Origin of the sequence: Jannaschia sp. W003 (genome assembly GCF_025144335.1) — a bacterium.
Lineage (GTDB): Bacteria > Pseudomonadota > Alphaproteobacteria > Rhodobacterales > Rhodobacteraceae > Jannaschia.
The window spans coordinates 2,734,205-2,786,675 of the sequence record NZ_CP083539.1 but is presented as its reverse complement, the minus strand read 5'-3'; the positions used below and the strand labels follow the sequence as shown (position 1 = coordinate 2,786,675).

General features: G+C 73.7%; 63 protein-coding genes (1 of these 63 only partly in view). 36 read left to right on the top strand and 27 right to left on the bottom strand.

The features are described from left to right. Nucleotides 1-30 precede the first annotated feature (30 nt). The 8 genes from K3554_RS13790 (at nucleotide 31) to K3554_RS13755 (ending at nucleotide 6,399) form a co-directional block, all read left to right on the top strand. On the top strand, nucleotides 31-264 hold the full coding sequence (locus tag K3554_RS13790) for an acyl carrier protein (RefSeq protein WP_259941203.1): 234 nt from the start codon (nucleotides 31-33) through the stop codon (nucleotides 262-264). 103 nt (nucleotides 265-367) lie between these two features. Continuing rightward, nucleotides 368-1,174 carry a glutamate racemase gene (locus tag K3554_RS13785; protein WP_259941200.1) on the top strand — a complete coding sequence of 269 codons (807 nt, stop codon included), beginning with the start codon at nucleotides 368-370 and terminating at the stop codon, nucleotides 1,172-1,174. A gap of 1 nt (nucleotide 1,175) precedes the next feature. Then, nucleotides 1,176-1,622 carry a cytochrome c maturation protein CcmE gene (gene ccmE, locus K3554_RS13780; RefSeq protein ID WP_259941197.1) on the top strand — a complete coding sequence of 149 codons (447 nt, stop codon included), beginning with the start codon at nucleotides 1,176-1,178 and terminating at the stop codon, nucleotides 1,620-1,622. A 99-nt stretch (nucleotides 1,623-1,721) separates the two neighbouring features. Continuing rightward, nucleotides 1,722-2,333, top strand: coding sequence for a holin-associated N-acetylmuramidase (locus tag K3554_RS13775; RefSeq protein WP_259941194.1), 612 nt, complete (start codon nucleotides 1,722-1,724; stop codon nucleotides 2,331-2,333). Then, entirely contained in the window at nucleotides 2,333-2,812 is a 480-nt protein-coding gene (locus K3554_RS13770; protein WP_259941191.1) for a holin family protein, read from the top strand. Before K3554_RS13775 ends, K3554_RS13770 begins: the two co-directional genes overlap by 1 nt. 317 nt (nucleotides 2,813-3,129) lie before the next feature. Further along, nucleotides 3,130-5,103, top strand: a complete 1,974-nt coding sequence (locus tag K3554_RS13765; protein WP_259941188.1) for a heme lyase CcmF/NrfE family subunit — start codon at nucleotides 3,130-3,132, stop codon at nucleotides 5,101-5,103. Continuing rightward, on the top strand, nucleotides 5,100-5,558 hold the full coding sequence (locus tag K3554_RS13760; protein WP_259941186.1) for a cytochrome c-type biogenesis protein: 459 nt from the start codon (nucleotides 5,100-5,102) through the stop codon (nucleotides 5,556-5,558). The genes K3554_RS13765 and K3554_RS13760 overlap by 4 nt, the downstream gene beginning before the upstream one ends. 64 nt (nucleotides 5,559-5,622) lie before the next feature. Continuing rightward, the gene (locus K3554_RS13755; protein WP_259941184.1) at nucleotides 5,623-6,399 is read left to right on the top strand and encodes an enoyl-CoA hydratase-related protein; all 777 of its coding nucleotides are present in this window, start codon (nucleotides 5,623-5,625) and stop codon (nucleotides 6,397-6,399) included. 5 nt (nucleotides 6,400-6,404) lie between these two features. Here the strand turns inward: K3554_RS13755 and K3554_RS13750 are convergent, their stop codons facing one another. Then, on the bottom strand, nucleotides 6,405-6,818 hold the full coding sequence (locus tag K3554_RS13750) for a hypothetical protein (protein ID WP_259941182.1): 414 nt from the start codon (nucleotides 6,816-6,818) through the stop codon (nucleotides 6,405-6,407). A gap of 170 nt (nucleotides 6,819-6,988) precedes the next feature. On the opposite strand from K3554_RS13750, the gene fabF reads away from it, so the two are divergent. Both fabF and mltG read left to right on the top strand, forming a co-directional pair. Further along, complete coding sequence (fabF, locus tag K3554_RS13745; protein WP_259941180.1) at nucleotides 6,989-8,257, top strand: beta-ketoacyl-ACP synthase II; 1,269 nt, start codon at nucleotides 6,989-6,991, stop codon at nucleotides 8,255-8,257. A gap of 20 nt (nucleotides 8,258-8,277) precedes the next feature. Further along, a complete protein-coding gene (gene mltG / locus K3554_RS13740; protein WP_259941178.1) occupies nucleotides 8,278-9,441 on the top strand; it encodes an endolytic transglycosylase MltG in 1,164 nt (387 codons plus the stop codon). Nucleotides 9,442-9,517: 76 nt separating this feature from the next. On the opposite strand, the gene K3554_RS13735 is transcribed toward mltG, so the two are convergent. Further along, nucleotides 9,518-10,162, bottom strand: a complete 645-nt coding sequence (locus tag K3554_RS13735; RefSeq protein WP_259941177.1) for a DUF1236 domain-containing protein — start codon at nucleotides 10,160-10,162, stop codon at nucleotides 9,518-9,520. A gap of 389 nt (nucleotides 10,163-10,551) precedes the next feature. On the opposite strand from K3554_RS13735, the gene K3554_RS13730 reads away from it, so the two are divergent. The 18 genes from K3554_RS13730 (at nucleotide 10,552) to cysE (ending at nucleotide 25,127) form a co-directional block, all read left to right on the top strand. Continuing rightward, nucleotides 10,552-10,911: a hypothetical protein gene (locus K3554_RS13730; RefSeq protein ID WP_259941175.1), complete on the top strand. Its 360-nt coding sequence runs from the start codon at nucleotides 10,552-10,554 to the stop codon at nucleotides 10,909-10,911. After that, the gene (locus K3554_RS13725; protein ID WP_259945963.1) at nucleotides 10,838-12,166 is read left to right on the top strand and encodes a DNA-packaging protein; all 1,329 of its coding nucleotides are present in this window, start codon (nucleotides 10,838-10,840) and stop codon (nucleotides 12,164-12,166) included. The genes K3554_RS13730 and K3554_RS13725 overlap by 74 nt, the downstream gene beginning before the upstream one ends. Before the next feature lie 56 nt (nucleotides 12,167-12,222). After that, nucleotides 12,223-13,374 carry a phage portal protein gene (locus tag K3554_RS13720; RefSeq protein ID WP_259941172.1) on the top strand — a complete coding sequence of 384 codons (1,152 nt, stop codon included), beginning with the start codon at nucleotides 12,223-12,225 and terminating at the stop codon, nucleotides 13,372-13,374. After that, on the top strand, nucleotides 13,371-13,604 hold the full coding sequence (locus K3554_RS13715; RefSeq protein WP_259941171.1) for a hypothetical protein: 234 nt from the start codon (nucleotides 13,371-13,373) through the stop codon (nucleotides 13,602-13,604). Before K3554_RS13720 ends, K3554_RS13715 begins: the two co-directional genes overlap by 4 nt. A gap of 22 nt (nucleotides 13,605-13,626) precedes the next feature. Next, nucleotides 13,627-14,151: an HK97 family phage prohead protease gene (locus K3554_RS13710; protein WP_259941169.1), complete on the top strand. Its 525-nt coding sequence runs from the start codon at nucleotides 13,627-13,629 to the stop codon at nucleotides 14,149-14,151. Between the two features lie 35 nt (nucleotides 14,152-14,186). Next, a complete protein-coding gene (locus K3554_RS13705; RefSeq protein ID WP_259941167.1) occupies nucleotides 14,187-15,335 on the top strand; it encodes a phage major capsid protein in 1,149 nt (382 codons plus the stop codon). Nucleotides 15,336-15,509: 174 nt separating this feature from the next. Beyond that, nucleotides 15,510-16,058, top strand: a complete 549-nt coding sequence (locus K3554_RS13700; RefSeq protein WP_259941166.1) for a hypothetical protein — start codon at nucleotides 15,510-15,512, stop codon at nucleotides 16,056-16,058. Beyond that, nucleotides 16,055-16,402, top strand: a complete 348-nt coding sequence (locus K3554_RS13695) for a head-tail adaptor protein (protein WP_259941164.1) — start codon at nucleotides 16,055-16,057, stop codon at nucleotides 16,400-16,402. The genes K3554_RS13700 and K3554_RS13695 overlap by 4 nt, the downstream gene beginning before the upstream one ends. Further along, on the top strand, nucleotides 16,399-16,800 hold the full coding sequence (locus K3554_RS13690) for a DUF3168 domain-containing protein (RefSeq protein ID WP_259941163.1): 402 nt from the start codon (nucleotides 16,399-16,401) through the stop codon (nucleotides 16,798-16,800). The genes K3554_RS13695 and K3554_RS13690 overlap by 4 nt, the downstream gene beginning before the upstream one ends. Before the next feature lie 11 nt (nucleotides 16,801-16,811). Beyond that, entirely contained in the window at nucleotides 16,812-17,237 is a 426-nt protein-coding gene (locus K3554_RS13685; RefSeq protein WP_259941161.1) for a phage major tail protein, TP901-1 family, read from the top strand. After that, nucleotides 17,234-17,560: a gene transfer agent family protein gene (locus tag K3554_RS13680; RefSeq protein WP_259941159.1), complete on the top strand. Its 327-nt coding sequence runs from the start codon at nucleotides 17,234-17,236 to the stop codon at nucleotides 17,558-17,560. The genes K3554_RS13685 and K3554_RS13680 overlap by 4 nt, the downstream gene beginning before the upstream one ends. After that, complete coding sequence (locus tag K3554_RS13675) at nucleotides 17,557-17,751, top strand: rcc01693 family protein (protein WP_409197319.1); 195 nt, start codon at nucleotides 17,557-17,559, stop codon at nucleotides 17,749-17,751. Before K3554_RS13680 ends, K3554_RS13675 begins: the two co-directional genes overlap by 4 nt. After that, nucleotides 17,744-18,370, top strand: coding sequence for a phage tail tape measure protein (locus tag K3554_RS13670; protein WP_259941157.1), 627 nt, complete (start codon nucleotides 17,744-17,746; stop codon nucleotides 18,368-18,370). Before K3554_RS13675 ends, K3554_RS13670 begins: the two co-directional genes overlap by 8 nt. A 7-nt stretch (nucleotides 18,371-18,377) precedes the next feature. Further along, the gene (locus K3554_RS13665) at nucleotides 18,378-19,013 is read left to right on the top strand and encodes a DUF2460 domain-containing protein (protein WP_259941155.1); all 636 of its coding nucleotides are present in this window, start codon (nucleotides 18,378-18,380) and stop codon (nucleotides 19,011-19,013) included. Beyond that, nucleotides 19,010-19,867: a DUF2163 domain-containing protein gene (locus K3554_RS13660; RefSeq protein WP_259941153.1), complete on the top strand. Its 858-nt coding sequence runs from the start codon at nucleotides 19,010-19,012 to the stop codon at nucleotides 19,865-19,867. Before K3554_RS13665 ends, K3554_RS13660 begins: the two co-directional genes overlap by 4 nt. Beyond that, entirely contained in the window at nucleotides 19,864-20,298 is a 435-nt protein-coding gene (locus tag K3554_RS13655) for a peptidase (RefSeq protein WP_259941151.1), read from the top strand. Before K3554_RS13660 ends, K3554_RS13655 begins: the two co-directional genes overlap by 4 nt. Nucleotides 20,299-20,301: 3 nt before the next feature. Next, the gene (locus K3554_RS13650; protein ID WP_259941149.1) at nucleotides 20,302-24,237 is read left to right on the top strand and encodes a glycoside hydrolase/phage tail family protein; all 3,936 of its coding nucleotides are present in this window, start codon (nucleotides 20,302-20,304) and stop codon (nucleotides 24,235-24,237) included. A gap of 68 nt (nucleotides 24,238-24,305) precedes the next feature. Next, nucleotides 24,306-25,127, top strand: coding sequence for a serine O-acetyltransferase (gene cysE / locus K3554_RS13645; protein WP_259941146.1), 822 nt, complete (start codon nucleotides 24,306-24,308; stop codon nucleotides 25,125-25,127). On the opposite strand, the gene K3554_RS13640 is transcribed toward cysE, so the two are convergent. From K3554_RS13640 to K3554_RS13590, 11 genes are all read right to left on the bottom strand, one after another. Further along, nucleotides 25,124-25,441, bottom strand: a complete 318-nt coding sequence (locus K3554_RS13640; protein ID WP_259941145.1) for an MliC family protein — start codon at nucleotides 25,439-25,441, stop codon at nucleotides 25,124-25,126. The two genes, cysE and K3554_RS13640, sit on opposite strands and share 4 nt — an antisense overlap. Next, on the bottom strand, nucleotides 25,438-26,805 hold the full coding sequence (locus K3554_RS13635; RefSeq protein WP_259941144.1) for a pyruvate dehydrogenase complex dihydrolipoamide acetyltransferase: 1,368 nt from the start codon (nucleotides 26,803-26,805) through the stop codon (nucleotides 25,438-25,440). Before K3554_RS13635 ends, K3554_RS13640 begins: the two co-directional genes overlap by 4 nt. 10 nt (nucleotides 26,806-26,815) lie before the next feature. Beyond that, nucleotides 26,816-27,223 (bottom strand): VOC family protein, encoded by a 408-nt coding sequence (locus tag K3554_RS13630; protein WP_259941143.1) that lies wholly within the window; start codon nucleotides 27,221-27,223, stop codon nucleotides 26,816-26,818. A 1-nt stretch (nucleotide 27,224) separates the two neighbouring features. After that, nucleotides 27,225-28,619: a pyruvate dehydrogenase complex E1 component subunit beta gene (locus K3554_RS13625; RefSeq protein WP_259941141.1), complete on the bottom strand. Its 1,395-nt coding sequence runs from the start codon at nucleotides 28,617-28,619 to the stop codon at nucleotides 27,225-27,227. Continuing rightward, complete coding sequence (gene pdhA / locus K3554_RS13620; RefSeq protein WP_259941139.1) at nucleotides 28,619-29,635, bottom strand: pyruvate dehydrogenase (acetyl-transferring) E1 component subunit alpha; 1,017 nt, start codon at nucleotides 29,633-29,635, stop codon at nucleotides 28,619-28,621. The genes K3554_RS13625 and pdhA overlap by 1 nt, the downstream gene beginning before the upstream one ends. Nucleotides 29,636-29,750: 115 nt before the next feature. After that, nucleotides 29,751-30,047 (bottom strand): septum formation initiator family protein, encoded by a 297-nt coding sequence (locus K3554_RS13615; protein WP_259941137.1) that lies wholly within the window; start codon nucleotides 30,045-30,047, stop codon nucleotides 29,751-29,753. Between the two features lie 75 nt (nucleotides 30,048-30,122). Then, nucleotides 30,123-31,019: a fructose bisphosphate aldolase gene (locus K3554_RS13610; RefSeq protein WP_259941135.1), complete on the bottom strand. Its 897-nt coding sequence runs from the start codon at nucleotides 31,017-31,019 to the stop codon at nucleotides 30,123-30,125. Between the two features lie 104 nt (nucleotides 31,020-31,123). Then, on the bottom strand, nucleotides 31,124-32,323 hold the full coding sequence (locus K3554_RS13605) for a phosphoglycerate kinase (protein WP_259941133.1): 1,200 nt from the start codon (nucleotides 32,321-32,323) through the stop codon (nucleotides 31,124-31,126). A gap of 81 nt (nucleotides 32,324-32,404) precedes the next feature. Next, nucleotides 32,405-33,415, bottom strand: a complete 1,011-nt coding sequence (gene gap / locus K3554_RS13600) for a type I glyceraldehyde-3-phosphate dehydrogenase (RefSeq protein ID WP_259941131.1) — start codon at nucleotides 33,413-33,415, stop codon at nucleotides 32,405-32,407. A 92-nt stretch (nucleotides 33,416-33,507) separates the two neighbouring features. Continuing rightward, the gene (locus K3554_RS13595) at nucleotides 33,508-33,651 is read right to left on the bottom strand and encodes a hypothetical protein (RefSeq protein ID WP_259941128.1); all 144 of its coding nucleotides are present in this window, start codon (nucleotides 33,649-33,651) and stop codon (nucleotides 33,508-33,510) included. A gap of 43 nt (nucleotides 33,652-33,694) precedes the next feature. Further along, complete coding sequence (locus tag K3554_RS13590) at nucleotides 33,695-34,447, bottom strand: SDR family NAD(P)-dependent oxidoreductase (protein WP_259941126.1); 753 nt, start codon at nucleotides 34,445-34,447, stop codon at nucleotides 33,695-33,697. 92 nt (nucleotides 34,448-34,539) lie between these two features. Here K3554_RS13590 and K3554_RS13585 point away from each other — a divergent pair, with 92 nt between their 5' ends. Beyond that, nucleotides 34,540-35,502: a DUF808 domain-containing protein gene (locus K3554_RS13585; protein ID WP_259941124.1), complete on the top strand. Its 963-nt coding sequence runs from the start codon at nucleotides 34,540-34,542 to the stop codon at nucleotides 35,500-35,502. Between the two features lie 134 nt (nucleotides 35,503-35,636). Here the strand turns inward: K3554_RS13585 and K3554_RS13580 are convergent, their stop codons facing one another. From K3554_RS13580 to K3554_RS13550, 7 genes are all read right to left on the bottom strand, one after another. Continuing rightward, nucleotides 35,637-36,164 carry a DsbE family thiol:disulfide interchange protein gene (locus tag K3554_RS13580; RefSeq protein WP_259941122.1) on the bottom strand — a complete coding sequence of 176 codons (528 nt, stop codon included), beginning with the start codon at nucleotides 36,162-36,164 and terminating at the stop codon, nucleotides 35,637-35,639. Next, on the bottom strand, nucleotides 36,154-36,294 hold the full coding sequence (gene ccmD, locus K3554_RS13575; protein ID WP_311200337.1) for a heme exporter protein CcmD: 141 nt from the start codon (nucleotides 36,292-36,294) through the stop codon (nucleotides 36,154-36,156). The genes K3554_RS13580 and ccmD overlap by 11 nt, the downstream gene beginning before the upstream one ends. Then, nucleotides 36,294-37,022, bottom strand: a complete 729-nt coding sequence (ccmC, locus tag K3554_RS13570) for a heme ABC transporter permease CcmC (protein ID WP_259941118.1) — start codon at nucleotides 37,020-37,022, stop codon at nucleotides 36,294-36,296. Before ccmC ends, ccmD begins: the two co-directional genes overlap by 1 nt. Nucleotides 37,023-37,088: 66 nt before the next feature. After that, complete coding sequence (ccmB, locus tag K3554_RS13565) at nucleotides 37,089-37,745, bottom strand: heme exporter protein CcmB (RefSeq protein WP_259941116.1); 657 nt, start codon at nucleotides 37,743-37,745, stop codon at nucleotides 37,089-37,091. Nucleotides 37,746-37,899: 154 nt separating this feature from the next. Then, nucleotides 37,900-38,523: a heme ABC exporter ATP-binding protein CcmA gene (gene ccmA / locus K3554_RS13560; protein ID WP_259945959.1), complete on the bottom strand. Its 624-nt coding sequence runs from the start codon at nucleotides 38,521-38,523 to the stop codon at nucleotides 37,900-37,902. 44 nt (nucleotides 38,524-38,567) lie between these two features. Continuing rightward, nucleotides 38,568-39,623 carry an MBL fold metallo-hydrolase gene (locus K3554_RS13555; RefSeq protein ID WP_259941114.1) on the bottom strand — a complete coding sequence of 352 codons (1,056 nt, stop codon included), beginning with the start codon at nucleotides 39,621-39,623 and terminating at the stop codon, nucleotides 38,568-38,570. After that, the gene (locus K3554_RS13550) at nucleotides 39,620-40,126 is read right to left on the bottom strand and encodes a DUF2478 domain-containing protein (RefSeq protein ID WP_259941111.1); all 507 of its coding nucleotides are present in this window, start codon (nucleotides 40,124-40,126) and stop codon (nucleotides 39,620-39,622) included. The genes K3554_RS13555 and K3554_RS13550 overlap by 4 nt, the downstream gene beginning before the upstream one ends. Nucleotides 40,127-40,508: 382 nt before the next feature. Here K3554_RS13550 and K3554_RS13545 point away from each other — a divergent pair, with 382 nt between their 5' ends. From K3554_RS13545 to K3554_RS13535, 3 genes are read left to right on the top strand one after another with little or no spacing between them, the layout of a single operon-like run. Beyond that, the gene (locus tag K3554_RS13545) at nucleotides 40,509-41,237 is read left to right on the top strand and encodes an allophanate hydrolase subunit 1 (RefSeq protein WP_259941109.1); all 729 of its coding nucleotides are present in this window, start codon (nucleotides 40,509-40,511) and stop codon (nucleotides 41,235-41,237) included. After that, nucleotides 41,234-42,193: a biotin-dependent carboxyltransferase family protein gene (locus K3554_RS13540; RefSeq protein WP_259941107.1), complete on the top strand. Its 960-nt coding sequence runs from the start codon at nucleotides 41,234-41,236 to the stop codon at nucleotides 42,191-42,193. The genes K3554_RS13545 and K3554_RS13540 overlap by 4 nt, the downstream gene beginning before the upstream one ends. Nucleotide 42,194: 1 nt before the next feature. Beyond that, on the top strand, nucleotides 42,195-42,965 hold the full coding sequence (locus K3554_RS13535) for a LamB/YcsF family protein (RefSeq protein ID WP_259941105.1): 771 nt from the start codon (nucleotides 42,195-42,197) through the stop codon (nucleotides 42,963-42,965). 63 nt (nucleotides 42,966-43,028) lie between these two features. Here the strand turns inward: K3554_RS13535 and K3554_RS13530 are convergent, their stop codons facing one another. The 5 genes from K3554_RS13530 to K3554_RS13510 form a co-directional block, all read right to left on the bottom strand. After that, nucleotides 43,029-43,793, bottom strand: coding sequence for an SseB family protein (locus K3554_RS13530; RefSeq protein ID WP_259941104.1), 765 nt, complete (start codon nucleotides 43,791-43,793; stop codon nucleotides 43,029-43,031). A gap of 265 nt (nucleotides 43,794-44,058) precedes the next feature. Next, nucleotides 44,059-44,640, bottom strand: coding sequence for a uracil-DNA glycosylase family protein (locus K3554_RS13525; RefSeq protein ID WP_259941103.1), 582 nt, complete (start codon nucleotides 44,638-44,640; stop codon nucleotides 44,059-44,061). Between the two features lie 47 nt (nucleotides 44,641-44,687). Continuing rightward, nucleotides 44,688-45,302, bottom strand: coding sequence for a cysteine hydrolase family protein (locus K3554_RS13520; protein ID WP_259941102.1), 615 nt, complete (start codon nucleotides 45,300-45,302; stop codon nucleotides 44,688-44,690). 25 nt (nucleotides 45,303-45,327) lie between these two features. Beyond that, nucleotides 45,328-45,645: a multidrug efflux SMR transporter gene (locus K3554_RS13515; protein ID WP_259941101.1), complete on the bottom strand. Its 318-nt coding sequence runs from the start codon at nucleotides 45,643-45,645 to the stop codon at nucleotides 45,328-45,330. A 107-nt stretch (nucleotides 45,646-45,752) separates the two neighbouring features. After that, nucleotides 45,753-46,703: a calcium/sodium antiporter gene (locus K3554_RS13510; RefSeq protein ID WP_259941100.1), complete on the bottom strand. Its 951-nt coding sequence runs from the start codon at nucleotides 46,701-46,703 to the stop codon at nucleotides 45,753-45,755. A gap of 245 nt (nucleotides 46,704-46,948) precedes the next feature. On the opposite strand from K3554_RS13510, the gene K3554_RS13505 reads away from it, so the two are divergent. From K3554_RS13505 to K3554_RS13490, 4 genes are all read left to right on the top strand, one after another. After that, nucleotides 46,949-47,641: a MarC family protein gene (locus K3554_RS13505; RefSeq protein WP_259941097.1), complete on the top strand. Its 693-nt coding sequence runs from the start codon at nucleotides 46,949-46,951 to the stop codon at nucleotides 47,639-47,641. A 128-nt stretch (nucleotides 47,642-47,769) separates the two neighbouring features. After that, on the top strand, nucleotides 47,770-48,081 hold the full coding sequence (locus K3554_RS13500; RefSeq protein ID WP_259941095.1) for a co-chaperone GroES: 312 nt from the start codon (nucleotides 47,770-47,772) through the stop codon (nucleotides 48,079-48,081). Nucleotides 48,082-48,152: 71 nt separating this feature from the next. After that, complete coding sequence (gene groL, locus K3554_RS13495) at nucleotides 48,153-49,796, top strand: chaperonin GroEL (protein WP_259941093.1); 1,644 nt, start codon at nucleotides 48,153-48,155, stop codon at nucleotides 49,794-49,796. Between the two features lie 193 nt (nucleotides 49,797-49,989). Further along, entirely contained in the window at nucleotides 49,990-50,340 is a 351-nt protein-coding gene (locus K3554_RS13490) for a PRC-barrel domain-containing protein (protein WP_259941091.1), read from the top strand. A 236-nt stretch (nucleotides 50,341-50,576) separates the two neighbouring features. Here K3554_RS13490 and K3554_RS13485 read toward each other — a convergent pair whose 3' ends face one another. Together K3554_RS13485 and K3554_RS13480 are read right to left on the bottom strand one after the other, a co-directional pair. Beyond that, on the bottom strand, nucleotides 50,577-52,142 hold the full coding sequence (locus tag K3554_RS13485; RefSeq protein ID WP_259941088.1) for a capsule biosynthesis protein: 1,566 nt from the start codon (nucleotides 52,140-52,142) through the stop codon (nucleotides 50,577-50,579). Beyond that, on the bottom strand, nucleotides 52,126-52,471 hold the 3' portion of the coding sequence (locus K3554_RS13480) for an ABC transporter ATP-binding protein (RefSeq protein ID WP_259941086.1). The gene runs 308 nt beyond the window's last position; only the last 346 of its 654 coding nucleotides appear in the window; its start codon lies off the right edge, out of view; the stop codon is at nucleotides 52,126-52,128. Before K3554_RS13480 ends, K3554_RS13485 begins: the two co-directional genes overlap by 17 nt.

The window sequence follows — 52,471 nt, the reverse complement described above, 5'->3', positions numbered from 1 at the left end:
CCCGAGAGGGGCGGAACACGAGGGTATGACATGAGCGACATCGAGGACCGCGTCCGCAAGAAAGTCGTCGAGCATCTGGGCGTCGAAGAGGACAAGGTGACCGAGAACGCGTCGTTCATCGACGATCTGGGTGCCGACTCGCTGGACACCGTCGAGCTCGTGATGGCCTTCGAGGAAGAGTTCGGCATCGAGATTCCGGATGATGCCGCCGAGTCGATCCAGACCTTCGGCGACGCCGTGAAGTTCATCAAGGCGAACACCTGAGTTCCACGCTCGGACCGTTCCGAAGTCGCAGGGCGCCCCCCGGGGCGCCTTTCGCTTGTCCGCCGGCCCGCCTATCTAGGCACCGAGCAGCGGGAGCACCCCCATGAGCGTCGGCATCTTCGACAGCGGCCTCGGCGGCCTCACGGTCTGGAAGGCCGTACGCGCGCGGCTGCCCGAGCAGCCGCTGCTCTACTACGCCGACAGCGCCCACGCCCCCTACGGCGTGCGCGACGCCGAGGACATCCACGGCCTGACCAAGGCTGCCGTGGAGGCCATGTGGCGCGACGTGGACCTCGTGATCCTGGCCTGCAACACCGCCTCGGCCGCGGCCCTGCGCCGGATGCAGGAAGCGGGCGTGCCACCGGGCAAGCGCGTGCTCGGCGTGTTCGTGCCCCTGATCGAGGCGCTGACCGAGCGCGCCTGGGGCGACAACTCGCCCCCCCGCGAGGTGGCCGTGAACCAGGTCGCGCTCTTCGCCACGCCCGCGACCGTGGCCAGTCGCGCCTTCCAGCGCGAGCTGAGCTTCCGCGCCGTGGGCGTGGACGTGGAGGCGCAGGCCTGCGGCGGCGTGGTGGACGCCATCGAGGACGGCGACATGATCCTGGCCGAGGCGCTGGTGCGCTCCCACGTGGACGCCCTGCGCCGCAAGATGCCCAAACCCCAGGCGGCGATCCTGGGCTGCACCCACTACCCCTTGGTCCACGACGCGTTCCAGGCCGCGCTCGGCCCCGAGGTGACGGTGTACTCGCAGGCCGACATCGTGGCCGCCTCGCTGGCCGACTACCTGGAGCGGCGCCCCGAGTTCCGCGAGGGCGGGCGCGACGCGCTGGTGACCACGGGCGACCCGGACCGGGTGTCGTCGCGCGCGACCCAGTTCCTGCGCCGCCCCATGCGCTTCGAGGCCGCCTGAGATGCGCGGCCTCAAGAAGACACGCCGCATCCAGGTGATCGCCATCGCCGCGGTGCTCCTGGCCGGCTCCACCGCGCTGGTGGGCTGGGCCATGCGCGACGGCATCAACTTCTTCCGCGCGCCGAGCCAGGTGGCCGAGGCCCCGCCTCCGCCGACGGAGGTGTTCCGCATCGGCGGGCTGGTGGCCGAGGGCAGCCTCGTGCGCGGGCAGGGCACCGAGATCACGTTCCTCGTCACCGACGGCGGCGCCAGCGTGCCCGTGGCCTACACCGGCGTGCTGCCCGACCTCTTCGGCGAGGGCGAGGGCATGGTCGGCACGGGCCGCTACGTGGACGGCGTGTTCCAGGCCACCGAGATCCTCGCCCGCCACGACGAGACCTACATGCCCAAGGAGGTGATCGACGCGCTGAAGGAGCAGGGCGTCTACCAGGAGGCCTCGGACGGCTGACCGCGCGCCGCGCCTGCGTCCGCAACCTCCCGTTAATCCCCTGCCGGCGCCTTAACCGCTCGCCCCCAGCGTCCGCCCCTCGCAACCGAGGAGGCGCGCATGCAGACCATCCGTTCCATCGCCGAGGAGATCGTCGCCCGCGAGGGCGGCTACGTGGACGATCCGGACGATCCGGGCGGCGCCACGAACCACGGCGTCACGATTCACACCATGCGCCGGCTCGGGCTCGACCTCGACGGCGACGGGCGCGTCACGACGCGCGACGTGCGGCGGCTGGACCGCGAGCGCGCGGTGGAGATCTTCGTGGACCACTACTTCCACCGCGCCGGCATCGCCGCGCTGCCCGAGGCGCTCCACGCGTCGGTGTTCGACATGCAGGTGAACGCGGGCGCCAACGCGGTGAAGGTGCTGCAACGGCTGCTCTCGCGCATGGGCTGGCCCCTGCGCGCCGACGGGGTGATCGGCCCGCGCACCGTGGCCGCCGCACGCGCCGCCGCCGAGGCCGCGCCGGATCACCTCGCCGACGCCTACGCCATCGCCCGGCGCGACTACTACTACGCGCTGGCCGACCGGCGCCCGGCCTCGCGCAAGTACGCCCGCCGCCGCGACGGCGGCAAGGGCGGGTGGATCACGCGGGCCGAGGGCTTCATGGCCCCGCGCTACCGCTTGAGCGAGGCCGAGCACCGGGCGCGCTGCGCGGGGTGGGCGTGATGGGCGTCGGGACCGCGCTGGGCGCGGCGGGCCGCGTGCTGGAGGGGGCGCGGGGCGTGGCGCGGGTGTTCCGCGCCGACGCGAGCGAGGGCGCGGCGCTGCGCCATGCGGCGCGCGACGCGGCGCTCGCGCAGTTCGGCGCCGAGTTCGCCGGCCCCCGCGGGCGCTTCGACCGCGCCGTGGACGGGCTGAACCGCCTGCCGCGCCCGTTCCTGGCCTTCGGCACGTTCGGGCTGTTCGCCTACGCGATGGCGGATCCGGAGGGCTTTTCGGTGCGGATGCGGGGGCTCGCGGTGATCCCCGAGCCGCTTTGGTGGCTGCTCGGCGCGATCGTCGGCTTCTACTTCGGCGCGCGCGAGCTGCACCACCGGCGCGAGGAGCGCGTGCCGGTGGTGGTGGAGGGGCCGGTGCGGTCCGCGTGGCACCACGAGGACGCCGGCAACGCCGCGCTCGACGACTGGCAGGCCGGAAGGGACTGACGTGCCCGCGCCCCGGCCTCGCGCCGGGGCCTCGGCCCACCGCCGGCGCTTCGCTTCGCAGCGTCATCACTTCGTCGGCCCGAGGCCCCGGGTCGAGCCCGGGGCGCAAACTGCGAAACCAGCGCCCCACGCCCCGGCCTCGCGCCGGGGCCTCTGCCCGCCACCGGCGCTCCGCTCCGCCGTGTCATCGTTCCGTCAGCCGGAGGCCCCGGGTCGAGCCCGGGGCGGGGCGAGCGGGGCCGGCGCACCCCTCCCGCCCCCGTGATCCGTCGACGCACCCCGTTGGCCCGGAGGGGCCGTGCCCATATACCCCTCCCATGATCGTGGAACTCGGCCACTTCGCCCTCGTGCTCGCCTTCGCGGTGGCCTGCGCCCAGGCGGTGATTCCCATGCTCGGCGCCCACTGGCGCCTCGCCGGCTGGATGGCGCTCGCGCGGCCCGCCGCCGTCGCCCAGGCGCTGCTGGTGGGGTTCAGCTTCGCCGCGCTCACTTACGCCTTCGTCACCTCCGACTTTTCGCTGCGGCTCGTCACGCTGAACTCGCACACGGCCAAGCCGATGCTCTACAAGGTGTCGGGCGTGTGGGGGAACCACGAGGGCTCGCTGCTGCTCTGGGTGCTGATCCTGGCCCTGTTCGGGGCGGCGGCGGCGGTCTGGGGGCAGGGGCTGCGCGACACGCTGCGCGCCCGCGTGCTGGCGGTGCAGGCGAGCGTCGGCGTCGCCTTCTACGCCTTCATCCTGTTCACCTCGAACCCGTTCCTGCGCCTGCAGACCCCGCCCTTCGACGGCGAGGACTTGAACCCCCTCCTCCAGGACCCCGGCCTCGCGTTCCACCCGCCTTTCCTCTACCTCGGCTACGTCGGCCTGAGCATGGCGTTCTCCTTCGCCGTAGCCGCCCTGATCGAGGGGCGCGTGGACGCCGCCTGGGGCCGCTGGGTGCGGCCGTGGACCCTAGCCGCCTGGCTGTTCCTGACGATCGGCATCGCGCTGGGCTCCTGGTGGGCCTACTACGAGCTGGGCTGGGGCGGCTTCTGGTTCTGGGACCCGGTCGAGAACGCCAGCTTCATGCCGTGGCTGATCGCCGCCGCGCTCCTCCACTCCGCCATCGTGGTCGAGAAGCGCGAGGCGCTGAAGTCCTGGACCATCCTCCTCGCCATCCTCGCCTTCGGGTTCAGCCTCGTGGGCACCTTCATCGTCCGCTCCGGTGTGCTCACATCCGTCCACGCCTTCGCCAACGACCCCGAGCGCGGCGTGTTCATCCTCCTGATCCTCGGCGTCTTCACCGGCGGCGCGCTCTTGCTCTACGCGTGGCGGGCGCCGCAGATGCAGGCGCGCGGCGTGTTCGGCGTGGTCAGCCGCGAGAGCGCGCTGGTGGTCAACAACCTCCTGCTCGCGGTCTCGGCCTTCGTGGTCTTCGTGGGCACGGTCTGGCCCTTGGTGGCGGAGCTGGCCTTCGACCGCCAGCTCTCGGTCGGCCCGCCCTTCTTCAACGCCGCCTTCACGCCCTTCGTGGTGGCGTTGGCCGTGATCCTGCCCCTCGGCTCGATCCTCCCGTGGAAGCGCGGGCGCGCCGCGGGGCTGCGCGTGATGTGGCCGGCGCTCGCCCTCGCCCTGGCCGCACTGGCGCTGGCCTGGGCGGTAGGGACGGGGCGCTCGGCGGCCGGACCCCTGGGCGCAGGCCTCGGCGCGTGGCTCGTAGCGGCCAGCGTCATCGACCTCCTCACCCGCACGGGCCGTGGGCCGTGGGGCGCCCGCCTGCGCCGCCTCGTGCGGCTGCCGGGGGCGGACTGGGGCAAGGCGCTGGCCCATGCGGGCTTCGGCATCGTCGTCTTCGGCGTCTCCGCCCTGATCGCGTGGCAGGAGGAGGGCATCGCCGTGCTGCGCGAGGGCGAGAGCCTCTCCGTCGGCCGCTTCGAGGCCACGCTACTCGGCGTGGAGCGCGAGCAGGGGCCGAACTACGTCGCCACCGTCGCCACACTGCGCGTGTCCGAGGACGGCGCGCCGCTGGGCGTGCTGCGCCCCGAGAAGCGCCTCTACCCGGTGGCCCGCATGCCCACCACCGAGGCCGGCATCGACAGCGGCTTCACCCGCGACCTCTACGCCGTGGTGGGCGATCCGCAGGAGGGCGGCGGCTGGGCCATCCGCGTGTTCGTGAAGCCCTTCGCCAACTGGATCTGGGGCGGCGCGATCATCATGGCGCTGGGCGGCCTCCTGTCGCTGCTCGACCGCCGCTGGCGCGTGGGCGCGGCGGGGCGCAAGGCGCCGCGGGTCGTCGGAGTGCCCGCGGAATGAGGCGCCTCGCGCTCCTGCTCGCCCTCGTCGCCGCGCCCGCCTTGGCTGTCGAGCCGGACGAGGTGCTGGACGACCCCGCGCTGGAGGCCCGCGCGCGCGCCCTCAGCCAGGGGCTGCGCTGCCTCGTGTGCCGCAACGAGAGCATCGACGAGTCGAACGCCGGCATCGCCCGCGACCTGCGCCTCCTCGTGCGCGAGCGGCTGGAGCTGGGCGACGACGACGCGGCGGTGATCGACTACGTGGTGGCGCGCTACGGCGAGTACGTGCTGCTGGCGCCGCGCGCGGACGGCTCGAACCTCCTTCTCTGGGGCATGCCCCTGCTGCTGCTGCTGATCGGGGGCGGCTTCGCCGTCGCCGCCATCGCCCGCCAGCGCGGCACGCTGGGTGCGCTGAGCGCCGAGGAGGAGGCGCAGCTCGCCGAGCTCATGGACGGGGACGAGCCACGCGCGCCGTGACGCAGCGATCCGCTTCCCCCGGGGCGGGCGGCTGGTAGGGTCGGCGCCGAAAGGGAGGCGCCCCATGCAGTACGAGACCATCCGCCTGAGCGACCGCGACGGCGTCGCCGTGATCCAGTTCAACCGCCCCGAGGTGATGAACGCGCTCAACACGCAGATGCGGGCCGAGCTGCTCCATGCGGTGCGCGAGGCAGAGAAGACCGCACGCGTCCTGGTGATGACCGGCAAGGGCCGCGCCTTCTGCTCGGGGCAGGACCTCGGCGACCGGGCCAACGCCGCCAACCTCAACCTCGAGCGGGTGCTGCGCGACGAGTACGAGCCGATGCTGATGGCGATCTACGAGTGCGCGATCCCCACCATCTCGGCCGTGAACGGTCCGGCGGCGGGCGCGGGCGCGAACCTCGCGTTGGCCGCCGACGTGGTGATCGCCGCCGAGTCGGCGGTGTTCCTGCAGGCCTTCACGCGGATCGGCCTGATCCCCGATGCGGGCGGCACCTACTGGCTGCCGCGGCAGGTGGGAGCCGCCAAGGCCATGGGCGCGGCCCTCTTCGCCGAGCCGGTGACGGCGAAGCAGGCCAGCGACTGGGGCATGATCTGGGAGGCGGTGGCGGACGCCGACTTCGAGGATCGCTGGCAGTCGCGGGCCGCCCATCTCGCCAACGGGCCGACGGCGGCCTACCGCGCGGTCAAGGAGGCGATCCGGGGCAGCTTCGACAACGACCTGCCGCAGCAGCTCGGGCTCGAGGCGCGGCTGCAGGGGCGGATGGGTAAGACCCGCGACTTCAAGGAGGGCGTGATGGCCTTCCTTGAGAAGCGGGCCGCCCAGTTCGAGGGGCGGTAGCGGGCCTAGCAGCCCATGTGGCTGTCGCCGTCTGCGTAGTCGACGTTGATGTGGGTGGGCTGGCTGCGCGGACCGCAGACGAAGACCAGCACGTAGTGGGGGCCCGGCGAGAGGATGGCCTGCTCCATCGGCCCGAAGCGCCGCCCGCGGGCGTAGAGCGCGGGGATCTGCGCGCGCAGGTCGGGGTTCGCGAAGAACGGGTCGGAATGGTCGCCCTCGTGGCGGATGCCGAAGCGGTGGAAGTTGGCGCGGTCCTGCTGGATCACGGCCGCCGGGTCCGCGAGGCGGGCGCCGCGGGAGTTGCGCCGGTCCTCGTCGCCGATCGTGGCGTAGTAGGAGGCCATGACCTGCGCGGGCGCGGCGGCGGGCGCGAGAGCCGTGGCGAGGGTCAGGGTGGCGAGGGTGAGGGCGGTCTTCATTGCGGGCCTCCGGACTGTGGCGGCCGCACGATACCATGGACCCGGCCCCCGCGGCGTCCCCCCCAGAAGGGGTAGCCTCCGGGTCGCACCGGCGGCGCCGGTGCGCCTCGCCTTGCCCCCGGGCGGCGTCGCGGGATAATGGCCCGCAACGTCCGAGGGAAGGAACCGCCATGCGCCGCGTCGTCGTCACGGGACTGGGATTGGTCACGCCGCTGGCCTGCGGCGTCGAGGAGACGTGGCGGCGCCTGATCGAGGGGCAGTCGGGGGCAGGGACCATCACTCGCTTCGACGCCTCGCACCTCGCCACGGACTACGCCTGCGAGGTGCCGCGCGGCGACGGCTCGGACGGCACCTTCAACCCCGACGACTGGATGGAGCCGAAGGAGGCCCGCAAGGTCGACGAGTTCATCCTCTACGGCGTCGCTGCCGCCGAGCAGGCGATCCGGGATGCCGGCTGGGAGAAACCTTCCGAGGAGGAGAAGCTGCGCACCGGCGTGATGCTGGGCTCCGGCATCGGCGGGCTGAAGTCGATCGCCGACACGGCCGTCCTGCTGAAGGAGCGCGGGCCGCGGCGGGTGTCGCCGTTCTTCATCCCGTCCGCCCTCATCAACCTCGCCTCGGGGCAGGTCTCGATCCGCCACGGCTACCGGGGGCCGAACCACGCGCCCGTCACCGCCTGTTCCACCGGCGCGCACGCCATCGGCGACGCGTCGCGGCTGATCATGCTCGGGGACGCGGACGTGATGATCGCGGGCGGCGCCGAGAGTCCGATCTGCGAGATCGGCATCGCCGGCTTCAACGCCTGCAAGGCGCTCTCCACCACGCGCTCCGACGCGCCCGAGACGGCCTCGCGCCCCTGGGACGCGAACCGCGACGGTTTCGTGATGGGCGAGGGCGCGGGCGTGGTCGTGCTGGAGGAGCTGGAGCACGCGAGGGCGCGCGGCGCGCACATCTACGCCGAGGTGCGCGGCTACGGCCTGTCGGGCGACGCCCACCACATCACCGCCCCGCCACCCGACCACGAGGGCGCCGAGCGGGCGATGCGCGCAGCCCTCAAGTGGGCGGGCCTCGACGGCAGCCACGTGGACTACGTGAACGCCCACGGCACCTCGACCATGGCCGACACCATCGAGCTGGGCGCCGTGGAGCGGGTCCTGGGCGATCACGCCGAGGGCACCACGATGTCGTCCACCAAGTCGGCGATCGGGCACCTGCTAGGCGCGGCGGGCAGCGTGGAGGCGATCTTCTGCGTGCTGGCGATGCGCGACGGGGTGGCGCCGCCGACGCTGAACCTCGACGACCCGGCGCCCGAGGCGGCGGCGACCAAGATCAGCCTCGCGCCGAAGGCCGCCGAGCGCAGGACCATCGACGTGGCGCTCTCGAACTCGTTCGGGTTCGGGGGTACGAACGCCTCTCTCGTCATGAGCAAACTGGACTAACTTCGGGGTGGAAGCCACTGATGTGGAAGCATATCGCAGCCAACGCGCTTACCTTGGGCGTGGTGCTCGTCGCCGCCGTGGCGATCGCCGTGCAGCTGGGCAAGGGCGAGTGGGCCGGACCCGGCCCGCTGGAGGAGGCGCGCTTCTTCGAGGTGCCGCGCGGCGCGAGCCTGCGCGCGGTCTCGCGGCAGTTGGCGGAGGAGGGGATCGTGTCGTCGGACGCGATCTTCCGCGTCGGCGCGGAGTACACCGAACGGGGCCGTGACCTGAAGTTCGGCACCTACGAGATCCCGCCCGGCGCCACGATGCCCGAGGTGCTGGATATCCTGACCTCGGGAGGGCCGAGCGTGTTCCCCTACACCGTGACCGCGCTGCTGCGCGCGCGGGGCCCGGAGCTGCGGGTGCGCGAGCGGGTACCGGGTGAGGCCGTGCCGGTGGAGGTCGCCACCTTCGACCCCACCGCCGAGGAGACGCCCGAGGCCTACCGCGCCCTGGTCGAGAGCGGCGAGCCGATCACCTGGCGGGTGGCCGTGCCTCCGGGGCTGACCTCATGGGAGATCGCCACGGGGCTGGAGGCGCTGGACTTCCTGGAGGGCACGATCGAGGGCACGCCGCCCGAGGGGATGCTGGCGCCCGACACCTACGAGGTGTCGAAGGGATCGGACCGCGCCGCGCTGATCGCGCAGATGCGCGAGGCGCAGGAGCGTGTCCTCGCCGAGGAGTGGGCCGACCGCGCGCCGGGCGTGCCCTATACCACGCCCGAGGAGGCGCTGATCATGGCCTCGATCGTCGAGAAGGAGACGGGCGTGGCCTCGGAGCGCGACGTGGTGGCCGCCGTCTTCACGAACCGGCTGGAGCGCGGCATGCGCCTGCAGACCGACCCCACGGTGATCTACGGCGTGACGAACGGCGAGGGCGGACCCCTCGGGCGGGGCCTGCGGCGCAGCGAGCTGGACCGGCCGACGCCCTACAATACCTACCAGATCGACGGGCTGCCGCCGGGCCCCATTGCCAATCCGGGCCGCGAGGCGATCCGCGCGGCGCTGAACCCGGCCGAGACGGAGTTCGTGTACTTCGTGGCCGACGGCACCGGGGGGCACGCGTTCGCCGAGACGCTGGACGAGCACAACCGCAACGTCGCCGCGTGGCGGCGCATCGAGGCCGAGGCGGCGTCCTCGAACTGACGGCGCGGGCCGGACACGGAAACGCAGAAAGGGCGGCCCCGCGGGGCCGCCCTTCCTCCGTCCGGTCCGCCGGCGATCAGCGGACGATGTAAACGATCTTGCGCTCGTTCGGCTCCACGAGGACGGGCTGGCCGTTCAGGTAGAGGTACGAGAACTCGGTGTCGGGCACGGTCTGCAGCTCGACCTCGGCGGGGATCGTCGCGCCGACGATGGGCTCGCCTTGGATGAAGATCGGCTCCACGGGGTTCTCGCGCACGAAGGAGACGGTCTCGGGCTCGGGGTCGGCGCCCGCGCCGAGCAGCGAGCCGATCACCGCGCCGCCGGCGATCGCGGCCGGGCCGCCGATGGCCGCCGAGGCGAGCGCCGCGCCGGACAGGCCGCCGAGCAGGGCGTCCGCGCCGGTGTCGTCGTAAGTCACGGTCTCGATCTCCACCGTCGATTCGGGAAGCACCACGAGGGTCTCTTCCTGCTGCACGGCGAGGTAGGGCGCGTAGGCGTAGCCGGTCATGTCCTCGTAGGTGACCTCGCACCAGTCGCGGGCCTCGGTGCAGCCGACGACCTCGACCTGCGCCTCGGCGGGCAGGACGCCGTCGATGCGGTAGTTCGAGCCGGGGCCGGCGCGCAGGTTCAGGTCGGTGGCGACGGTGGCCGTGGCGGCGAAGGCGGGAGCCGCGAGCGCGAAGGTGGCGGCGGCGATGATGGTGGTGTTGCGGAAGTTCATTAAGTCCTCCTCGGGCAAAGCCCGAACTGCTTGGACGGGTGCGATCCGTCCGGGTTGAGTGCGCGGGGCCGGTGCGGGGCCGGCTCCGATGTGGTCGCGGCAATGCAACGGCGCGGTGGCGGCTTGGTTGCGGGACGGGGGCGCCGCGGGCGGAGATTGGCCGAGCGGGGAACGCGGATACGCGAACGGGCGCCGATGGGAAAACTTCGTGCTTTTCCGGGCACTTGAAAGAAATCTTGCGAGGGAACGATTCCGCGCTTGACCGGAGCGCGCGCTCCCGGAGACCTTTCAGGCAAGCTGGAAGAAATGGGCGGGCGGTCCGGGGTCGAGAGACCCCGCGGCCGCCCTCTCCTTGCCGCCCGTGCGCCAACGGCACGGGGACTTTCGACATGGCGGACCACGAGAACGACGGCGGGATCCCTTACGATCCCGCGCGTCACGAGGCGTGCGCGGCGGATGCGCTCGCCGCCCTGGAGGCGTCGCGCGTCGCGCTGCGCCGACAGCTTCTGAAGCTGAAGGCGATGGAGCCCACGGAGGGCGACCCGGACCGCCTGAGCAAGCTGCAGGCGGACGTGGCCCGGGCGCTGAGCCGCGCGGCCGAGTTGGAGGACAAGGCCCATGACGCACGGTGCAAGCGCGACCGCGGTGGAGGCATCGACCTCGGAGCCGCCGCCGCTGAGGTGCGCCGCCGGCTGGCTCGCCTCCGGGGGGCCGGAGGCGGCGGACCGCCTTCTGGCGGGACTGAGTGACAACGCGCTCGCGGCGTTGCCGTGGCTGTGGCCCTTCTGGGCCATGGCGCATCAGCTGCCGCCCGATGGGGCGTGGCGCACCTGGGTGGTGCTGGGCGGGCGCGGGGCCGGCAAGACGCGGGCGGGCGCCGAGTGGGTGCGCGGCATGGTCGAGGGGGACCGCCCCCTCGATCCGGGCCGGGCGCGGCGCGTGGCGCTGGTGGGCGAGACCTACGAGCAGGCGGTGCGCGTGATGATCGAGGGCGAGAGCGGGCTCCTGGCCTGCTCGCCGCCCGACCGCCGCCCGGAGTGGAAGGCGACGGCGCGCAAGCTGGTCTGGCCGAACGGGGCCGAGGCGTGGGTCTACTCGGCGCACGACCCGGAAGCTCTGCGGGGGCCGCAGTTCGACGCGGCCTGGTGCGACGAGCTGGCGAAGTGGCCCAAGGCCGCGGCGGCTTGGGCGCAGCTGCGGTTCTGCCTGCGGCTGGGCGACGACCCGCGGGCCGTGGTGACGACGACGCCGCGCAACGTGGCGGTGCTCCGCGATCTCCTGGCGGCGCCGGACACGGTGCGGACACACGCGCCGACCGACGCCAACCGGGCGTGGCTGGCCCCCGGCTTCGTGGAAACGGTGCGGCGCCAGTACGGCGGCACCCGCTTCGGCCGGCAGGAGCTGGACGGCGAGCTCCTGGAGGAGGTCGAGGGCGCGTTCTGGAGCCTCCGGCAGCTCGACGGGCTGCGGGGCGAGGCGCCGGAGGACTTCGAGCGGGTGGTGATCGGCGTGGACCCGGCGGTGACGGGCGGCGCGGGGTCGGATGCGACGGGCATCGTGGTGGTGGGCGTGGAGCGCACCCCGGAGGGACGCCGGGCCTGGGTGCTGGAGGACGCCACGGTCGCGGGGCGGCCCGCGGTGTGGGCCGACGCGGTGGCCGCGGCCTCGCGGCGCTGGGGCGCGGACCGGGTGGTGGCGGAAGGCAACCAGGGCGGCGAGCTGATCGAGCAGGTGCTCCGGCAGGTGGCGCCGGACCTGAGCTACCGGCGCGTGACGGCGCGGCGGTCGAAGGGGGCGCGGGCCGAGCCGGTGAGCGCTCTCTACGAGCAGGGGCGGGTGCGGCACGCGGGGACGTTCCGGGCGTTGGAGGACGAGATGGCGGCGATGACGGCGCGGGGCTTTCGCGGCGCGGGCTCGCCCGACCGGGTGGACGCGCTGGTCTGGGCGCTCTGGGCGGCGCTGATCGAGCCGGCGCGGGCGGGGCCGACGATCCGCCATCTCTGACGGGACCGGGGGCCTTCGCGGCCCCCTCTTCTTTGGGCGGCACGGGAGGACGGACGATGTTCGGATGGGGCAGCAAGGCGGAGGCGGCGGCGCCGGAGCGCAAGCGCAGCGCGGCGGGGCGCGTGGCGGCGTGGGGCGCGTCGGGGCGGCCGGTGTGGTCGGCGCGCGACACGGGGACCCTGATGCGGCTGGGGTTCCAGACCAACCCGGTGGGCCACCGCTGCGTGAAGCTGATCGCCGAGGCGGCCGCGGCCGTGCCGGTGGCCGTCGCCGGGCGCGAGGGGCGCTTCGCGGTGCATCCCGTTCTGGACCGGCTGGAGCGGCCCAACCCGGCGCAGGGACGCACCGAGTTCCTGGAGGCGTGCTACGGGCAGCTCCTCTTGACGGGCAACGCCTACGTGGAGGCGGTGGGGCCGGGCGGCTGGCCCGACGAGCTGCACGTGCTGCGCTCGGACCGGATGTCGGTGGTGCCCGGCGCGGACGGCTGGCCGGTGGGCTACGACTACGCGATGGGCGGGCGCACGCACCGCTTCCGGGTGGGCGAGGTGTCGCCCGTAGCGCACCTGCGGTTCTTCCACCCCTCGGACGACCACTACGGGCTGTCGCCCATGACGGCCGCCGCCGGCGCGGTGGACGTGCACAACGCGGCCTCGGCGTGGTCGAAGGCGCTGCTGGACAACGCGGCGCGGCCCTCGGGGGCGATCGTGAACGGCGGCGAGGAGATGTCGGCCGAGCAGTTCGACCGCCTGAGCGCGGAGCTGGAGGCGAGCCACCAGGGCGCGCGCAACGCGGGGCGCCCGATGCTGCTGGACGGGGGGCTGGACTGGAAGCCGATGGGCTTCTCGCCGTCGGACATGGAGTTCCAGCGCACCAAGGAGGCGGCGGCGCGCGAGATCGCCACGGCCTTCGGGGTGCCGCCGATGATGCTGGGGATCCCGGGGGACGCCACCTACGCCAACTACGCCGAGGCCAACCGCGCCTTCTACCGCCTGACCGTGCTGCCCCTGGTGGGGCGCGTCTGCGAGGGGCTGGGCGCTTGGCTGGCCGACCACGGCGGCGAGCGCATCCGGCTGGAGGCCGACCGCGACCGCGTCCCGGCGCTGCAGTCGGAGCGCGACGGCGAGTGGCGGCGGATCGGCGAGGCGGCGTTCCTGTCCGACGCCGAGAAGCGGGCGATGCTGGGCCTGCCGCCTGCCGGGGACGCATGAGCGGCGAGGGCCGCACCGGCTCGCGCTTCCTCTACGCGCCGTTCGACGCGGCCAACGCCCGGATCGAGGCCAACGAGCGGGTGATGGACGAGCGCTGGGACGCGCTCGCCTTCCGGCTCCGGGGCATCGAGGTGGCGCTGGAGCGGCTGGAGCGGCGGCTGTGGCTGGCGGTCATGGGGGTCGTGGGCGCGATCCTCGCGCAGGGCGTGAAGCTGCTGCTGGCAATCTGATCTGGAGCGAAAGGAGGCCCCCATGGAGGGCTTGGAACGCAAGGCCGCGGCGGCGGAAGCGCTGCGTCTGGAGGAGGGCGCGCGCATCTCGGGCTACGCCTCGCTGTTCGGCGTCGAGGACGACGGGCGCGACGTGGTGGAGCCGGGCGCCTACTGCGACTGCTTGGCGCGCCTCCACGCCGAGGGCGGGCGGGTGCGGATGCTCTGGCAGCACGATCCCTCGCGCGTGATCGGCGTATGGGACGAGGTGCGCGAGGACGGGCGCGGCCTCTTCGTCCGGGGGCGGCTTCTGCGGGACGTGGCGCTGGGCCGCGAGGCGGCGGCGCTGGTCGAGGCCGGCGCGCTGGACGGGCTGTCGATCGGCTACCGGGTGAAGCGCGCCACGCGCGACGCCGAAGGCCGGCGGCGGCTGCACGAGCTGGAGCTGTGGGAGGTGTCGCTGGTGACCTTCCCGATGCTCCCTGACGCGCGGGTGGGCCGCAAGGCCCGCGCCCGCGACCTGGCGCGCGCGCTGCGCGAGGCGCGCCGCGAACTGGCCGCCCTGTGAGGCGCGCCCCCCACCACCGGAAGAGGAGATCGGCCATGGCCGAAGACGGCATCGGCGAGGTCGCCGAGGCGCTGACGGGGCTCGTCGGCGACGTAGGGCGCTTCCAGCGCCGCATCGAGGAACGCATGGAACAGCAGGAAGAACGCATCCGCATGAATACCAAGCACGCCCGCCCGCCCCTGGACTCCGCCGCCGCCGCCGCCGGCGCCCCCCACGCCGAGGCGATGGGCAGCTACCTGCGCTCGGGCGACGACGACGGGCTGCGCTCCCTCAGCCTCGAGGGCAAGGCGATGAACACCGCCGTGTCCGCCGACGGGGGCTACCTAGTGGATCCGCAGACCGCTGAGACGGTCTCCACGGTGCTGCGCTCGGCCGCCTCGATCCGTTCGGTGGCGTCGGTGGTGAACGTGGAGGCGACCTCCTACGACGTGCTGGTGGACCACGCCGACATCGGTGCGGGCTGGGCCACGGAGACGGCCGCGGCGGGCGAGACCGCGAGCCCGCAGTTCGACCGCATCTCGATCCCGCTCCATGAGCTGGCGGCGATGCCCAAGGCCTCGCAGCGGTTGCTCGACGACGCGGCCTTCGACGTGGAGACGTGGCTCGCGCGGCGCATCGCCGACAAGTTCGCGCGTGCCGAGGCGCAGGCCTTCGTGGCGGGCGACGGCTCCGACAAGCCGCGCGGCTTCCTGACCTACACCGCCGTGGACGACGCCTCGTGGACGTGGGGCAACCTCGGCACCGTGCCCTCGGGCGCGGCGGCGGACTTCTCGGAGACCGACCCGGCGGCGGCGCTGGTGGACCTCGTCTACGCGCTGGGCGCGCGCTACCGGGCCAACGCCACCTTCGTGATGAACTCCAAGACCGCCGGTGCGGTGCGCAAGATGAAGGACGCCGACGGGCGGTTCCTGTGGTCCGACAGCCTGGCGGCGGGCCAGCCCGCGCAGCTCATGGGCTACCCGGTGCTGATCTCCGAGGACATGCCCGACATCGCCGCGGGCGCGCTGGCGATCGCCTTCGGCGACTTCCGCGCGGGCTACACGATCGCGGAGCGGCCCGACCTGCGGGTGCTGCGCGACCCGTTCTCGGCCAAGCCGCACGTGTTGTTCTACGCCACCAAGCGCGTGGGCGGCGACGTGACCGACTTCGCGGCGATCAAGCTCCTGCGGATCGCCGCGAGCTGACCCGTCCCGGCCGGTCCCCGGGTCGGGGGACCGGCGGCCCGCCGCGCGCGCCGCGCCCGGCGGGCGGGACGGCGAGGTCCCCGGCCCCCGGGCCGGGGCGCGGGGCCGGGCGGTTTCCGGCTTGTCCGCATGGGCGGCCGCTCGGCCCCGTCACTCAAACCCAGGGAGATCGCGATGACCCTTGACGTAACCAACCGCGGCGAGGTGGCCGAGGCCGCCCTGCCGGTGGACGCCCTCGCCGTGCGGCTGCGGCTGCCGGTCGGCTGGGACACCGAGGCCGGGCGGTGGGCACGGCTCGCCGAGGTGCTGCGGGCCTCGCTCGCGGCGGTGGGCGCGCGCGCGGGCGAGGCGCTGCTCGATCACGAGGCGGTGCTGGAGGGACGCGCGCCGGGCGGCCGGCTGCTGACGGTGCCGCTGGCGCCCGTCTCGGAGGTGGTCTCGCTGGAGGTGGACGGCGTGCCCGTGGGCCTGGAAGGGGCGGTGCGCGAGCGCGACGGGGCCCGCACCCGCCTCTGCCTCGCGCGCGCGCTCGTGGCGGGGGCGCGGGTGCGTCTGGTCGTGCGGGCCGGTCGCACGGCGTGGTCCGACGTGCCCGCATCGCTCTGGGAGGCCGTGCTGCTGGAGGCGGAGGCGCTGGAGGGAGGCGACCCCTCGGACGCGCTGAAGGCGGCGGCCCGGCGGCTCGTCGCGCCGTGCCGCGTGCTGCGGCTGGGCCGCGCATGAGCGGGCCGCGGCTGACGCGCCGGCTGGATCGGCTGGTGCCCGTGCGCACCGGCGACGGGGCCGGGGGCTATGCGGAGGGCTGGGAGTCGCGCGGCACGCTCTGGGCCGAGGTGGACGCCCGGTCGGGCGGCGTGCGGGTCACGGAGACGGGCGCGGTGCCCCGGCTGCGGGTGCGGATCACCTGCCACGCGCTGCCCCAGGGCCACCCGGGCCGCCCCGCGCCGGGCGACCGGCTGCGGGACGGCGCGCGGCTCTTCGCGGTGGAGGCGGTGCACGAGGACGATCCCTCGGGGCGCTTCCTCGTCTGCTTCGCGCGCGAGTGGATCGAGGGGGACGGCGCATGAGTTTCGGGTCGAGCGAGGCGCTGCAGCGCGCCTGCTTCGCCGCATTGACCGCGGACGGACCGCTGGCCGCCCTGGTGGGCGGCGTGTTCGACGCGGCGCCCCGGGCGGGGCCGCCGGAAACCTACGTGGCGCTGGGCCCCGAGCGGGTCTCGCGCACCGCGCACCGGGGCGGCGTCGTCGCGGTGCACGACTTCCAGGTCAGCGTGGTGACCGCCGCCGAGGGCTACGCGGGCGCCAAGCGCGCGGCGGCCCGGGTCGAGGCGGTGCTGGAGGCGGGGGTCGCGCTGGACGCAGGGCGCCTGCTGGGGATCGCGCTGCGCGGCGCACGCGCGCGGCGCGACCGGCGGGACGGCACGCGGCGCGTGGACCTGACCTTCCGCGCGCGGATCGAGAACTGAAGGAGGCTCCCATGGCGGCACAGAACGGCAGCGACCTGCTGCTCAAGGTCGATATCGACGGAAACCTGGTCTTCGAGACCTTCGCCGGGCTGCGCACCACGCGCCTGAGCTTCAACGCGGCGCCGGTGGACGTCACCGCGATCGGCAGCCCCGGCGGCTGGCGCGAGCTGCTGGGGAACGCGGGCATCCGCACCGCCTCGGTCTCGGGCGCGGGCGTGTTCCGCGACGAGGCGACCGACGCCCGCGCGCGCGCCCTGTTCTTCGACGGGGCGGTGGTGCGCTGGCAGGTGATCCTGCCGGACTTCGGCATCGTCGAGGGTCCGTTCCAGATCACGGCGCTGGAGTACGCGGGCGCCCACGACGGCGAGGCCACCTACGAGGTGAGCCTGGCCTCTGCGGGCGAGCTGACGTTCTCGCCGATCGGGGTGGAGCCTTGACGAACCCCTGGGCGGGCGAGGCGGCGCTGGTGCTTGACGGGCGCCGCCGCGTGCTGCGGCTGACGCTGGGCGCGCTGGCCGCGCTGGAGGCGGAGCTGGGCGAAGGCGACGGGCTGGTGGCGCTGGTGGCGCGCTTCGAGGCGGGGCGGTTCCGCACCCGCGACGTGGTGGCAGTGCTGCTGGCGGGCCTGCGCGGCGGCGGCTGGGAGGGCCGCGCCGCCGCGCTGCTGGAAGGCGAGATCGGGGGCGGCCCGGTGGAGGCGGCGCGGATCGCGGGCCTTCTCCTGGCGCGCGGCTTCGCGCTGCCGGGGCCGTCCACGTGAGGCTCGACTGGCCCGCGCTGATGCGGGCGGGGATGCGGGGGCTGGGACTGGCGCCCGCGGCGTTCTGGCGCCTGACGCCGGCGGAGCTGGCGTTCCTCCTGGGCGTCGAGGGCGGGCGGCTGCCCATGGACCGCGCTGGGCTCGAGGCCCTGGCGCGGCGCTTCCCGGACAAGGAGGACGGTGATGAGTGAACTCGACGGGCTGGAGGACGCGCTGGCGGCGCTGGAGGCGCAGGCGGGCGGGGCCGAGGCGGTGGCGGCGAGCTTCTCGGCGGAGCTGGGCGCGCTGGAGGCATCAATGAGCCGCGCGGCGCGCGAGGCGGACGGCATGGGCCGCGTGGTCGGGCGGGGCCTCCGGCGGGCCTTCGACGGGGTGGTGTTCGACGGCCAGCGCCTGAGCGGCGCGCTGGAGGGCGTGGCCCGCTCGCTGAGCCGGGCGGCCTACGGGGCGGCGTTGCGGCCCGTGCAGGGCGCGCTGGGCGGGGCGCTCGCGGCGGGCGTCGAGGGGCTGTTCGGCGCGGGCGGCGCGGTGGGGCGGGTGACGCCCTTCGCGCGGGGCGGCGTGGTGGACGGCCCGGTACCCTTCGCGATGCGCGGCGGCGCGGGCGTGATGGGCGAGGCGGGGCCGGAGGCGATCCTGCCCCTCGCGCGCGGCGCCGACGGGCGGCTGGGCGTGGCGGCGGGCGGCGGCGGCGCGGCGCACGTCACGGTGAACGTGTCCACGCCGGACGTGGAGGGCTTCCGCCGCTCGCGCACGCAGATCGCCGCGCAGATGACCCGCGCCCTCGGGCGCGCGGCCCGCAACCGGTGAGGCAACCATGACCGCATTCCACGAGATACGATTCCCCGCGCGCCTGAGCTTCGGCTCCGCGGGCGGCCCGGAGCGCAGGACCGAGGTGGTCACGCTCTCGAACGGATGGGAGGAGCGCAACACGCCCTGGGCCCATTCGCGGCGGCGCTACGACGCGGGGCTGGGGCTGCGCTCGCTCGACGACGTGGCCGAGGTGGTGGCCTTCTTCGAGGCGCGGCGCGGGCGGCTGCACGGGTTCCGCTGGAAGGACTGGGCGGACCATCGCTCGGGGCTGCCCTCGGCGGAGCCGCACTTCGACGACCAGCGCATCGGCACCGGCGACGGGGCGCGCACGGAGTGGACGCTGCTGAAGCGCTACCGCTCGGGCGAGCAGGGCTACGACCGGCCGATCCGGAAGCCGGTCGCGGGCACGGTGCGGGTGGGGCTGTCCGACGACGAGCAGGTCGAGGGCGTGGACTACGAGGTGGACGTGGCGACCGGCACGGTGCGGTTCCCGGTCGCGCCGGCGGCGGGCACGGAAGTGACGGCGGGGTTCGAGTTCGACGTCCCTGTGCGCTTCGACACCGACGCGATCCGCGCGAGCGTGGCGGGCTTCGAGGCGGGCGAGATCCCGGATGTGCCGGTGGTGGAGATCCGCACGTGAGCGCGCTCGCGGAGCGGATGGACGCGGGGGCCTCGACGGTGGCACGGGCCTGGGTCGTGCGGCGGCGCGACGGGACGACGCTCGGGTTCACCGACCACGACCGCGACCTCGCCGTGGAGGGCAGCGTCTGCCGCGCCGCGTCGGCTCTGGCGGCGGGGGCGATCGAGACGGGCACGGGACTGGCGGTGGACAACGGCTCGGTGTCGGGCGCGCTTTCGGATGCCGCGATCCGCGCCGAGGACGTGCGGGCGGGGCGCTGGGACGCGGCCGAGGTGTGGAGCTACCTCGTGGACTGGCGCGACCCGTCGGCGTTCGAGGTGCTGTTTCGGGGGACGCTGGGCGAGATCACGGAAGGCGGCGGGCGCTTCTCGGCAGAGTTGCGCGGGCTGGCCGAGCCGCTGAACGCGGTGCGCGGGCGGGTCTATCACGGACGCTGCGACGCGGTGCTGGGGGACGCGCGCTGCGGCGTGGGGCTGGAGGCGCCGGGACGCTCGGCGGTGGCCACCGTTCAGGCGGTCGAGGGGGAGGGGCGGGTGCTGCGCCTGGGCGGCGCGGGCGCGGTGGCGGCGGGGCGGCTCGCGCGCGGACGCGTGCGGTTCGAGGACGGGGCGGCGGCGGGGCTGTCGGCGGCCATCAAGGTGGACCGCGTGGCGAACGGCGTGCGGATTGTGGAGCTATGGGTGCCGCCCGGTGCGGTGCCTGCCGTGGGCGACCGGGCGCGGGTGGAGGTGGGCTGCGACAAGGCGCTCGCCACCTGCCGCGACGCCTTCGGCAACGCCGCGAACTTCCGGGGCTTTCCCCACGTGCCGGGCGACGACTGGCTGATGGCCGTGCCCGCGGCGGGGCGCCGGTGAGCGCGGCCGTCCGCGCGGCGCGGGGCTGGATCGGAACGCCCTACCTGCACGGCGCCTCGCGGCAGGGGGCGGGGGCGGATTGCCTCGGTTTGGTGCGCGGCGTGTGGCGCGCGGTGATGGGGGGCGAGCCCGAGGCGGTGCCGCCCTACACCGCCGACTGGACCGAGGTGCGCGCCCGCGAGGCGCTGCTGGAGGCGGTGGCGCGGTGGCTGCGGCCGGTGCCGGCGGGGCGCGCGCTGCGGCCCGGCGAGGTGCTGGCGTTCCGGATGCGCGAGGGCGGGCTGGCGAAGCATCTGGGCATCGTGGCGGAGGCGGGCGCGGCGCCGCGCTTCGTCCACGCCTACGCGGGACGCGGCGTGGTGGAGAGCCCGCTGTCGCGACCCTGGGCGCGCCGGGTGGCGGCGCGCTTCGACTTTCCCGAGAAGGAGTAGGGCATGGCGACGCTGGTTCTGGGCGCAATCGGCGCCTCCGTGGGCGGCAGCATCGGCGGCTCGGTTTTGGGCCTGAGCGGCGCGGTGATCGGGCGGGCCGTGGGCGCCGCCGCCGGGCGCGCGATCGACCAGCGGGTGCTGGGCGGCGGCTCGGAGGCGGTGGAGCACGGGCGCATCGACCGCCTGCGCCTGTCGTCGGCGGCCGAAGGCGCGCCGATCCCGCAGGTCTGGGGGCGGATGCGCGTGGCGGGTCAGGTGATCTGGTGCACGCCGTTCGAGGAGACGAGCGAGACCACGGGCGGGGGCAAGGGCGGGCCGCCGAAGCCCGAGGTGACGGAGTATTCCTACTCCGTGAGCCTCGCCATCGCGCTGTGCGAGGGCACGATCCTGCGGGTGGGGCGCGTCTGGGCGGACGGGCGGGAGCTGGCCTTGGACGAGGTACCGATGCGCGTCTACGCGGGCGACGAGGCGCAGTTGCCCGACCCGCTGATCGAGGCGGTCGAGGGCGAGGGGCGGGCGCCGGCCTATCGCGGCACGGCCTACGTGGTGATCGAGGACCTGGCCCTGGGGCGCTTCGGCAACCGGGTACCGCAGTTCAGCTTCGAGGTGGTGCGCCCCGCCGATGCGGCCGGGGAGGTGGCCGCGCCCCACGACATGGTGCGCGGCGTGGCCCTCATCCCCGGCACGGGCGAGTTCGCGCTGGCGACCGAGCGGGTGAGCTACACCGCCGGCGGACTGGAGACGCGCAGCGCCAACGTGAACAGCGCCGCCGAGGCGCCGGACTTCACCGTCAGCCTGCGGAACCTCGTAGAGGAGGCGCCGGCGCTGCGCTCGGTGTCGCTCGTGGTCAGCTGGTTCGGCGACGACCTGCGCTGCGGCCAGTGCACGATCCGGCCGAAGGTGGAGGCGGGCGACGTGGGCTCGGCGCCGATGGTCTGGGCCGTCTCGGGAGTGGAGCGGGGCGATGCCGCGGAGCTGCCGCGCGTGGACGGCAACGCGATCTACGGGGGCACGCCGGCGGACGCGGCGGTGATGCAGGCGGTGCGGGCGATCAACGCGGAAGGGCTGGACTGCACCTACTACCCGTTCATCCTGATGGACCAGCTCGCCGGCAACGGGCTGCCCGATCCCTGGGGCGGGGCGGAGCAGGCGCCGCTGCCGTGGCGCGGGCGGATCACGCAGTCGGTGGCGGCGGGGCGGGCGGGCTCGCCCGACTGCACGGCGGCCGCCGACGCGGAGGTGGCGGCGTTCTTCGGCACGGCGGCGGCGGCGGACTTCGCGGTGTCGAGCGTGGCGGGCACGGACGGCCTCGGGGGGGCGGCCACCGAGACGCCGACGGTGCGCTACGCGGGGCCGGCGGAGTGGAGCTACCGTCGCTTCGTGCTGCATCAGGCGGCGCTCTGCGCGGCGGCGGGGGGCGTGGAGGCGTTCTGCATCGGCTCGGAGATGGTGGGGATGACCACGATCCGGGGAGCGGGCGGCGCCTATCCGGCGGTGGCCGCGCTGCGGGCGCTCCTGTCCGAGGTGCGGGTTCTGCTGCCGGGTGCGAAGCTGAGCTACGCCGCGGACTGGTCGGAGTACTTCGGGCATCATCCGCAGGATGGCTCGGGCGACGTGCGGTTCCACCTCGACCCGCTCTGGGCCGACCCGGAGATCGCGTTCGTGGGCATCGACAACTACATGCCGCTGTCGGACTGGCGCGACGGGCGCGATCACGCGGACGCGGGCTGGGGCGACGTGCGCGACCTAGGCTACCTGCGGAGCAACGTCGAAGGGGGCGAGGGGTACGACTGGTACTATCCCAGCCCCGAGGCGCGGGCGGCGCAGCGGCGCGTGCCCATCGAGGACGGAGCGCACGGGGAGCCGTGGGTGTACCGCTACAAGGACCTGCGCGGGTGGTGGGAGAACGCGCACCACGAGCGCCGGGGCGGGGTGCGTGAGGCCGCGCCCACGCCATGGATGCCCGGCTCGAAGCCGGTGCGGTTCACTGAGTACGGCTGCGCCGCCGTGGACCGGGGCACGAACCAGCCGAACAAGTTCCTCGACCCGAAGAGCTCCGAGAGCGCGCTCCCCTACCATTCGCGCGGCACCCGCGACGACGCGATCCAGATGCAGTACATCCGGGCGACGCTGGGATACTGGGGCGCGGCGTCGCGCAACCCGGTGTCGCCGCACTACGGCGGGCCGATGGTCGACCTCGACCACTCGCTGCTGTGGTGCTGGGACACGCGGCCCTGGCCGGCGTTCCCGGCGAACGGGGGCCTGTGGTCGGACGCGGCGAACTATCCCTTCGGCCATTGGTGGTCGGGGCGGTCGGGGGCGCAGCCGCTGGCGAGCGTGATCGCGGAGATCTGCCGCGCGGCCGGCGTGGCGGCGTTCGACGTGTCGCAGGTCTATGGCGCGGTGCGCGGCTTCGCGGCGCGCGACGTGGCGAGCGCGCGGGCGGACCTGCAGCCGCTGATGATGGCGCACGGCGTCGAGGCGGCGGAGCGGGACGGGGTGCTGGTGTTCCGGATGCGCGGGAATGCGGAGATCCGCGCGGTGGACGCGGGCGAGGCGCTGCTGGGCGAGGGCGAGTCGCCCGCGATCGAGGAGATGCACGCGCCCGAGGCGGAGCTGGCGGGACGTGTGCGCGTGCATCACGGGGACGCGGACGGACGCTTCGAGGCGCGCGTGGGCGAGGCGGTGTTGCCGGGTGGGCCGAGCGTGCCGGTCTCGGACACGGAGCTGCCGATGGCGCTGACGGGCGGCGAGGGGAGCGCGATCGCGGAGCGGTTCCTCGCGGAGGCGCGGCTATCGCGCGACGCGGTGCGCCTGGCGCTGCCGCCCTCGCGGCGCGACGTGGCGCCGGGCGACCTGCTGCGGATCGGCGCGCTGGACGGGCTCTGGCGCGTGGACCGGCTGGAGGAGGGGAGCGGGCTCGCCGTCGAGGCGGTGCGGGCCGATCCGGCGGTGTACGACCCGCCGCCGCCGGGCGCGGAGGCGCCGGGGGCGGAAGGCTACGTCGCCGACGGGCGGGTCGATCCGATCCTTCTGGACCTCCCGCTGCTGGGCGGCTCCGAGGTGCCCCATGCGCCCCACGTCGCCGCGCGGGCGCGGCCCTGGCCGGGCGCGGTGTCGGTGCTCTCGGCGGCGGAGGACGCGGGCTACGCGCTGGACACGGTGCTGCGGCGGGGGGCGACCGCGGGGCTGACGGAGGGGCCGCTGGCGGCCGCCGCGCCGGGGGTGCTGGACCGGGGCGCGCCGCTGCGGGTGCGCTTCGGGGGCGGGACGCCGCGGACCCTGCGGGATGCCGCGTTCCTCGGGGGCGGCAACCTCGCCGCGATCGGGGACGGGCGCCCGGACGGGTGGGAGCTGTTCCAGTTCCAGGCCGCCGATCCGGTGGAGCCGGGGCTTTGGGACCTGCGGCTCCGGCTGCGGGGGCTGCGGGGGACCGAGGGGGCGATGCGCGCGTCCTGGCCCGCCGGGAGCCTCGTGGTGCTGGTCGACGGGGCGCTGCGGCAGCTCGGCACCGCGGCCGAGGCGGTGGGGCTGGAGCGGCATCTCAGGATCGGGCCGGCGCGCTTCGCGTTGGATCACGACAGCTACCGCCACGTGACCGTGACGCCACGGGCGGTGGGGCTGCGGCCCTATGCGCCGGCGCACCTACGAATGCGGGACGACGGCGGCACGCATCGGTTCGCGTGGGTGCGGCGCACGCGCGTCGGGGGCGACGGGTGGGACGCGGAGGTGCCGCTCGGCGAGGAGCGGGAGGCGTATGCGCTGCGCGCGGTGGCCGGTGGAGCGACGGTGTGGGAGGGCGAGACGGCGGCGCCGGCGTTCGCGTTCGATGCCGCGGCGCGCGGCGCGGCGGGTATCGACGGCGCCTACCGGATGGAGGTCGCGCAGGTGGGCGCGGGCTACGGGCCGGGCGCGTGGGCGGGATTGCCGGTGCCGTAGTGCGGACGCGGTTTGCCCTCGGGCGCCGCGCCTCCTATCTTCGGGGGGCACGGACGGAAGGTGGACAGATGAGCGAACCCAAGAGCAGCGTCCACCCGGTGGACTTCATCTGGAGCGAGGTGGTCCGCGACGCCGAGGCGGCGATCCGGGCCGAGCCGCTGCTCGGCGGCGTGTTCCACAACGCGGTGCTCCACCACGGCTCGCTGGAGGCGGCGCTGGCCTACCGCTTCGCCGACAAGCTGGCGACCCGCGAGATGAACCAGCAGCTCCTGCGCGAGATCGCCGACGGCGCCTATGCCGCGTCGCCCGCGCTGGGGCAGGCGGCGCGGGCCGACATGGTGGCGGTGTTCGAGCGCGACCCGGCGTGCCACCGGCTCCTGCAGCCGCTGATGTACTTCAAGGGCTTTCAGGCGGTTCAGGCCTACCGGGTGGGCCACTGGCTGCTGGAGCAGGGGCGGCGCGACCTGGCGTTCTTCGTGCAGATGCGCGTGTCCGAGGTGTTCGGTGTGGACATCCACCCCGGCGCGCGGATCGGACAGGGCATCATGATCGACCATGCCCATTCCATCGTGATCGGCGAGACCGCGGTGGTGGGCGACAACGTGTCGATGCTCCACTCGGTGACGCTGGGCGGCACCGGCAAGGAGGAGGAGGACCGGCACCCTAAGATCGCCGACGGCGTTCTGATCGGGGCCGGGGCCAAGGTGCTGGGCAACATCCGGGTCGGGCACTGCTCGCGCATCGCCGCCGGATCGGTGGTGCTGGAGGAGGTGCCGCCCATGAAGACCGTGGCCGGCGTGCCCGCCCGCATCGTCGGCGAGGCGGGCTGCTCGCAGCCGTCGGTGATGATGGACCAGCTCCTGGGCGTGCGGGGCAGCGAGCCGCGCTAGAACGCGGCCCGCCGGCAGTTGAGCTGGCCGCCGCGCTCGGTGAACACGGCTTCGTCGCCGCGCAGGAACCACACCACGCCGTCGGCGGCGTACTGGCGCCCGCCCGCGCTGGATCCGACCAGCGGCAGGCGGAAGTTGGTGCCGTCGGCGAGCGACACCGTGGTGCTGCCCGAGCCGATGTCGGCCAGCACCGTGGAGCCGTCGTCGCAGTCGAAGCGCACCCCGGTTCCTTCCGAGACGTCGGGCAGTCCGGCGGCGGGCACGCAGGCCGCGGCGGCGAGGGCGCCCGCGAGGGGGAGGACGAGGCGGATCATGCGAGCATCACCATGGGGTTCTCGAGGCTGTCGGCGAAGGACTTGAGAAAGTCGGCGCCCAGGGCGCCGTCGATCACCCGGTGGTCGACCGACAGGGTGACGGACATCACCGTGGCGGCCGTGATCTCGCCGTCCTCGCCGATCACCGGCTTCCGCACGCCCGCGCCGACCGCGAGGATCGAGCCGTGGGGCGGGTTGATGACGGCGTCGAAGTTGTCGATGCCGAACATGCCGAGGTTGGAGATCGCGAAGCTGCCGCCCTGGTACTCGTGGGGCGCGAGCTTGCGATCGCGGGCGCGCTTGGCGAGATCCTTCATCTCCGCCGAGAGGGCCGAGAGCGACTTCTGGTGCGCGTCGCGCAGCACGGGCGTGAAGAGGCCGCCTTCGATCGCCACGGCCACGGCCACATCCGAGGGCTTGAGCTTGAGCACCCGGTCGCCGGCCCAGACGGCGTTGGCGTCGGGCACCGCCTGCAGGGCGAGGGCGCCGGCCTTGATGACGAAGTCGTTGACCGAGAGCTTCACGCCCCGGCCCTCGAGCTGCTTGTTGAGCTGCGAGCGGAACTTCAGCAGCGCGTCGAGGCGGATGTCGCGGCGCAGGTAGAAGTGCGGGATGGTCTGCTTGGCCTCGGTCAGGCGCGCGGCGATGGTCCGGCGCATGCCGTCGAGCTTGACCTCCTCGTACTCGCGGCCCTCGTACATCTTCATCACGGCGTCGGCGGCCATGCCGGCGGGCATCGCGGGCTTCTGGCCCTCGGTGGCGGCCTTCGGCGCCTCGGCCTTGGCTCCTTCCGCGGCAGCGGCGGGCGCGGCGGACTTGGCGGGGTCGAACGCCTCGACGTCGGCCTTCACGATGCGGCCCCTCGGGCCGGAGCCCTTGACCGCGCCAAGGTCGATGCCGCGGTCCCTGGCCATGCGGCGCGCGACGGGGGTGGCGAACAGGCGCTCGCCGCTGCCGCCCGAGGGGGCGGGCGCGGGCGAGGGGGCCTCGCCGCTCTTGTGATCGCCCGTCTCCACCTCGCGGCCGTAGCCCTTGGCCGGCTCGGTGTCGGGGGTGGGCTGCGCGGGGGCGGCGTGGCTGGAGCCGTCGGAGCCCGCGGCGTCGGCGGCGGAAGCGTCCTCGCCCTCCTCCAGCAAGACGGCGATGGGGGTGTTCACCTTCACGCCCTCGGAGCCCTCGGCGACCAGGATCTTGCCGACGACGCCCTCGTCCACGGCCTCGAACTCCATGGTCGCCTTGTCGGTCTCGATCTCGGCGAGCAGGTCGCCCGACGAGACCGTGTCCCCCTCCTTCACCAGCCACTTGGCGAGCGTGCCCTCCTCCATGGTCGGGGACAGGGCGGGCATGAGGATCTGGGTGGCCATGTGCGACTCCTCAGTCGGGAATGACGGGCATGTGGGCGAACTCCCACTTCATCCCGTCGGGGTCTGCGAAATAGACCGCGTAGTAGCCGGGTCCGTATTCGGGGTATTCGGCGGGCGCGTCGAGGACGGTGATGCGCTGCGCCACGAGCAGGTCGTAGAGGTCGTCGACCTCGGAGCGGTCGGGGGCCTCGAAGGCGATGTGGTGGAAGCCGGGACGGCGGCGATCGTGGTCGCCCCCCTCCGCGGCCTGCCACAGGTTCACGGCCGTGCGCACGCCGGGATGGTACCACAGCGCCATCGCCTCGTTCTCCTCGACCTTGTCGTAGCCGAGCCATCCCAGCACGGGGCCGTGGAAGGCCGCGTCGGACCGCTTCAGGTCCGACACGGTGAGCGCGATATGGTGGACGGCGCCGCGCATCCTAGCGGTAGGTCACCTTCTTGACCGCGTCCACGACCTCGGCCGTGGAGGTCAGGGCCAGCTTCTCGAGGTTGGCGGCATAGGGCATGGGCACGTCCTTGCCCGTGCAGGTGACGACAGGGGCGTCGAGGTGGTCGAAGGCGCGCTGCATGATCGTGGAGGCGATGTGGTCGCTGTAGGAGGCGACCGGGAAGCCCTCCTCCACGGTGACGCAGCGGTTGGTCTTCATGACGCTCGCCAGCACGGTGTCGTAGTCCACCGGACGCAGGGTGCGCAGGTCGATCACCTCGGCCTCGATGTCCTCGCCGGCGAGCTGCTCGGCGGCTTCCAGGGCGTAGGTCATGCCGATGCCCCAGGAGACGATGGTGACGTCGGAGCCCTCGCGCCAGATGCGGGCCTTGCCGAAGGGCACGGTGAAGTCGTCGAGCTTCGGCACGTCGAAGGAGCGGCCGTAGAGGATCTCGTTCTCGAGGAAGATCACCGGGTTCGGGTCGCGGATCGCGGACTTCAGGAGGCCCTTGGCGTCGGAGGCCGAGTAGGGCTGCACCACCTTGAGGCCGGGCACGGAGGCGTACCACGCCGCGTAGTCCTGGCTGTGCTGGGCGCCCACGCGGGCGGCGGCGCCGTTGGGGCCGCGGAACACGATCGGGCAGCCCATCTGGCCGCCCGACATGTAGAGCGTCTTGGCGGCGGAGTTGATGATCTGGTCGATCGCCTGCATGGCGAAGTTGAAGGTCATGAACTCCACGATGGGGCGCAGGCCGCCGAAGGCCGCGCCGACGCCGATGCCGGTGAAGCCGTGCTCGGTGATCGGCGTGTCGATCACGCGGCGGTCGCCGAACTCGTCCAGGAGGCCCTGGCTGATCTTGTAGGCGCCCTGGTACTCGGCCACCTCCTCGCCCATCAGGAACACCGCGTCGTCGCGGCGCATCTCCTCGGCCATGGCGTCGCGCAGCGCCTCGCGCACGGTCTGCTGCGCCATCTCGGTGCCCTCGGGCCAGTCCGGGGACGCCTTCGACTGGGGCTTGGGCTCCTCGTCCGCGACGCGCGCGGGGGCCTTCTCGGGCGCCTTGCCGCGGGCCTCGTCGGCGGCGGGCTTGGCGTCCTCGGCGGGTGCGCTGCCGCCGGAGGCGCCGATGTCGTCCGCGCTCTCGCCGTCGGCGAGCAGCACGGCGATGGGTGTGTTCACCTTCACGCCCTCGGAGCCTTCCTCGATCAGGATCTTACCGACCGTGCCCTCGTCCACGGCCTCGAACTCCATGGTGGCCTTGTCGGTCTCGATCTCGGCCAAGATGTCGCCGGAGGCGACGGTGTCGCCTTCCTTCACGAGCCACTTGGCGAGCGTGCCCTCCTCCATGGTGGGGGACAGGGCCGGCATCAGGATCTCGGTGGGCATCAGCGCGCCTCCCCTTGCGGCAGCTCGTCGGCGTAGATGTCGGTCCAGAGCTCCTCGAGCGCGGGCTCGGGGCTCTCCTTCGCGAACTCGGCCGATTCGTTGACCACCGCCTTGATCTCCTTGTCGATCGCCTTGAGGTCCTCCTCGGAGGCGTGGTTCCCGGTCAGGAGCATCTGGCGCACGGCCTCGATCGGGTCACGCTCCTCGCGCATCTTCTGGACCTCCTCGCGGGTGCGGTACTTGGCCGGGTCCGACATGGAGTGGCCGCGGTAGCGGTAGGTCTTGATCTCGAGGATGTAGGGGCCCTTGCCCGCGCGGCAGTGGGCCACGGCCTTCTCGCCGGCGGCCTTCACGGCCAGCACGTCCATGCCGTCCACCTCCTCGCCGGCGATGCCGTAAGCGGCGCCGCGCTCCCAGTAGGAGGGCGACTTGGTGGAGCGCTTGGTCGAGGTGCCCATGGCGTACTGGTTGTTCTCGATCACGAACACCACCGGCAGGTCCCACAGCTCGGCCATGTTGTAGGTCTCGTAGACCTGGCCCTGGTTGGCCGCGCCGTCGCCGAAGTAGGTGAAGGTGACGTTGTCGTTGCCCTTGTACTTGTCGGAGAAGGCGAGGCCCGCCCCGAGGGGCACCTGTGCCGCGACGATGCCGTGGCCGCCGTAGAAGTGCTTCTCGCGGCTGAACATGTGCATCGAGCCGCCCTTGCCCTTCGAGTAGCCCCCCTCGCGGCCCGTGAGTTCGGCCATCACGCCCTTGGGGTCCATGCCGCAGGCCAGCATGTGGCCATGGTCGCGGTAGGAGGTGATGCGCTTGTCGCCCTCCTTGGCCGCCGCCTCGAGTCCCACCACCACGGCCTCCTGGCCGATGTAGAGGTGGCAGAAGCCGCCGATCAGTCCCATGCCGTAGAGCTGGCCGGCCTTCTCCTCGAAGCGCCGGATCAGGAGCATGTCGCGGTAGTACTGCGTGAGGTCCTCGGCGGATACGTTCGCCTTCGCGGCGGGTTTGCGCGCTGCCATGCGGTCCGTTCCTCCCCGGTTCGGATCAGTAGTTCAACGTTGAACTAGTCGCAGGGTGCCGGGTTCCGCGGGCGGGTGCAATCCCGTTTCGGGCATACCCGCGATGCGACGGGCGCTACTCGACGATGATCTCGTCGGCGCGGGCCAGCCCCAGCACCGCGCGGGCCTGCTGGTCGAGCAGGTCGAGGTCGAGATAGCCGTCCGAAAGGCGGCGCGTGCGCTCGCGCATCGCGGTGCGCTGGGCGTCGAGCAGCGCCAGCTCCGCCTCCAGCTCCACGCGCTGCGCTTCCAGCTCCACGCGGCGGAACACGCCGCCCTCGCCCTGCACGGCGGCGAAGGCGAAGTAGCCGCTGAAGGTCATGATCCCGAGGGGCAGCACGAAGCCGTATCCGGGTGTCTTGCGTCTGCTCATGGCGCGCCTCTCCGTTGGGCGTTTCGCCAGTCCTCGCACGGGGGCGGGGGGCTGTGAATCCCCCCGCCGCCGAATTCAGCGGCCTGCGACCGAAGCGTCGCGGATCGACTGGATCGTCGCATCCAGCTTCGAATCGAACGCCTCGGCCGACATGTCGGCGCGCAGCCCCTCGGCGAGGGCGCGGCTGAAGCTCGCGATCATGCCGCGGTTCTGCGCGAGGCGGCGGTTCGCCTCCTCCTGGCTGTAGCCGCCCGAGAGCGCCACCACGGCCAGCACCTTCGGATGGTCCACGAGGCCCTCGTAGAGGTTCGCCTCCTCGGGCAGCGTCAGCTTGAACATGATCCGCTGCCCCTCGGGCACCGCCTCCAGCCCTTCGAGCAGGGCGTCGCGCAGCATGGTCTCGGCCTCGCGCTTGTCGGAAATCGAGATCGAGACCTCGGGCTCCAGGATCGGCACCATGTCGTTGGCGAGGACCTGGCGGCCCACCTCGAACTGCTGGGCGGCCACCTTGCGGATGCCCGCCTCGTCGGCGCGGCCGATCACGGAGCGCTCCTTGGTGCCGAACACGCCGAGGCCGTGCGCCCGCTCCAGCGTCTCGCCCAGACCCGGGATCGGGTTCATGAGCTGCATGCCCCCGTCCTCGTCCGCCAGCCCCTTGTCGATCTTAAGGAACGGCACCACGCGCTTGGTGTCCCAGAGATAGCTGGCGGCGGGCTTGCCGCCGAAGGTGCGGCCCAAGGTCTGCTCGAACAGGATGGCGCCGATGACGCGGCCGCCGCCGAAGGCCTCGGAGGTGACGATCCGCTCGCGCATGGCGTGCATGCGGTCGAACATCTCGTCGTCGCCGTCGTACTGGTCCTCGGCCACGCCGTAGTTGCGCAGAACCTTCGGGGTCGAGCCGCCCGACTGGTCGAGCGCGGCGATGAAGCCCTGGCCCTCGGCGATCTTGCGGGCCTGTTCGCTGTTCGGCATGTCGGTGTCCTCCCCGGGAATGTCAGGCACTTGCTAGGCAAGGGGGAAGGGCAGGGCAACACGGTGCGAGCGCTAACCCCCCGCACCGCGTCCCCGGTCCGCGGTCAGCCCGCCGCGGATTCCAGGGCCGCGACCCCGGGCAGGGTCTTGCCCTCCATCCATTCCAGGAACGCGCCCCCGGCGGTGGAAATGTAGGTGAAGTCGTCCGCGACGCCCGCCTTGTTGAGCGCGGCCACGGTGTCGCCGCCGCCCGCGACGGAGACCAGCTTGCCGGCGCGGGTCAGCTCGGCCGCGTGCTGCGCCGCCTGGGTCGTGGCGGCGTCGAAGGGCGCCATCTCGAAGGCGCCGAGCGGGCCGTTCCAGACCAGCGTGGCGCATCCCGAAAGGACCTGCCGGACGTGGGCCACCGAGTCCGGGCCGGCGTCGAGGATCATCCAGCCCGCGGGCACGTCCTCCACCGCGACGGTGCGGGTGGGCGGGTTCGCTCGGAACTCCTCGGCCACCACCACGTCGCGGGGCAGGAGGATCGTGCAGCCGGCGCCTTCCGCCTTCGCAGCGATCTCGCGCGCGGTGTCCAGGAGGTCGTGCTCGCAGAGCGACTTGGCCACGTCGATTCCTTGCGCGGCCAGGAACGTGTTGGCCATGCCGCCGCCGATCACGAGGTGCTGGACCCGCTCCACGAGGTTGCCGAGCAGCTCCAGCTTGGTGGAGACCTTGGCGCCGCCCACCACGGCGGCGACGGGGGGCTGCGGATCGCCCAGCGCCTTGCCCAGCGCCTCCAGCTCCGCCTGCATGGCGCGGCCGGCGAAGGCGGGCAGGAGGTGGGCCAGCTTCTCGGTGGTGGCGTGGGCGCGGTGGGCGGCGGAGAAGGCGTCGTTGCAGTAGAGGTCGCCCACGGAAGCGAGGCGCTTGGCGAAGCCCCCGTCGTTCCGCTCCTCGCCGGGATTGAAGCGCACGTTCTCGAACAGGATCACGCCGCCCGGGGGCAGGGCCTTCACGCTGTCGGTGTAGTCGCCGTCGGCGAAGGCGACGTCCGTGCCCAGCACCTCGCGCAGGGCCGGGAGCACCTGCCGGAGCGACATCGCCTCGTTCACCTCGCCCTTGGGGCGGCCGAAGTGGGCGAGCAGCACCACCTTGGCACCGGCGGCGCGCAGGTCGCGCACGGTGGGCACGATCCGCTCCATGCGGGTGCGGTCGGTGACGCGGCCGTCCTCCACGGGGACGTTCAGATCGACGCGGGCGAGCACGACCTTACCGTCCAGCATCCCCGCCGCCGTCATGTCGTCGATGGTCTTGAAGCGCATGGCCCGTCTCCCCCGGCGGCGCGCGGCCGCCCCTTACATGTGGATGGGAAAACGCCGCCCCGGAGGGCGGCGTTCCGAGGTTCAGATGAGCTTGCCCATGGCCACCGCGGTGTCGGCCATGCGGTTCGAGAAGCCCCACTCGTTGTCGTACCAGGTCAGGATGCGGCACATCTTGCCGCCTTCCATCACCTTGGTCTGGTCCATGTGGAAGATCGACGAGTGCGGGTCGTGGTTGAAGTCCGAGGACACCAGCGGCTCGTCGGTGTAGCCCAGCACGCCCTTGAGCTTGCCGTCGGCGGCCTCGCGGATCGCCGCGTTGATCTCCTCGACCGAGGTGTCGCGCGAGGCGGTGAAGGTCAGGTCCACCACCGAGACGTTCGGCGTGGGCACGCGGATCGCCACGCCGTCGAGCTTGCCGTCGAGCTCGGGCAGCACGAGGCCCACGGCCTTGGCGGCGCCCGTCGAGGTCGGGATCATCGACAGGGCCGCGGCGCGGGCGCGGTAGAGGTCCTTGTGCATCGTGTCCAGCGTGGGCTGGTCGCCGGTGTAGGAGTGGATCGTGGTCATGAACCCGCGCTCGATGCCGATGGTCTCGTTCAGCACGTAGGCGACGGGCGAGAGGCAATTCGTGGTGCAGGACGCGTTCGAGACGACGAGATCCTCGGCCGTAAGTGTGTCGTGGTTCACGCCGTAGACGATGGTGCGGTCGGCCTTCGTGGCCTTCGCCATCGGCGCCGAGATCAGCACCCGCTTGGAGCCGTTCTCCAGGTGCGCCTGGCAGGCCTCCTTGGAGGTGAAGATGCCGGTGCATTCCATCACCACGTCGACGTCGCTCCAAGGCAGGTCGGCGGGGTTGCGGATCGCGGTGACCTTCATAGGGCCGCGGCCGACGTCGATGGTGTCCTCGCCCGTGGTCACGGTGGCCGGGAAGCGGCCGTGGACGCTGTCGTAGCGCAGGAGGTGCGCGTTGGTCTCGACAGGGCCGAGGTCGTTGATCGCCACCACCTCGATGTCGGTGCGCCCCGACTCGATGATGCCGCGCAGAACGTTGCGCCCGATGCGGCCGAAGCCGTTGATCGCCACCTTGACCATGAAATCCTCCGGGTCGGTTGCCGGCGGAGAGGCTCCGCCGCGTCACGGGCGCGGGTAGCATGGGGCGGGGGGCGTCTCAACAGGGCGGGGCCTCACCGCCAGAAGGCCATCCACTCGGTGAGGCGGATCATCTGCCTTCCCGCGAACTCGGCCAGCGCCCAGTCGGCCCACAGCCCGTCGGCGGCGACGCAGCAGAGCAGCAGAACGGCGAGCGTGGCGGCCACGAGGTTGGTCATGGCCGCGCTTCTGGCAGGGGGGCGGCGGCTTGCCCAGCCCCCCTCAGCCTCCGGGCGGCAGCGGTCCCGCCGACAGCCCGCCGTCGGCGGCGATCTCGGCACCGGTCAGGTAGCTCGCCGCTCCCGAGGCGAGGAAGAGCACCGTGCGGGCGATCTCCCCAGCCTCGGCGAAGCGGCGCAGGGGCACGTCCGCCACCAGGGCGGCCTCGTCCGCGCCGGCATCCAGCATCGGCGCCCAGATCGGCGTGCGGGTGGCGCCGGGCGACACCGCGTTGCAGCGGATCGGCAGGCGGTGGGCGGCGCAGTGCAGCGCGACCGAACGGGTGAGCGAGAGGAGCGCCGCCTTCGATGCGGCGTAGGCCGGGGCGCCGGGCACGCCCACATGGGCGGAGCGCGAGGCGACGTTGACGATCGCGCCGCCCCCCGCCATCGCGCGCAAGGCTTCGCGGCAGCCCAGCATCGCGCCGTCGAGGTTCACCGCCATCACCGCCCGCCAGTCATCGAGCGAGACGCTGCCCGGATCCTGCGCCCGCGGGCCGGCGGCGGCGATGCCGGCGTTGTTCACCAGGATGTCCCACGCGGGATAGGCGTCGCGCAGGGCCTCCCAGCCGGCCTCGCGCGTCACGTCGAGGCGGTGGAAGGCCGCGCCGATCGCCCCAGCTGCGGCCTCGCCCGCGGGGTCGAGGTCGCACAGGATCACCTCCGCGCCCGCCTCCGCCAGCGCCTTGCACGTGGCCGCGCCGATGCCGCGCGCCCCGCCCGTCACCACCGCCCGCCGTCCCGCGATGCCGTCCATGGCCGCCCTCCGCCGCAACCGCGCCCGCCGGAGCGCGTTGACGCGGAGGATGCGGCCTCCGATGGTGGCCGGGCAAGACGGAAGGGAACGGCATGAGCGGACTGCTGGCGCTGCTGGACGACGTGGCGGCGATCGCCAAGGTGGCCTCCACGAGCCTCGACGACATCGTGGGGCAGGCGACGAAGGCGGGGGCCAAGGCCGCCGGCGCGGTGATCGACGACGCCGCGGTGACGCCGAAATACGTGCACGGGCTGGCCGCGGCGCGCGAGCTTCCCATCGTCTGGCGCATCGCCCGCGCGTCGGCCTTCAACAAGCTGGTGATCCTGCTGCCCGTGGCCCTCCTCCTGGGCCAGTTCGCGCCCTGGGCGATCCCGCCGCTGCTGATCCTCGGCGGGCTGTACCTGTGCTACGAGGGTGCGGAAAAGATATGGCACGCCCTCACACACGAGGAGAGCCACGCCGCGATCAAGAACCCCGAGCTGACCGCGCCCGAGCAGGCGCACCTCGAGGAGCAGCGCGTGAAGGGCGCCATCAAGACCGACTTCATCCTCTCGGCCGAGATCATGACCATCGCGCTGTCGCAGACCGACGCCACCGCGGGCTGGGTGATGCAGGCCGCCGTTCTCGCGCTGATCGCGGTGGTCATCACCGCCGCCGTCTACGGGGCGGTCGCGCTGATCGTGAAGGCGGACGACGTGGGGCTCCACCTCGCCGAGACCGGGCGCACCGCGTTCGGGCGGCGTCTGGGCCGGGCCGTGGTCCGGGGGATGCCGGGCTTCATGAAGGCGCTGACCATCGTCGGCACGGCGGCGATGCTCTGGGTGGGCGGCAACATCGTGGTCCACGCGCTGGCGGAGATGGGCTGGACGTGGCCCTACGACACCATCCACCACGCGGCCGTCGCGGTCGCCGAGGCGGTGCCGTCGGCCGCCGGGCTGCTGGAGTGGGCGGCCACCGCAGCGATGGACGGCGTTCTCGGCGTGGCGCTGGGGCTGCTGATCATCCCGCTGGTGGGACTCTTGCCGGGGCGCGGCAAGGAGGCAGGGGCGCACTAGGGGCAGCGGAGCCAGCCGGGTCGCCTGCGACCCGGCACGCGCCCGCCCGGTGCACGACACGCCCCGGACTCGATCCGGGACCTCGCTGCGCAATCGGGCCATGACCTCCGGCACGGAGCGAACCCGCCCCGCGCCTACTCCCGCGCCGCCTCCACCGCCGGAAGGATCGTGTCCGCCATCGCCGAGCGCGTGATCGGCCCGGCGAAGCGCAGGCGCACCACGCCGTCGCCGTCGATCACGAAGGTCTCGGGCACGCCGTAGAGGCCCCAGTCCAGCCCCGTGCGGCCCGCGTCGGCGCCGAGGGCGGCGAAGGGGTCGCCCAGCTCCTCCAGGAAGGCGAGGGCGGGGCCGGGCGTGTCCTTGTAGTTCACGCCGTAGACCGGAACGGTCTCGGCCAGGGCCTCCAGCTGCGCGTGCTCGGCGCGGCAGGGCACGCACCACGAGGCCCAGAAGTTCACGAGCTTCACCTCGCCGTCACGCAAGGCGGCGTCGGTGAGGGGGAGCTTGCCGGGCAGCTCGGTCAGTTGCAGCGGCGGCGCCTCGCGGCCCACCATCACCGACTGGAGCGTGTCGGGATCGTCGCGCAGGAGGCCCGACAGGAAGAACCCCGCGAGCGCGGCGAACAGGGCGACCGGGATCAGGGCGAGCCACCTAGCGGTCACGTTCGGCCTCCTCCAGGCGGCGGCGCAGGGCGCGCGCGGCGAGCGCGGAGCGCAGCACCAGCCCGCCCACCAGCAGCGCGGTCACGCCGTAGGCGAGCAGGACGTCGCCGGCGTACTTGCCCAGGTCCATCACGCGAGGCGCGCCCTGGCGGCGATGGCGTGGACCCGGCGGCGGCGGATCTCGGTGCGGGTGCGCAGGAGCACGAGGGCCAGGAACAGCGCGACGAAGCCTGCGAGGGTCAGCACGAGGGGCTGCCAGAACACGTCCGCCACGTTCTCCTCGGCGTCGAGCGAGAGCGAGGCGCCCTGGTGCAGCCCCTGGTTCCAGAAGTTGGCGGCATAACGCGAGAGCACCGCGAACACCGTGCCCACGAGGCACAGGACGCTGGTGAGGTCGGCTGCCGCATCGGGGGACTCCACGGCCTCCCACAGCGCGATGTAGCCGGCGTAGAAGAAGAGGAGGATCAGGAACGACGTCAGCCGCGGGTCCCACGCCCAGTAGGTGCCCCACATGGGCTTGCCCCAGATCGCCCCGGTGGCGATCGCGGCGGCGCACATCACCAGCCCCACGGGCGCGGCGGCGCGGGCCACCAATGCGGAGACGTGGTGGCGGCGCACCAGCCAGATGACGGAGGCGACCAGCATCGCGAACCACGCGTTGATGGCGACGAAGGCGGTGGGGACGTGCACGTAGATTATCTTGACCGAGTGGCCCATGCGGTAGTCCTCGGGCGTGAAGCCGAAGCCCCACACGAGGCCCGCGCCCGTCAGCAGGGCGGCCAGCCCCCAGGCCCACGGCAAGACCGCGCCGGAGAGCGCCATGAAGCGGCGCGGATTGGCCCATTCCCAGATCGACATGGGCGAGGGGTTACGGCGCGCGCGGGCGGTTGCCAAGTCACCGTGGCGCGACCCGGCGCCGCGCCGTCAGCGCAGGGCGACGCGCAGCGCGGCGGCGGCGGCGAAGGGCAGCAGCGCCGCCGACCCCAGGGTGATCGCCGCCAGCAGGGCGAGGGGGGTGGACGGGTCCAGCCCCGCCGCCGCCCGCCGCACGGTCTCGGCGCCGAACACGAGCGTGGGGATGTAGAGCGGCAGCACGAGCAGCCCGAGCAGGAGCGTCCCGCGCTTCAGCCCCACCGTGAGGGCGGCGCCGAAGGTCCCGATGGCCGACAGCGCGGGCGTGCCGAGCAGGAGTGAGGCGACCAGCCACGGCACGGCGGGCGCAGGTAGGTAGAGCACGAGCGCGAGGGCGGGCGAGGCGGCGACCAGCGGCAGGCCGGTCGCGATCCAGTGCGCGAGCGCCTTGGCCGCCGCCACCGCCTCGGCGGGCAGGGGAGCGACGATCAGCGCCTCGAGCGAGCCGTCCTCGAGGTCGAGCGCGAACAGGCGGTCGAGGCTCAGGAGGCAGGCGAGCAGCGCGCCGAGCCAGAGCGCGCCGGGGGCGAGGGGGGCCAGAACGCGCTCCGACGGCCCCGCGCCGAGGGCCGCGAGGGTGGCGAACAGGGCGAAGAACACGAGTCCCAGCCCGAAGCCCCCGCCGGAGCGCAGGGCGAGGCGCAGGTCGCGCAGGAGCAAGGCTAGCATGATATGCGCTCCGGTCGTCGGCAACGCACGCCCCGGCCTCGCGCCGGGGCCTCCGCGTTCCACAGGCGCTTCGCGTTCGGACGGCGCGCGACGAAGGCCACCCGAGGCTCCGGCGCGAGGCCGGGGCGCAGTCCGCGACGAATGCCCCGTCCGCTCACTCCACGGCCTCCGCGAACGGATCGTCCTCGCGCACCGCCTCGCGCCCCACCGCGAAGGGCGCAAGGTCGAGCGCGGGCGCCTCCAGCCCCAGCGGTACGTGCGTCGCCACCGCCGCGCTGCCGCCCGAGGCCAGATGCCCGCGCAGCACGTCCGCGAAGAGAATCACCGCCTCGGCATCCAGCGACACCGTCGGCTCGTCCAGCAGCCAGACCGGGCGTCCCGTGACCAGCAGCCGCGCAAGCCCCGCGCGGCGGCGCTGGCCGGCGGACAGCTCTGCGGCGCGGCGGTGGGCGAGGGGGCCGAGGCGCATCCGCTCCAGCGCCTCCCCGGCCTGCGCGGTGCCGTAGGCGTCGGCCCAGAATTGGAGGTTCTCGGCCACCGTGAGTTGCGCCTTCAGCGCGTCGGCGTGGCCCCCGAACGCGAAGGCGTCCGGGGCCGCGTCGATGCGGCCCGCCACGGGCGCGGCCAGCCCGGCGAGGGTCCGCAGGAGCGTGGTCTTGCCGGCGCCGTTGGGGCCGCGCAGGACGAGGGCGGTGCCGGCGGCGACGCGGAAGCCCACGCCCCGCAGCACCACGGCCTCGCCGCGGCGGCAGCTCAGATCGGTGACGCCCCAGTCCATCGGTGCGGCGTAGCGGGCGGGGCGGGGGGCGTCCAGCGGTCGGCTCAGGCCGGCACGTCCCACCACGCGCCGGGGGCGAGCGCGCGGAAGCGCTCCTCGGCCACCCCGTGCTGCGCCAGGGCCTCGCGCAGCTTGGCGGGCGGCTCCTCGCGGGGCTCGTCGGTCAGCTGGAACGTGCCCCAGTGGTGGCCGACCGCGTGGGCCGCGCCGCATTCGAGCAGGCCGCGCACGGCCTCCTCGGGGTTCTGGTGCTGGGCGCGCATGAACCAGCGCGGCTTGTAGGCGCCGATGGGCAGCACCGCGAGGCGCAGCGGCCCCAGCCCGCGATAGGGGCGCCCGTCGTGCCAGCCGGTGTCGCCGATGTGGAGGATGCGGCCCCGCGGCGTCTCGACCACGAAGGCCGCCCAGAGCGCCATGCGCCGGTCGCGCGTGCCCCGCGCCGACCAGTGGTGGCAGGGCCGGACCAGCACGCGAAAGCCCGCCGCCTCGAGCGCGTCGCCCCAGTCGCCCACGCGCAGGTCGGCGTCCGGCACAGCCTCGCGCACGATGGCGTCGTTGCCCAGCGTGGTCAGGATCGGCATCCCGTAGGCCGCGTGGAGGCGCGCCAGCGTGTCCACGTCGAGGTGGTCGTAGTGGTTGTGGCTCAGCAGCACCGCATCGATGCGCGGCAGGTCCGCGAAGGCGATGCCGGGCGCGGTGACGCGGGCGGGGCCGGCGAAGGAGACGGGCGAGACGCGGCGCGACCAGACCGGGTCGGTCAAGATGTTGCGCCCTGCCACCTGGATCAGCAGCGTGGCGTGCCCGACCATGATGACGCGCAGGTCGTCCACGGCGGCGGCGGGGCGCACGGCGTCGACCGCCACCGCATCGGGCCAACGGGCGCGGTTCCCGCCGAACTGCCAGCGCAGGATGGCGCCGAGGTCGCGCTCGGTGCTCTCGCCGCCCGGATTGAAGAAGCGCAGGCCGTCGAAGTGGTCGGAGACCGGCCCGTCGTAGTAGGGGTTCGCGCCCCGCGGCTGCACGGCGCAGCCCGCGGTGCCGGCAGCGGCACCCGCCGCCGCGCCGAGGCCGAGCATCTGAAGCAGCCGCCTGCGCCTCACGCGGCGGTCTCTTGGGAGATCGCCCAGCGGCGCAGGGCCTCGGGGTCGGGGGCGACGGACTCGGCCTCGCCCACGAAGGCGAGGAGGGCGTCGAGGTTCATCGCGTTCACGCCCACCAGCACGTCGGCGCCCGCCTCCAGCGCCGCGGCGATCACGGGACGGAAGCCGCGCCCCGCCGCCTCCTGCTTGCCGAACTTGTTGACGATCAGCAGGTCCACGCCCTCGGCGAGCCGTGCCTCGGCGGCGCCCACGGCGGTCTCCAAGCCTTCGGGATCGAGGCGGCACCCGCGCGACTCGGCGCCCAGCGACTGCGAGATGCGGATGGTGGGGCCATCGGGCAGCACCACCGCGTCCATGTCGCAGCGCGCGCAGCCCGGGCGGTCCGAGTTCACCTGCACCACGCCGGCCAGCCTGAGGCCGGCGGCCATCGCGTCGCGCGCGAGGTCGTGGAGCAGCGGGTCCAGCTCGCCCCGCCCGCGGGTCATGGTATAGGCCAGTCGCATGGGGGACATGTGGCGCGCGGGGGCGGTGGCGTCCAGTGGGGGCGGGGGGGCCCGACCATCGGCGTTTCACTTCGGGGCCTCGCCCATCCAAGCGCGCTTCGCTTCGCAATCGTCTCGCCGTCGGCGGCCAAAGGCCCCGTATCAGGTCTGCGGCGTGTCGGCGCGGTTTGGCAGGGTGTCCCTCCGTAGCCCACGCCCCGGCCCTGCGCCGGGGCCTTTGCCATCCACGAGCACTTCGCTCCGCAGTCGACACGCCATCGGCGGCCAGAGGCCCCGGATCGGGTCCGGGGCGCACGGGTGAGGGGGCGGCATCACCCCGCCCGGTGGCGGGCCGGGGCCCCGCACCCTTGACGCCACCCCGCCTCCGCGCGACCCCTCTCCCATGCCCGCCCCCGACTTCCCCCGCATCGAGCCGCTCGGCGAGGCCGCGCTGCTCGTGCGCTTCGCGGACAGGCTCGACGAGGCGGCGAACCGGGCGGGCCTCGCGTTCCGGGCCGCTCTAGAGGTGGACACCGTCGCGGGCGCCGGCGAGACGGCGGCGTCGCTCGGCTCCGTGCTGGTGGCGGTGGAGGGCGACGCGGAGGCGGTGGAAGATACCCTGCGCCGGCGCCTCGCGGCCCGCGACTGGCGCGCCGCGCCGCTGCCCCCGCGGCGCCTGTGGGAAATCCCCTGCGCCTACGGCGGCGACCACGGCCCGCAGCTGGAGGAGACCGCGCGGCTGGCGGGCACCACCCCCGAGGCGGCCGTGGCCGAGCTGTCCGCGGCCCGCGTCCGCGTGCTCGCCCTCGGGTTCGCGCCGGGCATGCCCTACTGCGGCATCCTCCCCACTCGCTGGGACGTGCCCCGCCAGACCGGCCTGACGCCGAAGGTGCCCGAGGGCGCTCTGGTGCTCGCCGTGCGCCAGTTCGTGCTGTTCGGCACCTCGGCGCCCACGGGCTGGCGGCAGGTGGGCCTGACCCGCTTCGGCTGCTTCCGCCCGGACCAGGCGCGCCCCATCGCCCTGCGCCCCGGCGACGAGGTGCGCTTTCCCGCCGTCTCGCCCGCGGAGCTGGAGGACCGCGCCGGGGAATCCCCCGAGTTCGGCGGCGCCACGTGGAGGGAGATCGCGTGATCGAGGTGCTCCACTGCGGCCCGCTGGTGACGGTGCAGGACGGGGGGCGGCCCGGGCACCTGGCGCTTGGCCTCGCGCGAGGCGGCGCCGCGGACCGGCGGGCGCTGGCGGAAGCGCGGGCGCTGCTGGGGCGCTGCGGCGCGGGGATCGAATCGCCCGGCTTGCCTTTGACGCTGCGCTTCGGCGCCCCCTGCGCCGTCGCCCTGACCGGCGCGCCGATGCGGGCCAAGGCGGACGGGCGGGCACTGCGCTGGCACGCCTCGCACATGCTGGCGGCGGGCATGGTGCTGCGACTGCGGCCCCTCGGCGCGGGCTATTCATACGTGACCCCGGCGGGCGGGCTCGACTGGCCCGAGGTCATGGGCTCGCAGGCCGCGCACCCGATCGCCGGCATCGGCCGCGCGCTGCGCCCCGGCGACCGGCTGGGGCCGGGCGCCGAAGGTCCGAGCCGCGTGCTGCGCCGCCCCGAGGAGCGCTTCAATGGTGGCACCCTCCGCTGCGTCGTCACCCCCCAGACCGCGCTGTTCCCCGAAGCCGAGCGCGCGCGGTTCGAGGCCACCGCCTTCCGCCGCGACCCGCGCGGCAACCGGCAGGGCGTGCGGCTGGCGATGGACGGCGAGGGCTTCCGGGCCGAGGGGCAGCTCTCGCTCCTGTCGGACTTCATCCTGCCAGGCGACGTGCAGATGACCGGCGACGGGGTACCCTTCGTCCTCGGGCCGGAGTCGCAGACCACGGGGGGCTATCCGCGCATCGCCCACGTGATCGCCGCCGATCTGCCGAGGGCCATGCAGGCGCCGCCGGGGGCGGAGCTGCGGTTCCGGTTCGTCACCCTTGCGGAGGCCCGCGCCGCCGCGCCCGGACCGCCGGCGACCGAGGCGCTCGTGCGCGACCCGCGCGACGTGGACCTCTTGGCGCATCAGCTCGTGGATGGCGTCGTGGACGCGAGGGAGGACTAGGATGCAGGTCGATCTGAACGCCGACATGGGCGAGGGCTTCGGCGACTGGCGCATGGGCGATGACGCCGCGCTGCTGGACGTCGTGACCTCCGCCAACGTGGCCTGCGGCGCCCATGCGGGCGACTGGGACACCATGGCCGCCACCATGCGGCGGGCCGCCGAGCGGGGCGTGGGCATCGGCGCGCATCCGGGCTTTCCCGATCTCCAGGGCTTCGGGCGGCGCCGCATGGCGATGGCGCCCGAGAGCGTGGGCAACCTTGTGGTCTGGCAGTTCGGGGCGGCGCGCGGGATGGCCGCGTCGCTGGGCGCGCAAGTGCGGCACTTCAAGCTGCACGGGGCGCTGGCGAACATGGCGTCGGAGGACGAGGCGCTCGCGCGGGCCGCCTACGAGGCGGCGCTGCGGGTGGACCCCGATGTGATCCTGCTGGTGCTTGCGGGCACGGCGCAGGAGCGGGTCGCGCGGTCGCTGGGCGCGCGCTGGGCGGGCGAGATCTTTGCGGACCGGGGCTACGAGGACGACGCCACGCTGGTGGCGCGTGGGCAGCCGGGGGCGATGGTGCACGACCCCGCGGAGGCCGCGGCGCGGATGGTGCGGTTCGTGAAGGCGGGGGCGATCTTCTCGAATGCGGGGAAGGAGATACCGGCGGCCTGCGACTCCATCTGCCTGCATGGCGACGGCCCGGAGGCGCTGGGCATCGCGCGGGCGGTGCGGGCGGCATTGGAGGCGAAGGGGGTGGAGTTGCGCCCGATGGAGGGGCGGCGCGAGGGTTGAGGGCGCCGGGGCTCTGCCCCGGACCCCGAGGTATTTGTGAAACGAAGACAGAAGGTTGAAGCGTCAGCGCAGGATCGGCGGCCCTTCCTCTTCGTCCTCCCCCAGCGCCATGCCGATCCGCGGGGCACGCTTGGGCAACTCGATGCGCAGGCCATGGCGGGCAAGTGACGCTGCGATCGGGGACGTCGCGGCGGGGAAGATCACGTCGAGGGCGCCGGCCTCTAGGCCCGAGAAGGCGAGGGCTTCTTGGGCGGCTCGGGCGAGGGGGGATTCGGCGCCGGGGGCGGGGTCGACGAAGGCGAGGACGTGGTTGGCGGCGCCGCCCTCGTAGACGGCGCGCGCGAGGTAGGCGTGGCGGGCGGCGCCGGCGGCGAGGGGGAGCTTGGCGTCGAGCGCTTCCAGCAGCGCGTCGGGCAGGGCGCCGGGGGCCTCGATCCGCTCCACGTGGGCGGCCGATTCGGTGGGGTCCTCGGCGAGCGTGTCGGCCAGCCAGCGGATCGCCTCGGGCGGCAGGAGCTGGGCGGAGGGCGCGTCCTCGAGGTTCAGGCCGAGGCCGAAGCCGTTGTCCGACAACAGTTTCGCAAGCGCCCGACCCGACAGCGTGGCGGTGGCGGCGGAGCCGGCGAAGGCGGCCAGACGGTGGGGGCGGTCGAAGGCGAGGGCGAAGGGTTGCCCCTCGATCTCGAACACCTGCGGCGCGTCGGCCTCGCCCAGCAGGAGCGACAGCTCGGCCTCGGCGAGGCGCGACCAGAAGGCGAGGCGGTCGGCGGGCGCGCCGGTCTCCTCGGCCCGGAGGTGGGCGCGGTCGAGGGGGGTGAGGTCGGTCATGGGTGGGGCTCCGTGGGGCGGGATTCGGGGGGGCGCCCTGCGTGCACCCCCCGTGCACCCCCCGTGCATACTGTGAGCACCGGTCCGGCGCAGCCGGACGGATCGGTCCGGTGGACCGATTCGAGGTGCGAACGCCCGTAGCGCAAGCGAAGGGCAGGCGCCGGGGTGGGGGCTCTGCCCCCGCTCGCTGCGCTCGCCCCCCCGAGGTATTTTCGGCAAGGTGAGAGGGGGACGGCTGCCTCTCCCGGCAAGGTGGCGCACCGCCTCACGCGAGCGCCTCGCGGATCGCCGACTGGAGGGCGGGGAGGGTCTCCGCCTCGAACCACGGGTGGCGCTTAAGCCACGCGGTGTTGCGCCACGACGGATGGGGGAGGCACCAGACGCGGGGGGCGAGGGCGCGCCAGTCGCGGACGCGGTCGGTCACCTTGCCCTTACCGAGGTGCCATGCCTGCGCGTAGCCGCCGATCAGCAGCGTGACGGGCGGGTCGCCCGCGTGCTGCAGCGCCGGTTTCCGCCACATCTCGGCGCAGACCTTCGGGGGCGGGATGTCGCCGCCCGCCGCGTCGTAGCCCGGGAAGCAGAAGCCCATCGGCACGATGGCGACGTTGCGCCGGTCCCAGAAGGTGTTCTCGTCCATGCCCATCCACTGGCGCAGGCGCACGCCCGAGGGGTCGTCGAAGGGCTTGCCCGAGAGGTGCGCGCGCATGCCGGGGGCTTGGCTGGCCACGAGGATGCGGGCGCCGCGCTCGAACCACACCACGGGCGCCGGCTCGTGGGCGCTCGCCGTGGCGCGGAAGCGGGGCGCGCAGTGGCGGCAGGCGCGGATGCGGTCGGGCACGTCGGACATGGGGCGGAGGTAGGCCCGCGGGCGGCGGGGGGAAAGGGCGCGCGCAGTCAGGCCGAGGCGGCGAGCGCGGCCTCGACCTCCTCCAGGGTGCGGCGGGCGCCGGTCTGCAGGTACTCCATCGCGCGCAGCGCCGCCTCGTGGGCGGCCTCCGAGGAGCCGGCCACGCAGTCCTCGATCACGCGGCAGTGGTAGTCGGACTGGTGCCCGTCCACGAAGGTGTAGTGCACGCACACGTCGGTCAGCCCGCCGCAGAGCAGCAGCGTGTCCACGCGCAGGCCGCGCAGGAGGATCTCGAGGTCGGTGCCGAAGAAGGCCGAGTAGCGGCGCTTGGGGACCACGTGGTCGCCCGCGCGGAAGCCCATCTCCTCGCGGGCGATCTCGGTGCCCGGCTCGCCCTCCAGGCAGTGGACGTCCTCGGCGCCGTCCAGCTCGCGCCCGAAGTCGACGCCGGAGGGGCGGTGGACCTCCTGCACGAACACGACCGGCACGCCCGCGGCATGGGCGGCGTCCACGGCGCCGCGCGCGGCGAGCATGCGCTCGCGGTAGCCCGGCATGTTCGGGATCGACCGCTCCGCGCTCCGGTCGATGAAGGTGCTGCGCTGGATGTCGATCACGAGCAGCGCGGCGGGGCCGGGCAGGAGCGGCTTGGCGGTGGGGGTCATGGAGGTCTCCTTTCGATGCGTGGGGTCAGGCGCCGTCGAGGCCGACGAGGGCCATGCCGGTGAGCATGAGGACGAGGCCGGCCACGCCTGCGGGGCCGACGGGCTGGCCGAGCCACGCCCAGCCGGCGATCATCGCGCCGGCCGAGCCGATGCCGGTCCAGAGCGGATAGGCCACGCCGAGGGGCAGGCGCCCCATCGCGGCATGGAGCAGCGCGAGGCTGGCGAGCATGGCGGCGGCGGTGGCGACGAGCAGCACGGCGCTGAAGCGCGCCGCCAAGAGCTTGAGGCCGAGGGCCCAGACCGTCTCGAGGAGGCCGGCGGCGAGGAGCAGGAACCAGGACATGGGACACCCGTGCTTGCGGGTCGTCCCGTGCAGCCCATCGGGTGCCGGGTCGTCCCGGCGGGCGTCGCCCCGCTTCTAGGAGCGGGGCGGGGCGGGGGCAAGGGATCTCAGGCCGCCGCCACCAGCCACGCAGTGTAGAGCGCCCAGGCTCCGACGAAGAGGCCGCCCGCCACGCGCCCCAGGCCCCCGTGCCAGGCGATCGCCAGCAGCAGCGCCAGCGCCGCCGCGCCCATGACCCAGACGTCGACCGCGGCGATCTGCGCGGGCACGGCGATGGGCCGCACCAGCGCCGTCACGCCGAGGATGCCGAGCACGTTGAAGATGTTCGAGCCCACCACGTTGCCGAGCGCCATGTCGGTCTGGCGGCGCGCGGCCGCGGCCACGGTGGCGGCCAGCTCCGGCAGCGACGTGCCCACGGCGACCACGGTGAGGCCGACCACGGTCTCGGAGAGGCCCGAGCGCTCGGCCAGAGCGATGGCGGCGTCCACGAGGAGGCGCGCGCCGAGGATCGTGGCGACGATGCCCGCCGCGGCGAGGCCGAGGCCGAGCCAGAGGTTCGGGGCGGGCCCCCTGGCCGGGGCGATGCCGTCGAGGAGGACGGCGGCTCCGGCGGGCGCCGCGCGGGCCGCGCGCCATGTGGTCCCCACGTAGAGCGCGAGCGCGGCCACCAGCACCGCGCCGCCCGCGCGGCCCAGCGTGCCCCAGAGCACGGCGGCGATGCACAGCGCGGTGGCCCCCATCAGCCACGCCCCGTCGCGGCGCAGCGCCGCCGCTTCGGCGGGGATCGGCACCAGCAGCGCGCCGATGCCGAGGATCAGGAGCACGTTGGCGATGTTGGAGCCGACCACGTTGCCCACCGCGATGCCCGGCGCGCCGAGCCAGGTGGCCTGGAGCGAGGTGACGAGCTCGGGAACGGAGGTGCCGAACCCCACCAGCACGAGGCCGATGGCGAGCGGCGAGACGCCGAGGCGGGCGGCGACGGAGACGGCGCCGCGCACGAGGCCGTCGCCGCCGGCGACGAGGAGCGCGAGGCCCGCGGCGAGGGAGAGGAGGAGCATGGAGGGGCTCGGAGTGCGCCGTTGTCCACATGCGGGGCCGGGCCGGCGCGAAGGTCTCGGCCCCGCAGATGAGGGGCGCGCCGGGTCCGGGTTCAAGGTCCCCCGCGAACGATATCTGCGGGGGCGCGGGGCCGCCCGCATGGGCGGCGGAACGCGCGGGGCCGCGACAGGGCGGCCCGGACCGGGTTGCGCCCGGCGGGCGGGCGCGCGATGCCCCGGCGCGCATTACCCCCGGAGGCCCACCCATGGACTGGTCCGCGATCCGCGCCCTGCTCGACGGCCCCGACATCGTGCGCGAGCTGATCACGCTGTTCGTGGTGATCGACCCGGTGGGGACGATCCCGGTGTTCCTCTACGCGGCCGCCTCGGTGCCCGCGGCGCTGCACCGGCGGCTGGCGATCCGCGCGGTGGCCATCGCGGCGGGCGTGCTGCTGGCGTTCCTGATGCTCGGGCAGGTGGTGCTGGAGACGCTGGGTCTGCGGCTCGGCTCGTTCCAGATCGCGGGCGGGATCGTGCTGTTCCTGTTCGCGCTGTCGATGATCTTCGGCGACTCGAAGCCCGAGCAGGAGATCGAGCAGGCGGGGCGCGACCACATGGCGGGCGCGGTGTTCCCGCTGGCGATGCCCTCGATCGCCTCGCCCGGGGCGATGCTGACGATCGTCGTGCTGACCAACAACAGCAGCAACTCGGTGCCGGAGCAGGCGGTGACGGCGGTGCTCCTGCTCGCCGTGCTGGCGTTCACGCTGATGCTGCTGCTCCTCGCGGGGCGGATCGTGCGCGTGATCGGCCCCACGGGGGCGAGCGTGATCAGCCGCGTGATGGGCATCGTGCTGGCGACCATCGCCGTGGACGCGGTGATCGGGGGGCTGGATGCCCTGGGCGTGGTGGACCCCGCGCCGGCGCCCGAGGGCTCGGCGCTGGGGGCGCCGGCGGACTAGAGCCGAAGGCGCGCGGGGAGCGATCACGGACCCGTTGACAGGCCCGGTGCACCTGCCTATCTCGCGATCGTTGTCACTCGCCCCCGGTGAGTGCCAAGCCCCACAACCGCAGAGAAGGAGAGGCCCCGATGGCTTTCACCCCGCTCCACGACCGCGTGCTGGTCCGCCGCATCGAATCCGAGGACAAGACCAAGGGCGGTCTCATCATTCCCGACAGCGCCAAGGAAAAGCCCGCCGAGGGCGAGATCATCGCCGTGGGCGAGGGCGCTCGCAAGGACTCGGGCGAGCTGATCGCCCCCGCCGTGAAGGCCGGCGACCGCGTGCTGTTCGGCAAGTGGTCGGGCACCGAGGTCCAGATCGACGGCGAGGAGATGCTGATCATGAAGGAATCGGACATCCTGGGCATCATCGGCGACACCGCCGCCGCCGCCGCCGCCTGATCACCCGTCTTCCGTGACGCGGCCGGGCATCCGGCCCGCCGCGACCCCACCCCAATCCAAGGAGAATCCTCATGGCCGCCAAGGACGTGAAATTCGACTCCGACGCCCGCAACAAGATGCTCAAGGGCGTCAACACCCTCGCCAACGCCGTCCGCGTGACGCTGGGCCCCAAGGGCCGCAACGTCGTGCTGGACAAGTCGTTCGGCGCGCCCCGGATCACCAAGGACGGCGTCTCCGTCGCCAAGGAGATCGAGCTCGAGGACAAGTTCGAGAACATGGGCGCGCAGATGGTCAAGGAAGTGGCCCAGCGCACCAACGACGAGGCGGGTGACGGCACCACCACCGCCACCGTGCTGGCCCAGGCCATCGTGACCGAGGGCGCCAAGTCGGTCGCCGCCGGCATGAACCCCATGGACCTCAAGCGCGGCATCGACCTCGCGGTCGCCAAGGTCGTGGAGCAGATCCGCGCCATGGCCCGCGACGTGACCGACTCCGATGAGGTCGCCCAGGTCGGCACCATCTCCGCCAACGGCGAGGCCGAGATCGGCCGCCAGATCGCCGATGCCATGCAGAAGGTCGGCAACGACGGCGTCATCACCGTCGAGGAGAACAAGGGCCTCGAGACCGAGACCGAGGTGGTCGAGGGCATGCAGTTCGACCGCGGCTACCTGTCGCCCTACTTCGTGACCAACGCCGACAAGATGACCGCCGAGCTCGAGGACTGCATGATCCTCCTGCACGAGAAGAAGCTCTCGTCGCTCCAGCCGATGGTGCCGCTCCTCGAGTCCGTGATCCAGTCGCAGAAGCCGCTGCTGATCATCGCCGAGGACGTGGAAGGCGAGGCGCTCGCCACGCTGGTGGTCAACAAGCTGCGCGGCGGCCTGAAGATCGCCGCCGTGAAGGCCCCCGGCTTCGGCGACCGCCGCAAGGCCATGCTGCAGGACCTCGCGATCCTGACCGGCGGCCAGGTGATCTCGGAAGACCTCGGCATGAAGCTCGAGAACGTGACCATGGACATGCTGGGCACCGCCAAGCGCGTCTCGATCACGAAGGACGAGACCACCGTGGTCGACGGGCACGGCGACAAGGCCGAGATCGAGGCCCGCGTCTCCCAGATCCGCCAGCAGATCGAGGAGACCACCTCGGACTACGACCGCGAGAAGCTCCAGGAGCGCGTGGCCAAGCTCGCGGGCGGCGTCGCCGTCATCCGCGTGGGCGGCATGACCGAGGTCGAGGTCAAGGAGCGCAAGGACCGCGTGGATGATGCCCTCAACGCGACCCGCGCGGCCGTGCAGGAAGGCGTGGTCGTCGGTGGCGGCGTGGCGCTGGTCCAGGCCGGCAAGGCGCTGGAAGGTCTGACGGGCGCGAACCCGGACCAGAACGCCGGCATCACCATCGTGCGCAAGGCCATCGAGGCGCCGCTGCGCCAGATCGCCGAGAACGCGGGCGTGGACGGTGCGGTCGTGGCCGGCAAGGTGCGCGAGTCGAACGATCCGGCCTTCGGCTTCAACGCCCAGACCGAGGAGTACGGCGACCTGTTCAAGTTCGGCGTGATCGACCCGGCGAAGGTCGTCCGCACCGCTCTGGAGGACGCCGCGTCCATCGCCGGCCTGCTGATCACCACCGAGGCGATGGTGGCCGACAAGCCCGAGAAGCACGGCTCGAACGCCGGCGGCGGCATGCCCGACATGGGCGGCATGGGCGGCATGATGTAAGGCAGCCCGCCTTCGCACTTCGGAAAGGGCCCCCTCGCGGGGCCCTTTCTGCGTTTGGGGGGACGGTGGGGAACGGCTCGGCAGGTCCCCGCCCACGGGCCGCGCACCATCCCGCCGGCGCCCGATCCGGGCGGGAACCCGGCCCCCGGGGGCCTGCGTTTTCCCTGCACGATCAACGACTAGGGAGATCGACATGACACATGACCCCAAGAACCTCGTCGCCGCGGGCGACGTCGCGGGGACGGCTGTGTTCGGCGCCGGCGACGAGCGCGTGGGCACCATCGACCGCGTGATGATCGACAAGAAGTCGGGCAAAGTCGCCTACGCCGTTATGTCGTTCGGCGGCGTGCTCGGGATCGGGGGCTCGGAGCGCCCGGTGCCGTGGGACACGCTGGACTACGACACCTCGCTGGGCGGCTTCCGCACCCGCATCACGCCCGAGCAGCTGGAGGCGGCGCCGAAGGCCGAGACCGGCTGGGAGGCGGACCGCGACTGGCACGAGCGCACCCACAGCGCGTACGGGACGACGCCCTACTACCTCTGACGGAGGGGGCGGAGCGATCCGGCGGGGCCCTTCGGGGCCCCGCTTGCGTTCGGGGGGAGGGGCGATCGTGCCTGGGGCGATGGACGAGCGTGGCGCCGCGTATGGGACGTGGGTGCGAGGGCGCTTCGGGGGCTTCGTTGCTCTGCATCGCCCGCGCTGGTGCGCGGGCGTTCGCGGCTTTGGATCGGTCCACTGGACCGATCCATCCCGGTGACCGCCGGAGGCGGTCTCCGGGATCAGCCGCTCACCTGTTCCCTCAATATGGCCGAGGTCAGCGAGATCATCAGGTAGAGGCCCGAGAAGATCAGGAAGGCCAGCACGGTGTTCTCGAACACGCGCGGATAGGTCGGCGTGTCGGGCGGCACCGGGGGCACGGGGGTGGAGAGGTAGCGCACCTGTCGGTTGGCCTCGATGCGGGCGGTCTCCATCTGGGTGGCGGCCTGCTGGAGCAGGAGTTGCCGGGTCTGCAGGTCCATCTGCGCGACCCCCAGCTCGGCGGTGACGCGGGCGAGGTTGGAGGCGTCGGCGCCGCCGCTGTCGGTCAGCCCCTGGCGCAGGCCCGCCAGCTCGGATTCGAGCTGGGCGATGCGGCTTTCGGCGACCTGCACGCGGGTGCCGTTGGGCCGGCGGTTGGCGAGCAGGGCCTCGAGGCCCAGCCGCTCCTCGCGCAGCGCGGTCTCGATGGCGCTGATCTGGCCGTAGACGTTGCCCAGCTCGCTCTCGGCGCTCACCACGCCGAGCTGCTCCTGCAATGCCACCACGCGGTTCTGCGCGGCGAGCATCTTGGCCTCGGCGTCCTCGTAGCTCTCGCGGGCGCCGTCCATCTGGTCGTCGCGCTTGCGCGCCGTCAGCTGGTCCACCTGCTCCTCGGCGTAGTCGATCAGCGCGCGGCTGAAGCTGGCCGAGACGGCCGGGTCGGCGGCGGCGACCTCCATGCGCACGAGCCCCTCGGTGGGGTCGTAGCCGATGTCGACCATGCGCTTGTAGAGGGCGTAGGCCTCGTCCTGGGTGGCGTCCGGGTCGAGGCGGTTGAGCGGGTCGATGCCGGGCGCCGAGAAGTGGGCACGGAAGTCCTGGTCGGCGTCGAGTCGCAGATAGGCGTCGCGCGACAGCAGGTACCCCTGCACGGCGATGCTGTCGGGCTGCGAGGCGAGGCCGGTGCCCGCGAAGAGCCCGCCCCCGGCGGCGGCGCCCGCCGCGTCGGCCTGCTGGATCACGAACTCCGACTTCGTGGCGTACATCGGCGTCGCCACCTCGGCGTAGTAGTAGCCGGCGATCGCGGTGGGCAGCCCCACGAAGAACAGCAGCCGCACCGCGAGCAGGAACACCCGCCGGCGGCGGCGGCGCGCGATGTCGCGCTGGATGAGCACGATCTCGGCGGCGCGGCCGCCCCCGTCGGCGGGGACGGGCGGGCTGCGGGGCGCGGGCGCCGTGCTGGGCAGGGTCTCGCCCGGCTGGGGCACGACCTGGAGCATGTTGGCCCCGCCGAGCGGATCGATGCCCCGCTCGCGCAGGATCGCCACGGCCTCGTGGTCGGAGCCGGCCTTCACGCCGTGCTTCTGGGCAACGCGCCGGGCGATGCGCAGCTGGCGCCCGGTGAGCGCCTCGACGGGGGGCACGTCGGTGGCCGCGGGCACGGCGGGGGGCGGCGCCGCGGCGGCGGGCGCGCGGGAAGCGGGCGGCTCTCCGGCGGCGTTGGCGGGGGGGCCGGGCGCGGCGACGGCGGACAGCGCGGCGGAGGAGGGCGCGAAGCTCTGGTCGGGGCGGGTGCGGAAGGCCCGCGCCCTAGGATGCGTAGTCATAGAGCCTCTGGGCTTCCTCGAGCGTGTCGAAGTGGTGGAGGCGCCCGTCGCGCAGGACGGCGGCGGTGCGGGCGAAGCGTTCGAGCACCTCGGGCTTGTGGGACACGATCACCACCGTGGCGCGCTGGAGCCGCTCCTGCAGGAGGGAGCCGGCCTTGCGGTTGAACTCGGCGTCCGTGGTGGAGGGCATGCCCTCGTCGATGAGGTAGTAGTCGAAGTCGAGCGCGAGCAGCAGCGCGAAGCTCAGGCGCGCGCGCATGCCCTGGCTGTAGGTGCCGACGGCGCGGTCGAAGTACTCCTCGATGCCGCAGAGCCAGCGGCAGAACGCC

Excerpts from the sequence above, each read along its gene's own strand:
- K3554_RS13790 (WP_259941203.1), top strand. The coding sequence starts at position 31 with ATGAGCGACATCGAGGACCGCGTCCGCAAGAAAGTCGTCGAGCATCTG.
- K3554_RS13785 (WP_259941200.1), top strand. The coding sequence starts at position 368 with ATGAGCGTCGGCATCTTCGACAGCGGCCTCGGCGGCCTCACGGTCTGG.
- ccmE (WP_259941197.1), top strand. The coding sequence starts at position 1,176 with ATGCGCGGCCTCAAGAAGACACGCCGCATCCAGGTGATCGCCATCGCC.
- K3554_RS13775 (WP_259941194.1), top strand. The coding sequence starts at position 1,722 with ATGCAGACCATCCGTTCCATCGCCGAGGAGATCGTCGCCCGCGAGGGC.
- K3554_RS13770 (WP_259941191.1), top strand. The coding sequence starts at position 2,333 with ATGGGCGTCGGGACCGCGCTGGGCGCGGCGGGCCGCGTGCTGGAGGGG.
- K3554_RS13765 (WP_259941188.1), top strand. The coding sequence starts at position 3,130 with ATGATCGTGGAACTCGGCCACTTCGCCCTCGTGCTCGCCTTCGCGGTG.
- K3554_RS13760 (WP_259941186.1), top strand. The coding sequence starts at position 5,100 with ATGAGGCGCCTCGCGCTCCTGCTCGCCCTCGTCGCCGCGCCCGCCTTG.
- K3554_RS13755 (WP_259941184.1), top strand. The coding sequence starts at position 5,623 with ATGCAGTACGAGACCATCCGCCTGAGCGACCGCGACGGCGTCGCCGTG.
- K3554_RS13750 (WP_259941182.1), bottom strand. The coding sequence starts at position 6,818 with ATGAAGACCGCCCTCACCCTCGCCACCCTGACCCTCGCCACGGCTCTC.
- fabF (WP_259941180.1), top strand. The coding sequence starts at position 6,989 with ATGCGCCGCGTCGTCGTCACGGGACTGGGATTGGTCACGCCGCTGGCC.
- mltG (WP_259941178.1), top strand. The coding sequence starts at position 8,278 with ATGTGGAAGCATATCGCAGCCAACGCGCTTACCTTGGGCGTGGTGCTC.
- K3554_RS13735 (WP_259941177.1), bottom strand. The coding sequence starts at position 10,162 with ATGAACTTCCGCAACACCACCATCATCGCCGCCGCCACCTTCGCGCTC.
- K3554_RS13730 (WP_259941175.1), top strand. The coding sequence starts at position 10,552 with ATGGCGGACCACGAGAACGACGGCGGGATCCCTTACGATCCCGCGCGT.
- K3554_RS13720 (WP_259941172.1), top strand. The coding sequence starts at position 12,223 with ATGTTCGGATGGGGCAGCAAGGCGGAGGCGGCGGCGCCGGAGCGCAAG.
- K3554_RS13715 (WP_259941171.1), top strand. The coding sequence starts at position 13,371 with ATGAGCGGCGAGGGCCGCACCGGCTCGCGCTTCCTCTACGCGCCGTTC.
- K3554_RS13710 (WP_259941169.1), top strand. The coding sequence starts at position 13,627 with ATGGAGGGCTTGGAACGCAAGGCCGCGGCGGCGGAAGCGCTGCGTCTG.
- K3554_RS13705 (WP_259941167.1), top strand. The coding sequence starts at position 14,187 with ATGGCCGAAGACGGCATCGGCGAGGTCGCCGAGGCGCTGACGGGGCTC.
- K3554_RS13700 (WP_259941166.1), top strand. The coding sequence starts at position 15,510 with ATGACCCTTGACGTAACCAACCGCGGCGAGGTGGCCGAGGCCGCCCTG.
- K3554_RS13695 (WP_259941164.1), top strand. The coding sequence starts at position 16,055 with ATGAGCGGGCCGCGGCTGACGCGCCGGCTGGATCGGCTGGTGCCCGTG.
- K3554_RS13690 (WP_259941163.1), top strand. The coding sequence starts at position 16,399 with ATGAGTTTCGGGTCGAGCGAGGCGCTGCAGCGCGCCTGCTTCGCCGCA.
- K3554_RS13685 (WP_259941161.1), top strand. The coding sequence starts at position 16,812 with ATGGCGGCACAGAACGGCAGCGACCTGCTGCTCAAGGTCGATATCGAC.
- K3554_RS13670 (WP_259941157.1), top strand. The coding sequence starts at position 17,744 with ATGAGTGAACTCGACGGGCTGGAGGACGCGCTGGCGGCGCTGGAGGCG.
- K3554_RS13665 (WP_259941155.1), top strand. The coding sequence starts at position 18,378 with ATGACCGCATTCCACGAGATACGATTCCCCGCGCGCCTGAGCTTCGGC.
- K3554_RS13650 (WP_259941149.1), top strand. The coding sequence starts at position 20,302 with ATGGCGACGCTGGTTCTGGGCGCAATCGGCGCCTCCGTGGGCGGCAGC.
- cysE (WP_259941146.1), top strand. The coding sequence starts at position 24,306 with ATGAGCGAACCCAAGAGCAGCGTCCACCCGGTGGACTTCATCTGGAGC.
- K3554_RS13640 (WP_259941145.1), bottom strand. The coding sequence starts at position 25,441 with ATGATCCGCCTCGTCCTCCCCCTCGCGGGCGCCCTCGCCGCCGCGGCC.
- K3554_RS13635 (WP_259941144.1), bottom strand. The coding sequence starts at position 26,805 with ATGGCCACCCAGATCCTCATGCCCGCCCTGTCCCCGACCATGGAGGAG.
- K3554_RS13630 (WP_259941143.1), bottom strand. The coding sequence starts at position 27,223 with ATGCGCGGCGCCGTCCACCATATCGCGCTCACCGTGTCGGACCTGAAG.
- K3554_RS13625 (WP_259941141.1), bottom strand. The coding sequence starts at position 28,619 with ATGCCCACCGAGATCCTGATGCCGGCCCTGTCCCCCACCATGGAGGAG.
- pdhA (WP_259941139.1), bottom strand. The coding sequence starts at position 29,635 with ATGGCAGCGCGCAAACCCGCCGCGAAGGCGAACGTATCCGCCGAGGAC.
- K3554_RS13615 (WP_259941137.1), bottom strand. The coding sequence starts at position 30,047 with ATGAGCAGACGCAAGACACCCGGATACGGCTTCGTGCTGCCCCTCGGG.
- K3554_RS13610 (WP_259941135.1), bottom strand. The coding sequence starts at position 31,019 with ATGCCGAACAGCGAACAGGCCCGCAAGATCGCCGAGGGCCAGGGCTTC.
- K3554_RS13605 (WP_259941133.1), bottom strand. The coding sequence starts at position 32,323 with ATGCGCTTCAAGACCATCGACGACATGACGGCGGCGGGGATGCTGGAC.
- gap (WP_259941131.1), bottom strand. The coding sequence starts at position 33,415 with ATGGTCAAGGTGGCGATCAACGGCTTCGGCCGCATCGGGCGCAACGTT.
- K3554_RS13595 (WP_259941128.1), bottom strand. The coding sequence starts at position 33,651 with ATGACCAACCTCGTGGCCGCCACGCTCGCCGTTCTGCTGCTCTGCTGC.
- K3554_RS13590 (WP_259941126.1), bottom strand. The coding sequence starts at position 34,447 with ATGGACGGCATCGCGGGACGGCGGGCGGTGGTGACGGGCGGGGCGCGC.
- K3554_RS13585 (WP_259941124.1), top strand. The coding sequence starts at position 34,540 with ATGAGCGGACTGCTGGCGCTGCTGGACGACGTGGCGGCGATCGCCAAG.
- ccmD (WP_311200337.1), bottom strand. The coding sequence starts at position 36,294 with ATGGACCTGGGCAAGTACGCCGGCGACGTCCTGCTCGCCTACGGCGTG.
- ccmC (WP_259941118.1), bottom strand. The coding sequence starts at position 37,022 with ATGTCGATCTGGGAATGGGCCAATCCGCGCCGCTTCATGGCGCTCTCC.
- ccmB (WP_259941116.1), bottom strand. The coding sequence starts at position 37,745 with ATGCTAGCCTTGCTCCTGCGCGACCTGCGCCTCGCCCTGCGCTCCGGC.
- ccmA (WP_259945959.1), bottom strand. The coding sequence starts at position 38,523 with ATGGACTGGGGCGTCACCGATCTGAGCTGCCGCCGCGGCGAGGCCGTG.
- K3554_RS13550 (WP_259941111.1), bottom strand. The coding sequence starts at position 40,126 with ATGCGACTGGCCTATACCATGACCCGCGGGCGGGGCGAGCTGGACCCG.
- K3554_RS13545 (WP_259941109.1), top strand. The coding sequence starts at position 40,509 with ATGCCCGCCCCCGACTTCCCCCGCATCGAGCCGCTCGGCGAGGCCGCG.
- K3554_RS13535 (WP_259941105.1), top strand. The coding sequence starts at position 42,195 with ATGCAGGTCGATCTGAACGCCGACATGGGCGAGGGCTTCGGCGACTGG.
- K3554_RS13530 (WP_259941104.1), bottom strand. The coding sequence starts at position 43,793 with ATGACCGACCTCACCCCCCTCGACCGCGCCCACCTCCGGGCCGAGGAG.
- K3554_RS13525 (WP_259941103.1), bottom strand. The coding sequence starts at position 44,640 with ATGTCCGACGTGCCCGACCGCATCCGCGCCTGCCGCCACTGCGCGCCC.
- K3554_RS13520 (WP_259941102.1), bottom strand. The coding sequence starts at position 45,302 with ATGACCCCCACCGCCAAGCCGCTCCTGCCCGGCCCCGCCGCGCTGCTC.
- K3554_RS13515 (WP_259941101.1), bottom strand. The coding sequence starts at position 45,645 with ATGTCCTGGTTCCTGCTCCTCGCCGCCGGCCTCCTCGAGACGGTCTGG.
- K3554_RS13510 (WP_259941100.1), bottom strand. The coding sequence starts at position 46,703 with ATGCTCCTCCTCTCCCTCGCCGCGGGCCTCGCGCTCCTCGTCGCCGGC.
- K3554_RS13505 (WP_259941097.1), top strand. The coding sequence starts at position 46,949 with ATGGACTGGTCCGCGATCCGCGCCCTGCTCGACGGCCCCGACATCGTG.
- K3554_RS13500 (WP_259941095.1), top strand. The coding sequence starts at position 47,770 with ATGGCTTTCACCCCGCTCCACGACCGCGTGCTGGTCCGCCGCATCGAA.
- groL (WP_259941093.1), top strand. The coding sequence starts at position 48,153 with ATGGCCGCCAAGGACGTGAAATTCGACTCCGACGCCCGCAACAAGATG.
- K3554_RS13490 (WP_259941091.1), top strand. The coding sequence starts at position 49,990 with ATGACACATGACCCCAAGAACCTCGTCGCCGCGGGCGACGTCGCGGGG.
- K3554_RS13485 (WP_259941088.1), bottom strand. The coding sequence starts at position 52,142 with ATGACTACGCATCCTAGGGCGCGGGCCTTCCGCACCCGCCCCGACCAG.